This is a genomic window from Chryseobacterium sp. AC405b (assembly GCF_979258685.1).
Window position 1 is genome coordinate 2421325 of the sequence record NZ_OZ409877.1, and the last position, 57671, is coordinate 2478995.

Below are 57671 nucleotides of genomic sequence, written 5' to 3' on the forward strand. Positions count from 1 at the left end.
GCAAAAGAAAAATTCACAGGAGATCTTGTTTTAGCTTCTGATGCATTTTTCCCTTTCCGTGATGTGGTAGATTTCTGTGCTCAGGAAGGTATTACGGCGATTATTCAACCTGGAGGAAGCGTAAAAGATCAGGAAAGTATTGATGCTGCTAACGAACACAACATTCCAATGATGTTCACGGGTGTAAGACATTTCTTTCATTAAAATTGAATTAAAATAGCGTTTTAAGATTGTATTTATAACATTCAAATTATATATTTGTAAACTAGACTAGAAATAACTAAAGTATGAGAATATTAATCATAGGTGAAGGTGGAAGAGAATCTGCATTAGCAGCGAAACTTCATAAAGACAACAGAGTTACCAAAATGTTTTTTGCTAACGGAAACGCATCTACAGATTCATTCGGGCAGAATGTTCATTTATCAGAGATTAAAGAATTAAGAGATTTCGCCATAAAAGAAAAAGTAGATCTTACGATTGTAGGTCCTGAAGCTCCTTTAGTAGCTGGTTTAAAGGATGAATTTAAGAAACACGATCTTAAAGTTTTCGGTCCGAACCAAAAAGTGGCAAGTCTGGAAGGAAGTAAAGCGTTTTCTAAGAAGTTTATGCAGACCTATGATATCAAAACAGCGAAAGCAGTAGTTTTTGATTCTTATAACGAAGCGAAAGCTTACGTACAGACCCAGGATTATCCTTTAGTGATTAAAGCAAGTGGTTTAGCAGGCGGAAAAGGAGTTGTTATTTGTGATACTAAAGAAGAAGCTGAAGCTACAATCCACGATTTTATGATCAGAAGAATTCATGGTGATGCAGGTATTCGTTTGGTTATCGAAGAATTTTTACAAGGTTTTGAAGCATCAATTATTGCTTTCTCAAACGGTGACAAAATATTCCCTTGCATTGCTGCAAAAGATTATAAAAAAGCTGGAAACGGTGACAAAGGACCAAACACTGGCGGAATGGGTTCGGTAGCACCAAGCCCGGAATTTACAGCAGTACATACAGCTGATTTTGAAAAAAATATTTTAGAACCTACTCTTAAAGGTCTTAAGGCAGAAGGTTTCAGTTTTAAAGGAATCATTTTCTTCGGATTGATGGTGACTAAAAACGGTACTTACCTGTTAGAATACAACATGAGATTCGGAGATCCTGAAACTCAGGTTTTAATGGCATTGATGGAAAACAATATTCTGGATGTGATCAATGACTGTATGGACGGCAAAGAATTGAATCTTAAATTTAAAGACGAAAAAGCTGTTTGTCTGGTAATGTGTTCAGGAGGTTACCCTGGAAATATCGAAACAGGATTTGAAATTACCGGAATTGAAAAAGCTAAGCACAGTCAGATATTATGTGCAGGAGCTGTTAAGAAAGGTGACAAAATAGTTTCTAACGGAGGACGGGTGATGAATATAGTTGCAACCGGCGCTACCTATGACGAGGCAAGAAAGAAAGTATATGAAGATGCACTTCACGTTCATTTCGATTACAGTTTCTACAGAGAAGACATCGGGAAATTTTAATAAAAATCACAAAAAAGATTTGGAAATTCTCCAAGTCTTTTTTTGTAAAGATTTCATCAATAAGAGCGGGCTTCAGCCGGTTTAAAAAAGTTTAAAGATAGAATTGGCTTTAGCCAAAACTTATATTAGATTTCATTAAAAATATTTGAGTTTAGTTTTATATTGACACAATGTTTTAACAACCAAAAATTAACTCATAATTTATAACTCATAATTCATCATTTAAAAAATGCACAACGGTATTATCATATTAGATTTCGGATCTCAATACAACCAGCTTATCGGAAGAAGAATCCGTGAGATGGGTGTATATTCTGAAATTTTACCATTCAATACGCCATTATCAACAATTTTAGAAAAACAGCCAAAAGGAATTATTCTTTCAGGTGAACCAAGCTCTGTGAATGCAGAAAATGCCCATTTGGTTGAAAAAGAATTGTACGAACAGGGAATTCCGGTTTTAGGAATTTGCTACGGAATGCAGTTAACCGCACATCTTTTAGGCGGAAAAGTAAATAAAGGTGAAAAAGGTGAGTATGGAAAAGCTCATCTGGATATTATCAAAGAATCTTCTCTGTTAAAAGGAGTGACGCAAAATTCAGTAGTATGGATGAGCCACTTTGACGAAGTAGGAAAATTGCCTGTAGGTTTTGAACTAAATGCAAAATCTGGTGTAATCGCTTCGATTTCTAATGAAGACAAAAAAATCTATTGCGTACAGTTTCATCCTGAAGTTTCTCACACAGAAGAAGGCGGAAAAATGCTGGAGAATTTTGTGTTCTCAATCTGTGATGCAGAAAAAAACTGGAAGCTGACCAATTATATCGAAAAAACAGTAGCAGAAATCAAAGAAAGAGTAGGTGACAATAAAGTGATTCTTGGTCTTTCAGGAGGAGTAGATTCTTCGGTAGCTGCCGTTTTGATTCATAAAGCAATCGGTGATCAGCTGCAGTGCATCTTCGTAGACACAGGATTGTTGAGAAAAGACGAAGACGTAAAAGTAATGGAAAATTATGGAGAACATTTCCATATGAACATCAAATTGGTTGATGCTAAAGAAAGATTTTTATCAAAATTAGCAGGAATCAACGATCCAGAGCAAAAAAGAAAAATCATCGGAAACGAATTTATTCATGTTTTTGATGAAGAGTCTCATAAAATTGAAGGGGCAAAATTCTTAGCTCAGGGAACCATTTATCCGGATGTGATCGAAAGTCAGTCTGTAAACGGACCTTCAGCGGTAATCAAATCTCATCACAATGTTGGCGGACTTCCCGAAGAAATGGAATTTGAACTTCTTGAGCCATTAAGAGAATTGTTCAAAGACGAAGTAAGAAAAGTGGGTGAAGAATTGGGTATTCCTCATCATTTGGTGCACAGACATCCGTTTCCTGGTCCAGGTTTGGGAATCAGAATTTTGGGAGAGGTTGATGCTGAAAAAGTAAAAATCCTTCAGGAAGCTGATGATATTTTCATCGAAGAATTATACAAAAATGATTTGTATGAGAAAGTTTCTCAGGCATTTGTAGTTCTTCTCCCCGTAAAATCTGTCGGAGTTATGGGTGACGAAAGAACGTATGAATACACAGCAGTAGTTCGTTCTGCCAACACCATCGACTTTATGACGGCAACCTGGAGCAGACTTCCGTATGATTTTTTAGATACCGTTTCTAGCAGAATTATTAACGAAGTAAGAGGAATCAACAGAGTAGCTTACGATATTTCAAGCAAACCACCTGCAACGATTGAGTGGGAATAATCTTGATTTAAAATTGAATATAAACCAGCTTTTCGAGGCTGGTTTTTTTTGTTACTGATTTTTAATATTATTTTCTACATTTGTTCAATGAAGATAGCGTACCTCGGTCCACAGGCAAGTTTCACTCAATTGGCAACATCTCAGATTTTTCCTAATGAAGAGTTAATTCCTCAATCGAGTATTTTAGATTGTTTCAATGCCGTGAAAAATAATGAAGTAGATAAGGCAGTCGTTCCTTTAGAAAATTCTATTGAAGGCACGGTTTCAATGACGCTCGATTATCTCTATGATTTTGATGTATTTATTGAAACTGAACTCGTAATGCCAATTGCACATCACCTGATGATTCATCCGGATAATGAAACATTTGAAAAGATAATATCACATCCGCAGGCTTTAGCGCAGACTTTTCATTTCAGATATGACCATGATAAAAATATTCAGTCACAGGATTACAGTTCAACAGCCGCAGCCGCAAAATTAGTTTCTGAAAATCCAAGTGAAAAATGGGCGGCAGTTGCCAACCGATATTCAGCAAAGTTGTATGGTTTAAAAATCATTCATGAAAATATTCAGGATTTTGAACAGAATCACACCAAGTTTATCGTGATTTCAAAAAAGAAAGAAAGTGTAAAACTTAATTTGCCACAAATTTCTGAAAAAACATCTCTTATCATTACACTTCCCGAAGATCATGCAGGAGGTCTTCATCAGGTACTTTCCGTTTTTGCCTGGAGAAGAATGAATCTCTCAAAAATTGAAAGCCGAACCTTGAAAACCGGTTTGGGAAATTACTTTTTCTTTATTAATGTCGCCAGTGAATGGCATAATGTACTGTCTCAAAATGCCATCGACGAGATTATTGCTTTAGGCTGTAATGTGAAGTTTTTAGGACATTATGATGAATATGTTTTTTATGAATAATTTCTTATGAAAATTGTTTTAATGTGTACAATTATTCTTATTTTTAAATAACAAAATTCACACACATGATGATTAAAGAAAAACAGAAAAGTTTCATTAATGAAGATTTCAAATATTTTGCAAAGCTTTTCGGAAGTGCAACCCTGAGCTTTTTAAAAATAAATTTGATCGCACAATTCTCCATTGCAATTCTCTGTGTGGCGACAATAATTATCATGATCCGACAGACCTATTCAAATGGCAGCGGATCCCTTCATTCAGATGGCGAAGCTGCCATTGTTGTACTTTTCATTCAACGACCATTTGCTTTTGGTTTGACGGTATTAAGTATGATGGCCAGTCCGTTTTTACTATTTTCAATGGGAAATAAATACGTCATGTTTAAAACGATCAACCGTCTGATTTCTGATAAAGGCGAAAATTTGTTGTTTCCTATTATTGATAAAATACTTTTAAAAGTAAGAGAGCATCAACCGGAATTGTTCAGACAAGGTGTAGACAAAACTAAGTTACAGTTGAGAATTTTGCAGGAAATAAGAGATTCAAAACAAAATAAATGGCTGAAGAAAATCATCACTTTTGGTTTTAAAAAAATTGACCTGAACGAAATTGATTTCAAAGACGAAAACGTAAATTTTACTGAAATTATTAAAGTGAAAATCATCGATCAGCTGAAAAATATTTCTGAACCTAGCAAATTGTTCTTCTGGGTAATTTTGGGATTTAATATTTTATTATTGGTCTTGACAGGTTTTAAAGTGATATAAAAATATCTGGATAATTCCAGTGTACTTTTCAATAGGAATAATTTTTGACGTTACTTTGCAATTCAATTCATCCTCAAAATTATGTTTGACAAACAGCAGCGAAAGCTGAAAAGATCTGCCCGGCTCATATCCGTTTTAAGCAAATACGGATTTAAAGATATGATTGCCAGAATGGGCAAAAAACCGGAAGAAAGTTCTACTCAATCTGATGAAATTATTTCAAAAGGAACCGTTTACGAAAGAATTCGATTGGTTTTGGAAGAATTGGGACCTACGTTTGTGAAACTCGGACAGACATTCAGCAATCGTGAAGATCTGCTTCCACCGGAATTAATTCAGGAGCTACAAAAACTTCAGGATCGGGTAGAAGTAATCGATATGAATGTTAAAGAAATTCTTGAAAATGAATTTAATATTTCAATTCAAGACTGTTTTTCTGAAATTATTACCAAACCTTTAGCAACAGCTTCGATTGCACAGGTGTACAGAGCCACTTTAATTTCTGGTGAAGAAGTTATTTTGAAAATAAAAAAGCCTGATGTTCTCAGTGTGATTGAAGATGATTTGCTTCTCATTAAAGATTTGATAAAACTCATTTCAACCTATTCTGAAATTGGTTCGAAACTTAACTTAAAACAAGCCATCACAACTTTTGAAAAGTCTTTATTAGAAGAAGTTTCATTAGTGAATGAAAGAAATAATATCAAACAATTCGCTCTAAATTTTAAGAACAATAAAGAAACTTATGTTCCGGTCATTTATGATGAGTTTTCCAACAATAATGTTCTTTGCATGGAATTTATTGACGGGATTAAAGTTACTGACAAAGATGAATTATTAAAACATAACATCGATCCGGTTGTTGTTTCCGAAGAAGGTTTAAGACTTTTTGTTTCCCAAATTTTAGATTACGGTTTTTTCCACGCAGATCCGCACGCCGGAAATATTCTGGTAAAGAGAGATGGAAAAGTTGTTTTTATTGATTTTGGTGCAGTGGGAAAAATTCAGCCTAACGATAAAGAAATTCTTGAAAGTTTAATCGTTGCTTTTGTGGCAAAAAATTCCAATAAAATAGTTCGTTACCTCAAGAAGATGGCAGTCAGCTACGAAATTCCTGATGAAAAGAGATTTGAAAATGATGTGCAGGAAGTTGTAAGTTTTGTTCACAGTACTTCCTTAAAAGATATTGATCCGCAGGTCATTATGAATAAAATGAAAGATGTTTTGAAAGAAAACAGATTGTACATGCCGGATTATTTTTATCTTTTATTCAAAGGAATTGGTTTGATAGAAGGTGTTGGAAGAACCATCAATCCTGATCTTGATATTGTAAAAAGTCTTCATCCTTACACCAAAAAAATACTGAAGAAAAAAATCAGTCCAAAAAAACTTCTCCAGTCAGGTATGGACAAAATGATGAATTTCACCGATAACTTAGATGAAATTCCAAAAAAACTCCGTTCTGTTTTGCAGAAATTGGACGATGATAAATTTACCATTTCCAGCGAAATTAAAAATATTGAAAAAACCAATCAGCTGATCAAATCAAGCATTGTCAATTTAATCTTAGCAATGATTTTAGGCGCAAATATTATCGCTACAGCAATCGTTTTTGTTTCAGAATCAGGACCCAGAATTGGAGAAATGTCTCTGATTGCGGTTTTAGGATTTATATTTTCTGTTTTTCTGATAGTTGTTCTTTTATTGAGAATTACAAGGAAATAGTTTTGTGCAGATAGTAAGATTAAATAGCTATTCAATGTGTCATTCTTAAGGAATCTTCACATAGCTGAAATATTTTTCTAGACTCCTTGGAATGAGAAATATTCTTATTTAAATTCGATTGAAGGAGCATCAAATATCAATTTTTCAACCATAAAAGTCAATCCAATTAATTGCCTATCTTTGCAAAATGGAAAAACTCACTTTTGCAGACTTTGACCTTCCGGTAAAAGTTCTTGATGTTTTAGCAGATTTAAATTTATTTGAGCCTACTCCAATTCAGGAGAAAAGTATCGGACCTATCCTGTCCGGAAGAGATGTGATGGGAATTGCACAAACGGGAACAGGTAAAACCTTAGCTTATCTTTTGCCGGTTTTGAAGACCTGGAAATACAATAAAACAGGAAATCCTACAGTTGTTGTTTTGGTTCCAACAAGAGAATTGGTGGTTCAGGTAACAGAAATCGTAGAAAAACTGACAGAAAACATCACTGCAAGAGTAATCGGAATTTATGGTGGAAAAAATATCAATACGCAAAAGCTTTTATTTAATGACGGTTGCGATATTTTGGTAGGAACTCCGGGTAGAATTATGGATTTAGCCATTGATAATGCAATCTCGTTAAGAGAAGTTCAGAAGTTAATCATTGATGAGTTTGACGAAATGCTGAACCTGGGTTTCAGACCACAGTTGACGCACATTTTTGAGATGATGAGAGAAAAAAGACAGAATATTCTTTTTTCTGCAACCATGACAGAAGCGGTAGACGAAATGTTGGATCAGTATTTTGCAGGACCAATAGAAATTTCGTTAGCAAAATCTGGAACGCCGCTTGAGAAAATTGATCAGACGGCTTACAAAGTTGAGAACTTTAATACAAAAATCAATTTGCTTGAACATTTGTTGAAAAACAATGAAGATATGTCTAAAGTTTTGATTTTCACAAACAATAAGAAGAACGCAGATTTATTGCTTACCAAAATAGATGAGCTTTTCCCGGAAGAATTTGATGTAATTCACTCCAACAAATCTCAAAACTACAGATTGAAAGCCATGAAAAGCTTTGAAAAAGAAGAAATCAGAGGTTTGATCACGACTGACGTTATGGCGAGAGGTTTGGATATTTCAAACATTACACATGTAATCAATTTCGAAACTCCGGAAGTTCCTGAACAGTACATTCACAGAATAGGTAGAACAGGTAGAGCAGATAAAGACGGTAAAGCCATCACATTTGTTGCTAAAAAAGAAGAAACTTTGGTACTTGATATTGAATTATTGATGGATAAAGAATTAAGATACATCGATTTTCCTGCTGAAGTTAAGATCAATCCTAAAAAGATTGCCTCTGAAGAAGATGTAATTCTGATGAAGAATCCTGCACAAGCCAAATTATACGATGGTGGAGGAGCATTTCACGAAAAGAAAGATAAAAACAAAAAGGAAAACTGGGGCGGACCGTCAAAAAGAAAAGAACCTAAAAAATTCGGAGCCAACAGATCACAACAGAAAGCAATCTCTAAATCAAAGAGAAAGAAATAAAAATAAAAGCGATTTCAAATTTTGGAATCGCTTTTTGTTTTTAATCATTTTTAAAAATATAATTCATCATCACTTTGAATGAAATCGTGAGAAATCAGGATGGATTGAGGATTCCCAATAATCATCAAAATGTATAGGATTAAATTTTGAAATACAATCTACAAAATAACCCGAAACTCTTGCTCGTAATTTAATTTTATAGTTTTATTTCATATAAGGTTTCATCACCTTTGCCCAAAGCTGATAACCTTTTGGAGTCATATGCAGCATATCTTCCACAAAAAGATCTTTCCTTACCTTTCCACTGGCATCATTCATTACTTTTGTGATGTCTATAAAATCTGCATTTTTTTCCTCTTTCATAAATTGGGCAATCTTTTTGTTTGCTTCTTTCATCTGCGGCCAAAGGCTTTCTCGACTGGGAGAATATTTTATTGAAACAAAATCAATCTGAATTTGAGGAAATTTTGCTCTTATCTTGGTGTAAAAGGTTTTAAATCTGTCAACGGCAACATCAGCTTTCAATTTAGCATCATCAGCAAAATCATTTTCGCCACAATAGATGATAATTTGTTTTGGCTGATAGGGATTTAATAAATCTTCGGAATAATAACTCAAATCTGTCAACCGTGATCCTCCAAACCCTCTGTTAATAATTGTTTTTCCCGGAAAATACTCTGAAACGTCTTGCCATTTTGTGAAAGAAGAACTTCCAATTAATAGAATGGCGTTTTTTAGAGGTGTATATTCTGAATTTAATGTATTGAAATCCTGAATTTCCTGCCAGAACATTGGTTTTTTTTCTTGTGAAAAAATAATAGTAAATGTAAGCAATAAAAATGCTGAGAAAATCTTCTTCATTGTTTTGTTAATTTTATTCTGGGAAATAAATAGAATAAAAAAACTCCCGAAATGTTCGGGAGTCTGTTAATTTATCTGACGTAATTTAAATACGTAAAATCAATGACCTGATCTCCGTCTTGGTCAATATTGTCAAACATTGTCATAAATCGCATTTCTGTACTGCTCAGGATAATAACTTTATACATTCTTGGCAAATCATTGTCATACTGAATGATTAGTTCTTTCTTTTCTGAATCGTAAGAATATTTACCTTCTGTTTTGCTGCTTGTACAGCTTGCTCCTATACCGGTAACTGCAGTGTATGCAGCATAATAATCGATTCTGAATTCGGTGATGCTTTTTGCACTGCATCCTGTAGGAACATCAGTAGAAATTACAGTTTTGTTGTCTGCACCGGAAATTACTTCCTGTTTTGTCATCTTCCATTCACCTTTTAGCATATCCAATTCATAGTTTTGAATATCATCATCTTCACAAGAACTCAGCGCCAAGGCCGAAAAGGCAAATAAAAGCAAATATTTTTTCATTTTCACAAATTTAATAATATGCTAAAATATAAATAAATTTGAAATATTTATAATGAAATAAAGGTTTTTTAAACTAATGTTTGTAAAAAAGATAATTCTTGAGCATGAAGGATGAAATCAGCAGTTATTGATCTTAACAAATTTCAAAGACTTTGAGCTCTCAACTATATCATTCTACTTAATAACTCATTTCTACAATCTTGTAGACATCTTGAGGTGTAAGATTTTTATATTCGCCCAAACCTAGCCAATTTCTTTCTTTAAAGGTCTTTTCAATACGTTCTGCCGTATTTTGGTAATCTTCTGTATAATCTGAAAGTTTTGTTTGAATTCCTAAACTATGGAAAAATTCTTCCATCTTTTTGATGGCTGCTTCTGCTTTTTCTTCTAAGGTTCCTTCAGTAATTTTCCATACTCTTTCTGCATATTGAGCCAGCTTCTCTTTTTTAGTTTCAAAATTATAACGGTAATGAGAAGGCGCAATCACAGCTAGTGTTCTTGCATGATCGATTCCGTAGTAAGCAGTAAGCTCATGTCCCATAGCGTGAACTGCCCAATCGGTCATTACACCTTTTTGTATTAAGCCATTTAAAGCCATGGTGCAACACCACATGAAGTTTCCGGCAGCATTATAATCAAAATTGTCAGCCATTACTTTAGGTGCTGTTTCTTGTAAACTGATCAAAATGCTTTCTGCAATTCTTTCCTGCAGATCAGCTGAAGATGGAGATGTCATGTATTGTTCTAAAACATGCGTGTAAGCATCGGCAATTCCGTTTGCGATTTGTTTTTTTGGAATTGATTGTATGACTTCAGGATCTAAAACCGAAAACTGAGGAAACAAGCCGGGACCTCCGGATGATAATTTTTCTTTGGTCTCTCTTCTTGAGATCACGTATCCCGAATTCATTTCTGAGCCGGTTGCAGGTAAGGTGAGGATAGTTCCGAAAGGCATTCCTTCACCTTCTAAAGTTCTCACCGGTTTTGTCAAAATTTCCCAGGCTTCACCATCGTAATTGGCTGCCGCTGATAAAAATTTCACACCATCAATTACAGAACCACCTCCTACGGCGAGTAAATAGGTAATGTTGTTTTCTTTGATCAATTGTAAAGCTTTTACTAAAACTTCATACTCAGGATTGGCAGGAACTCCACCAAACTCTTCAACATAATGGTTTTTTAAGGCATCTTTTACCTGATCATAAACGCCATTGGTTTTGATGCTTCCGCCACCATAAACCATCAACACTTTTGCATCTTGCGGCACTTCTTTTGAAATTTTAGCGATCTCGCCTTTACCGAAAAGTATTTTAGTTGGATTTTTTAACTCGAAATTAAGCATTGTTCTGAATTTATTTAAAGCCAAATTTACGGATTGATTGACGATATTTTAATGCTTAGAATTTTAAAGTTTGTATGATTGAATTTTATGAAAACTATTGTGTTTTTCAGAGATTAAAAATTATTATTTTTTCTCTGAAGAAAAATATGTCTCTCTCTCACTTTAATTTCGTCATTTATTCTTTTCAGTTTGAGCAGGGCAAAAATGAAGAAAGGAATGTAAACGATTGGAAGAAATGTGTAGATTGTAAAACTTTCTGTCATCGTAAAATATACAGCAACTCCTGTAAGAATAAGGAGTATTACTGTATGAATGATCATTCGGGTATTATATTTTTTCTTATTGACTTTAAGCTCTTCAAGACTTTGATCTGAAAGTATTTTCTTTTGCATTCTTAAAAATTATTAAGAAACAGTAAACAAATATTGTGCTATTCTCTTTAACAATTCCCTATGTGTAGATTATTTTAATCTCTAATTTTTTTTTAAATATCTTATAATAAACGTTTTAATCTATAGATAAATTCAAATAAAAGTAATTATTTATGATATAAATCATTTATTGTTGATTTCTAACTCAGTTTTAATATGATGAATATGAACAATCATGATATAATATTGAAATTGATTTTCTCTCTTACAAAATATTTCAGTTTTTCTCAAATCGTAAGATATTATGATGATTGTAATCGATTGTATTGATATTTTTTTTGTTAAAATCAGGATAATTTAAAGTTAATTTATCCAAAATACATTTAAAATCTATTACATTTGTTATATGAGACACGACCAGCGCGCAGAAAAATTCAGGCAGATTGTAGAGAATAAATTTCAGATCTACAACTCATTATTTATGAGCCTGCCTTATGACAAAATGACCAATATCGGGATGTTACTTCCATTTCTTTATGAAGAAAGCAAAGAAGGTTATCAGGCAGGGAAAACGCCGGAAGATATTGTAGAAGAATTCTTTACCAATCATACCGATTTAAAAACCGAGGAACAAAAACTGGAGTTGCTGTTTAAAATTATTCAGTATATTGAAAGACAGGTGGTTTTGTTTGATAGTATTGAAGATGCTGCTTTTCCAAATTTGCATTCTGAAAGCGACAGCGGAACAGTTACCAATCTTTTTGAACGCTCTTTACAGGATCATAAACTGGAGAAAGTACGGGAAAAATTGAGAGATTTTACGGTGAAAGTAGTTTTTACAGCTCACCCTACACAGTTTTACCCAAGTTCTGTACAGAGAATTTTACATGATTTGAGAAAATCAATCACCGATGATTCAATTACCAATATTGATATGCTTTTGCAGCAATTAGGTAAAACACCTTTTGTAAACAAAGAAAAGCCAACGCCGATTGATGAAGCCTTGAGCATCATTCATTATCTGAGATATGTATATTATGATAGCATTGGCGAACTGTTTACAACAATCAAAAAGACTTTTGGTAACGGACATTTTCATTTGCATGAAGATTTGATTCAGCTTGGGTTTTGGCCGGGTGGAGACAGAGACGGAAATCCTTTTGTAACAGCTGATGTAACAAAAAGAGTTTCTGAAGAACTGCGTTCTGCTATTTTAAAATCGTACTACGGAAATTTAAAAGATGTAAGAAGAAGATTGAGTTTCAGAGGAGTTTCAGAAGTTTTGGGATTGTTGAGCGCCGAATTGTACACTGCGATTTTTAGAAATGAAAGAATTACCGCTGAAGATATTCTCAAAAGATTACATGAAGCTGAAAAAATATTGGTTGAACAACACAATTCTCTGTTTCTTGATCAGCTTGAAAATTTCAAAGACCGTGTGAAGATCTTCGGAACTCACTTTGCGACTTTAGATATAAGACAGGACAGCAGAATTCATCAGCAGGTAATTGATGATGTTTATCAATCTAAATTCGGTGAATCTGCAGTGAGTAACGAAGAGAAATTTAATCAATTAATTCAGGTTTCGGAAAAAATAAATTCCGATGATTTTGATGATATTGTGAAAGATACTTTAATCAATGTCGCACAGATAAAAGATATTCAGTTTGCCAACGGAAACCGGGGGATGAACCGATATATTATTTCTAATTCTGATGCCGTGAAAGATGTTATGAATGTTTATGCGTTTTTCAAAATTTCAGGATATAACGATGATGAAATCAATATGGATATTGTTCCGCTTTTTGAAACCATGGAAGGTCTTGATAATGCAGAAAGTGTGATGACCGAATTGTACCAAAACCCAACATATCAAAAGCATCTTGAAAGACGAGGAAATCAACAGACGATCATGCTTGGCTTTTCAGACGGAACCAAAGACGGAGGTTATCTTAAGGCGAACTGGGAAATTTATAAAGCAAAGGAAGTTCTCACCAAATTATCAGAACAAAACGGAATAAAGGTTGTCTTTTTTGACGGTAGAGGCGGGTCCTCCTGCGAGAGGTGGCGGGAAAACACATGATTTCTATGCTTCTCAAGGGAAAACAATTGCCAATAATAAAATTGAGCTAACGATTCAGGGGCAGACAATCACCAGCATTTTTGGAAATAAAGAACAGGCAAAATACAATTTTGAACAATTACTGACTGCCGGAATTGAAAATGATGTGTTTAAAAATTCAAAAAAAGATTTAACGGAAAAAGAAAGAGCATTAATCCTTGAATTAGCAAATATCAGTTATAAAAAATATTCAGATCTAAAAGCGCACCCGATGTTTGTGCCCTATCTACAGGAAATGAGTACACTTGAATATTACGGGAAAACCAATATTGGAAGCCGACCGTCTAAACGGGGTGGCGGAAATGAGTTGAAGTTTGAAGATTTGAGAGCAATACCATTTGTGGGATCCTGGTCTCAGTTAAAACAAAATGTTCCGGGGTTCTTTGGTTTTGGTTTTGCGATGCAACAATTAAAAGAAGAGGGCAGATTTGATGAAGTGAGAGAATTATACAGAGGTTCAGATTTCTTTAAAACTTTAGTTTTAAACTCGATGATGAGTATGAATAAATCTTATTTCCCATTGACGTATTACATCAAAAACAACCCTAAATTTGGTGAATTCTGGAATGTGCTATTCAGCGAGTATAATCTTTCAAAAGATATTATGCTTGAATTAACAGGATTTAAAATGCTTCAGGAAGAAGATCCTTTATCAAGAAAATCAGTTAAAATTCGGGAGAAAATTGTACTTCCTTTGTTGAGTATTCAGCAATATGCTTTAATGAAAATTCAGAAAGGGGAAGGTAATAAAGAGGCTTATGAAAAACTGGTGACAAGGTCACTTTTTGGGAATATTAATGCGAGCAGGAATTCGGCATAAGTGATTCACTTTTTAGATAAATAAAGCCTTCTGATTGGAAGGCTTTATTTGTAATTTTATCTCGTTTATTCTTTCAAAAATTTCTCATAATAAACCTTATCCTTAACCTGAATTTTCAAGTAATATGTTCCCTTTGCAAAATCCTGAACATTAATTGATTTTTTATCTGATTTTAAAATAAACCTTCCAAGATTGTCATAAATTTCAAGAGAGGAAACATCACCTTCAGTAGCAATGTTTAAAATAGAGTGCACGGGATTTGGAAAGATGGCAATTTTTTCTCTTTTTACTAATTCAGAAGTATTCAGAACGGAATTGTATAAGTTCCCAAAATTTAAAATTCCATAACCCATTTGATCGGTATGAGTCGGGAACAGAGAAGCAGTCTGTCTTAATTGCATTCTCATCGTATTTCTGTTCATCGCGGGGAACGCCTGAATTAAACATGCAACTCCGCCTGCAGCAATAGGAGTGGCGATGGAAGTTCCTGAAACAGATGTTGTTGAATTATTATTTACCGTTGCGGCTGCTGTTCCTCTTGCACTTGCATCTGGTTTAATAATTCCGGCAGAATTGGGTCCGTATGATGAAAACCCTGATGAAAATCCTGCAGAATCTACAGAACCAATAGTGAAAACCTGTGCGTTATCACCTGGAGTAGTAATGTAATGCCATGATTCTTCTCCTGAGTTCCCGGCAGCGATTAAAACAAAAATTCCTTTGCTTACGGCAATTTGGCTTGCTCTTGCAATGAAAGAAGTCGTTCCGTTCATTTGAGCATACGTATAACTGTATTTGGGATCGTCAAAAATGTTGTAGCCTAAAGATGTAGTTATAACGTCCACACCTTTTCTGTCAGCTTCTTCTGCAGCTTCAATCCAATACAATTCTTCTTCAGGGATTTCTATCGTCGCATTTTCACTTCGATACAAATAAAAATCCGCATCCGGAGCAGAACCAACAAAACTGTTTTGAATATATCCGCCAATCGCTCCTAAAACAACAGTGCCATGATTATTCAGGGATGGCTCATAAATATTTGTGTTCTTCATGACAAAATCGTAACCGCCTTTAATCTTATTATTCGTCCATAATCTTGAAAATGCGGAACCTGTATTGACAGTCGGAAAACCGGTATCAATCACAGCGATTGTCACGCCTGTTCCTGTATAACCGGCAAGATGAAGCGGTCTTAAGTTAATTTGGTCAATTTGTGCAGAACCAGAACCGTAATCAAATGTTGTTAAAATCTTTTGGCTTTGTTCAAAACTTTCCCATTTATTAAATTTTTGGGTCTTTAAAACTAAAGAAGAATTTTTAGCGAAACTTTCTACAGACTGTACGAATGGCTGTGCCTTTATCAAATTAACCTGAGTCTGGTTGGCCATTACGGCAACTCCGTTCAGCCATTTCGAATAATCGGTAACAGTTAATCCTAAATTCTGAATGTTTTGTATAAATGCCTGTTCGATGGGGGCATCCTGATCGTTCAGAGGAATTCCTAATGCGGTTCTTCTGTTGAGTGCTTTCTGTGTTAATTCTGATAACGGATTGGCATAGAATGCGGCTTTATTGGGCTTGTCATTAAAATAGATAAAAACCAGTTCGCTCTGTGCTGAACTTAAGCTGTAACCTATTAAAAAACAAAATAGTAAAAGTTTTTTCATCTCTTTATTTTGTATAAAGATAAAACAAAATTCAATAAAATTTTCGGTAGGATTTTAAATTCCTTATTTTTACGGAAATATTTGTCTGTGAAATTGCGACACTGAATCAGTTTAATTATCATTAAAAACTGAAGCGATCTCAATAACATAGAAATAATAAATAACTACGTATGAAAAAAATACAGATGGTTGACTTGCAAAGTCAGTATTACAAAATAAAAAATGATGTAGATAATGCGGTTCTTAATGTGTTGGATTCTGCAGCTTTCATCAATGGTCCTGAAGTAAAATCTTTCCAGAATGAAATGGAAACCTATCTTGATGTAAAGCACGTGATTCCTTGTGCAAACGGAACAGATGCTTTGCAAATCGCTTTGATGGGTCTAGATCTGCAGGAAGGTGATGAGGTGATCACAGCTGATTTCACTTTTGCAGCAACCGTAGAAGTTATTCATTTGCTTAAATTGAAATCTGTTTTGGTAGATGTGGATTATGATACATTTACGATTTCTACAGATCAGATCAGAAAAGCAATTACTCCAAAAACAAAAGCGATTATCCCTGTTCATATTTTCGGACAATGTGCGAATATGGAAGAGATTTTAAAGATTGCTGAAGAACATAATCTATTTGTTATCGAAGACAATGCCCAGGCAATTGGTTCTCAGTTTACATTTTCAGATGGCAAAGTCAGTTATGCCGGAACCATGTCTACGGTTGGGACGACGTCTTTTTTTCCGTCTAAAAATTTAGGTTGTTACGGTGATGGTGGAGCGATTTTTACCAACAACGATGCTTTAGCTCACCGTTTAAGAGGAATCGTCAACCACGGAATGTACGAAAGATATTATCACGATGAAGTGGGGGTAAATTCAAGACTAGACAGTATTCAGGCAGCTATTTTAAGAAAAAAACTTCCAAATTTGGATTCTTATAATGACGCAAGAAGAAAAGCAGCAGATTATTATGACGAAGCTTTTGCCGGAAACGCAAATATTTTAACTCCGAAAAGAGCAGAATATTCAACCCATGTTTTTCATCAGTATACTTTAAGAATCCTGAACGGAAAACGTAATGAATTGCAAAAATTCTTAACTGAAAAAGAAGTTCCTGCAATGATCTATTATCCCGTAGCTTTAAGAAAACAAAAAGCATATTATCAGGAAAGTAACGATGCAGATTTTGTAAACACAGACAAACTTTTGGATCAGGTAATTTCACTTCCGATGCATACAGAATTAGATGAAGAGCAGTTGAAGTACATTACAGATGCGGTGTTAGAGTTTATGGGATAAAGATGAAAAGGAAAGTTTTCAGATATAAATGGGTGTATTGGTTTGCAATAGTTGTAAATCTCATGGTCATGATTTTATATTTAAATTATTCTTATTCGATATTTCTAAATTCGACATTCGAAACCAAAGATCTATTTTCAATCAGCTTAATATTTTTAACAGCATTATATTCAGTTTTCATAATGATTTTTTTAATAATGAAGCATAGAATATCGGTATTATTATATTCAATCTTTTTGATTTTAATTTTTATAATGTTTTTAAAAACGATAATTGAAGCTCTCGGTAACAATGAAAATTTCACTAAAGGAGTCGATCCGATGGATTATATAATTTCTTCCGTCATGTATTTATTATTCTTTGGGTCAGTTTTTTTTATAGTTCAAAAATATAAGTTTAAAAATATTTCTAATGGTTTAGAAATCGACCAAATAGGAAAACAATAGTAAAATATACATTACCAATCACACATTACTTATAAAAAACATGGCAATACTTGTAACAGGCGGACTAGGATACATCGGTTCTCACACTGTGGTTGAACTGATCAACAACAACTATGAAGTAGTTATTGTAGATGACTTATCCAATTCGGAAAAATTTATTTTAAATAATATCGAGGAAATTACAGGGAAAAGACCTCTGTTTTATCCTTTTGATTTAAAAAGAAAAGAACTTTTGCATCAGGTTTTTGATGCGCACAATATTGAAGGCTGTATCAATTTTGCTGCATTTAAAGCAGTTGGTGAAAGCCAGGAAAAACCGGTTGATTATTATGAAAATAATTTGTTTTCATTAATCAATATTCTGCAGGAATTTAAAGCAAGAAAAATCTCGAACTTTATTTTCAGTTCGTCCTGTACTGTTTACGGACAAGCAGACACAATGCCAATTGATGAAAATACTCCGTTGAAAATGCCTGAAAGCGTTTACGGTAAGACTAAACAGATGGGTGAAGAAATTCTAAAAGATTTTGCTCAGGCTTATAAAAGTAAAATATGTCTTTTAAGATATTTTAATCCCATAGGAGCTCATCCGTCATCATTGTTAGGCGAATTACCCATCGGAGTTCCGAATAATCTTGTGCCTTATGTGATGCAGACAGCAGCCGGAATTCGTGAAAAACTGAGTATTTGGGGAAATGATTACCCTACAGAAGACGGTACTGCAGTTCGTGATTATATCTATGTTGTAGATTTGGCAAAAGCTCACGTTGCAGCCCTGAAAAGTTTAATCAATAAAAATTCAGGCGAAACTGTTATTGATGTTTACAATTTGGGAACCGGAAAAGGATTATCAGTTTTGGAAGTGGTTAACGCTTTTGAATCTGCTAATAATGTTGCTGTACCTTATCAGATTTGTGATCGGAGAGAAGGCGATATTACCATTGCTTATGCTAATGCAGATAAAGCAGAGAAAGAATTGAACTGGAAATCTGAAACTTCTTTAGAGGAAGCATTAAAAACGGTATGGGATTGGCAGAAGTATTTAGAATCCAGAACAAGTTAATTTTAAACAAATCAACTATATTATATATGAAGACAGATAAAATAGGCATTACATTTTCCTCATTTGATTTATTACATGCAGGTCACATCAAAATGTTGGAAGAAGCCAAAACCGTTTGTGACTATCTGATTGTAGGACTGCAAATTGACCCTTCTCATGACCGACCGAATAAAAATAAGCCGACTCAAACCATTGTTGAGCGCTATATTCAGCTAAAAGCGGTGAACGCAGTTGACGAAATAATTCCTTACTATACAGAAGAAGATCTTGAAGATATTTTAAAATCCTTCGTGATTGACGTCAGAATCATCGGTGATGATTATATGGACAGAGATTTCACAGGAAAGAAATACTGCGAGGAAAAAGGGATCGAAATTTTTTATAACAAAAGAGATCACCGCTTTTCATCCAGCGATTTAAGGAAAAGAATTTATGAAGCCGAAATGGCAAAACTGAAATAAAAAAAATCCCGAAAAGTTATTTTCGGGATTTTTTATGTTTCTAAAGTTTATACTCTACATCGGACCCTGTTGATCGTCTCCTGTAGCATTAGCATTTACATCTTTCTTTCTCTTCGGCTGCTCTATTTTTTCACCTTGTTTAAATCTGTAGGTCAAAGAAACCGCAAACTGTCTCGGTTGCCATTGCATATAAGATTCTCTGCTAAATTCAGCAGTATTGGTGGTGCTTCTCATAGCACGCGTATTGAAGATATCCTGAATGTTGAAACTCACTGTTCCGTTGCCATCCCAAATTGTTTTTGAAGCTCCAAAATTCAAAGCATACATATCGTCTCTGGTTTGGTTTTCTGTTTTCTGAGCACCTCTGTAGAAGCCCTGCAGCTGGAAACTGAATGTTTTGTCAATCTTAAATGTCGACGTCAGTCTTGCTCTGGTAGAAAAACCTGTTCCTTCAAAAGATAAAGGGGTACTCACAACAGAAGGATCAGAGAAAATACCTGTTGTTTTATATCCAAATAGATCGACGTTTCCTAAGAATTTCAACCATTTTGTTGCATCCCAGTTAAAGTTTAAGTCTAAACCATAACGGTCATCTGATCCCAGATTGATAGGTTTGGTTTTAAAAATTCCATTATCAGAATATACCAGCATTTTTACATCATCAGTAGAATGTCTGTAATAAAGGGTAGGGTTGATCGTAAATTTACCTTTGGAAATACTGTAACCAAATTCGTAAGAATCTACATAAGATGGATTTAAATCAATGTTTCCTTCAAAGATATTCTGATTATCTGTATAACTCGGGTTTGGAATCAAAAAGAAAGATCTCGGTCTGTCGATTCTTCTGGAGTAATTCACTAAAAACTGATTGTCTTTTGCGATCTCGTAGCTTAAGAATACCGATGGGAATAAATTATTGTAAGTCTTTTTGCTATTAATATCTTGTGTGTAATAATCTAGGTTTGAATATTTAATATCAATTTGAGAATTCTCATTTCTCAATCCTAATTGATATCCTAATTTACCGATTTTACTTCTGAACTGAACATATCCTGCATTGAAAATTTCTCTGTAATAGGCATTATACGTGTAAACATTCAAAAAATGAAAATCAGAATTTGTAGAATATCTTTCTAAAACATCATTGTCGTAAATATTTTGATTGATATCTAATCTGTAACCCGCTTCTATTTTAGAATTTTCACCAATCGGAAGCTCATAGTCAGCTTTACCTACTAATGTTTTGTTTTTTGTATTCTGATTGATTGAATTCTGCAATTCAAAAACATTATTTTCAGTTTGGTCTACAAAAGTATCATTGTATGATCTGTTGCTTTGCAAGCTTGCAGATAACGATAGGTTTTGCCCTTTATCATCAAATTTATGATCAATACCAAAATCACCCTGGAAAGCAAGATTATCGTTAGATCCTGTATTTACCCTCTTCATGAAAGAATTCGGATCTTTTAAGAAACGGTAATCATAAGTAATTGTGCCTATGTTTTCACTTTCAAAAGTTCTTACAGTAGCTGATGCATTAACTGATGTTTTATCAGAAATATCATATACGATACCTGTAGAAGCATTATAATTATTGTTGTTGTTATCTGTTATAGACTCCTGATCGGTCGAACTTCTGTCATTGTCTAAAACGGCATTAAAGAATCTTGCGTTATTTCTGTTTGTATTCTTGGATTCACGGTATCCTCCACCGCCATTCAGGAACCAAGTTAAGTTTCCTTTTCTCCAGCTTAAATTGGTGTTTAAGTTAGTTTGAGGCAGATATCCCAAAGTTCCGATAATACTTCCGTTAAAACCTGTTTTTTTAGATTTCTTCAAAATAATATTTAAAATACCCGCTGTCCCGCTTGCTTCAAATTTTGAAGAAGGGTTGGTAATCACTTCAATTCTTTCAATCTGATCTGCAGGAATACTCTGTAAAGCATTTGCCCCATCGTCAATTCCCAGAAGAGCAGAAGGTTTTCCATTAATTAAAAAACGAACGTTTGAGCTTCCTCTCATAGAAACCGTACCGTCTGTATCTACAGAAACTGAAGGTACATTTGAAAGCACGTCCTGAAGATTTCCCCCTTTACTTACAATATCTTGTGACGGATCGTAGGTTCTTTTATCCAGCTCTACTTTATAAGGTTTTGTTGCAACAGTTATCGTCACTCCCTGGATTTCCTGAGTTTTGCCATTAGTTGCAGATCCTTCAGGTTCTATTGATAATGCACCAATATTTCCTGCTGCCGAAATCTGTTTGTTGGTAACAGTTTTTTTGTAATCGATTGCTTCGACTGAAATATCATAATTTCCGGGAGTCAATTCTAGGGTGTACTGTCCTTTTTCATCAGTCAGTGTAGCATCACTGAAGAGTTTATTCTGTTTATGGCCGAAAGTAACCGAAGCGTAAGGTACAGGTTGATTACTCTTGTCTACAATGGTTCCGGTTACGCCCACTTTTTCCTGCCCGAAAGCAAAAACTGCTGCAGATAATACAAAGGTAAGTCCTAGAGTTTTCTTTGTAAAAATGCTGATAATTTCCGTCTGATTCATAAGATATTCTTTAGATGAAATCATGAAAAATACATTTATAATTATGAAATTATTAAATGTATAATTTCTGTATTTTCATGATAGTTTATTATTATTTAATAAATAAGTCGCCTTTATCTACGTTTTGTTAATTATTAAATTGTTAAATTTTAGTTAAATATTTATATTATTTGATATTTTTTGAGTTCAGCCAATCCTGATACGCTTTAGCGTTGATTACATGCTCTTCTGCACTTGCTGTAAATTTGTGGTAACCCATTCTTGCTGGGTCTGCACACATAAAAATATATGAGTTTTTTTCTGCATCCAAAACTGCATCCACAGAAATTTTATCAACCACACAGATAGGCCCCGGCGGAATTCCTGCATTAGCGTATGTGTTGTACGGCGACGGAGTTTTCAGATGCTTGTAAAAAACTCTCTTGATGGGTTCTTTAAAGTTGGTTTGCTTGTTAATTGCATATATTACCGTAGGATCAGACTGGAGCTTCATTCCTTTTCTGAAACGGTTTAAATATAATCCTGCAATAGTTTTCATTTCATCGGGCTTTCCTCCGGATTCTTTATAAACAATTGCAGCTAAAGAATAAACCTGCTCTCTTGATAAGCCTGATTTCTGTTCTTTTGCTTTTCTGTCGGCGGTCCAGAATTCATTGTATTGATCTTCAAATTTTTTGAAAAATTCTTTTGGGGTTACCGTCCAGAAAAAATTATAGGTATCGATGAAAAAATATTTTTTAAGATCTTCAGCATTATTGTAGCCTTTTTCTGAAGCAATTTTATTTAAATCATTTACAAATCTTAAAGAATCAAGTTCAGTTTTTTTAGAAACTTTACCAACCATCTGGTAAACATCTCCGAAGTCCCCGATTCTGAAAGAATTTTCTGTCTGATTTCCTGCTTTGATCATATTGACAAGAGCAGTGTTGCTTGCCCCTTTCTCAAAACGGTAACGCCCCGGTTTAAAATACTGATCCATATTTTTATCTTTTGCCACTTCAACAAAAGATTCTTTATTATTAATATATGGAGTAATAGAATCTAAAATCTGGTTAAAATTTGCTCCGTGAGGAATCAAAACAAATCCGTTTTTCTGAATGTTGTTTGCGTAATATTTTTTATAAAATTTAAAACCAAAAAATCCTGCCAAAGCAAGAACAAAGAGGATGATAATGAGAATGACTTTTTTCATTATAGATAAGTAGGTTAAAAGTTTAAGTTTTTTTTAAAGCAGATCAATCTTACCTCTGAAAACTTGTTTTGCGGGACCTTCCAGCCAAATATTACGGAAAGAATTTCCATTTTTATCAGCATACACTTTAAGATCTCCACCCAAGGTTTTAACTTTTATAGAAGTTAGATTGTTTTTTTGAAGAAAAGTTAAAGCAGAAGCGGTAACTCCTGTTCCGCAACTGAAAGTTTCGTCCTCAACACCTCGTTCATAGGTTCTTACAAAAATCTCATCATTAGAAATATTTTCAACAAAATTGACGTTAATACCTTTTTCCTGATAGTTTTCAGAATTTCTAATGCTGTTTCCTTCTGCAAAGACATTAAAATTGGCAATATCTTCTACATATTTTACATAATGTGGTGAACCCGTATTCAAAACCGAATCATTTCCGTCATTACTGATGTTTTCAACATCTATCATTTTCAGCTTCACAATTCCGTTATGAATTTCAGCTTCATGTTCACCGTCAGTGGCAATGAACGTGCATTTATTTTCAAAAATATCAAGAAAGAAAGCAAATGCTACCAAACATCTTCCGCCGTTTCCGCACATGGTGCTTTCTCCGCCGTCAGAATTATAGTAGACCATTTTGAAGTCATATTGTTCATCGTTTTCCAATAAAATAAGTCCGTCAGCTCCGATCCCGAAACGTCTGTCGCATAATTTTTCAATGATTTTTTTGTTTTTAGGAAACTGCAGATCTCTGTTATCGATCATTACAAAGTCGTTTCCTGTTCCCTGATATTTATAAAATTCCATATTTTATTTGTCTAAAAACTGACATGCAAAATTACTGTATTTAAAACGGAAAAACGAACAGCTGGTGCTGTTCGTTTTGTTATTTAGAATAATTATTATCTGAATCCTCCACCTGATCTTGTAGAGTTATTCTGGTCGTTTCTCTGAGGTGTTGCAGGCGGAGTATTTTGGGTACTCGGAGTTGTATTTCTGAAACCACCGTTACTGTTTGATCTTGGTGTACTTTGTTGTTGTGGTCTTTGTCCGCTATTAGAAGTACCTTGATTTCTGAATCCGTTGTTTGATCTGGGATTAGTATTGCTATTGGTTCTGGGATTTGTGTAATTACCGTTATTAGTCGGTGTATCTCTGAAACCGCTTGCAGGTCTTTGAGACGAGCTTCTTTTTTCTATATAAACTTTTGTTCTGTTATTTCCATAATAGTAAGGTACACCATTGTCATAGTTGTATCTCATGTCGTTTCTGTAATAATATCCATCATTACCATAATATCCACCAGTGTTATAATAACCTTGTGGGGCATAATAGTTTCCATTATCGTAATACGGATCTCCGTAGTCTTGAGCATAGCCATTGTTGTATGACATGCAAGAAGAGAGACCAAATGTAGTCACTAAAGCAATTGTTATTTTTATTAAATTTTTCATATTCCAGGTTTTTATTGTTTTGAATTCGACAGTCTTTATTTTTTGTAAAAAAGATTTATGAACTTACTGTATTTTTTTCATTAAAGCTTTTTTTCCAGTTGAGGTAACCTATCACTGCCATAACTGTAAATACCAAATATTGAACCGAAGTGATCCCGAGTTCTTTATAAATTAACATAGGTATGCAAATTATATCTCCGATAATCCAGAAAATCCAGCTGTCAATACGTTGTTTAGCCATTAACCACATTCCGACCAAAAATATGGAAGTAGTAATTACATCCAGCCAATTTGCCCAGTCAAGATGATATAAACCTAAATGAACATCGTCGAAAGAGAATTTATTATCGATGTAAGGTTTATAATAATATAAAACAGTAACAGCAATGATACTCAGAATAAAAAGGAAGCCCGCAAAAATCCATTCTTTTTTTGAAGCCCAGGAAACTTCCACATGAATTTGATCTTCAGAATTCTTCGACCACAACACCCATCCGTAAACACTCATTGAGGTGTAATAAACATTAATCATGCAATCTCCCAGAAGTCCGAAATTAAAAAGAATGTAAACATAAATGATCGTAGAAATAATCCCGGTAGGATAAACCCAGATATTTTTTTTCACTGAAAAATAAACACTTAAAATTCCGAAAAAAGTTCCTGCTGCTTCAAGAAAGATCTGAAGACTTGTATAGGTTTCATAGGGTTTAAGAAAGAGATTGTACAAATTCATATCACCAAAAATAAACAAAAAATTAATGCTCATTAAATGTTTAATACAAGTGAAAATCAGTTTTTTATATTTTTTTATTCAAATTAAATCATGAAATTTTATTAATAAATGTTAATATCATTAAAATTTTTATATTTTCGTAAATCTTTAATTAAATTAAAAACTATGTCTAAAATTTGGGCTAAAAAGCCAATGAGTGCTTATGAAGCCGATATACAGAAGAGCGAGCTCAAACGTGTTTTGGGAAAATGGAGCCTTACTGCCATCGGAATCGGAGCTATTATCGGAGGAGGAATTTTTGTTTTGACAGGTACCGGTGCGTATTATAACGCAGGACCTGCTTTGGCACTATCTTTTGTAATTGCTGGGATTGCCTGTGTATTTGCAGCGTTATGCTATGCAGAGTTTGCCTCAATATTACCTGTAGAAGGTTCTGCTTATGCGTATGCTTATGGTACGGTAGGAGAGATTTTCGCATGGATCATCGGTTGGGGTTTGATTTTAGAGTACGCAATGGGATCCATGACGGTCGCCGTTTCCTGGTCGGGATATTTTGCAAAACTACTCAAGATGTTTGGTCTGCACTTACCGTATTGGATGACTACAGATCCGGGAACTGCTCATAAAGCCTTCGGAGAAGCTACAAAACAGCTCGCAGAAGGAAAACTTCCTGCAGATAAATTATTGGGTTTTCAAGAAACGATCACTAACTTCAATGCTGCTCCGGAATTATTTGATTTCAAACTTTTCCTTAATCTTCCTGCATTAGTAATCGTTTTATTTGTTATCTGGATTTTGCTAAGAGGAACAAAAGGTGCTGCTAAAGCAAATAACTTTATTGTAATCTTAAAGGTTTCTGCCATTATTTTTGTAATTATTGCCGGACTATTCTTTATCGATACAGCAAACTGGACTCCTTTTATCCCTGATGCTACAACGATTACAGAAAACGGAGTCTCCCACAAGGCTTATGGCTATGGTGGTATTGTTGCCGGTGCATCTGCTATTTTCTTTGCTTATGTAGGTTTTGATGCAGTATCTACGCAAGCAGGTGAGGCGATCAACCCTAAAAAAGATGTGCCTTTTGCCATTATCACTTCTTTGGTTATCTGTACAATTTTATATATTCTGGTATCGCTTGTTCTTACAGGTATGATGCATTATACTGATTTTAATCCTTTAGGAAAATATCCTGATGCTATTAAAGCTCCTGTTGCTTACGCATTTGATATCGCAGGTCAGGCTTGGGCAGGTTATATCATTACGATTGCTGCTACGGTAGGTTTAATTTCTGTTTTGATGGTAATGATCATGGGACAGTCCAGAATTTTTCTGGGAATGTCTAAAGATGGTCTTATTCCTGCTACATTTTCAAAAGTAAATGTTGCAACGGGTGTTCCTAGAAAAAATCTGATGATCCTGGGTACAGTGATTGCAATCGTTGCATCGCTTACTCCAATCAATGAGTTGGCTCACATGACAAGTTTTGGAACTTTATTCGCTTTCACCATGGTTTGTGTGGCGGTTTGGGTTTTAAGAGTGAAAGAACCTAACTTGGTAAGAAGCTTCAGAGTTCCTGCATTGCCATTAATTGCTTGTTTAGGAATCACAATCAACATCTATCTTATTTTTAATTTAAGCAAAGAAGCACAAATGTACTCTTTCGGATGGTTAGTTATTGGGTTTATCATCTACTTCCTTTACAGCAAGAGAAATTCTAAACTGCAAAATGGCGGTTACGGAGAAACTTTCAAGGCTGAACAACAACCTTTGGAAGACGTTGACATTAATATCGACAATAAAGAATAAATTTAAATTCCGCTTCATGCGGAATTTTTTTTGATTAAATTTGATACTATGAAAAAAACATTTCCATTGTTACTTCTATTCTTAGGAACTTTTCTCTTTGCCCAAAATGTAAGTTTTGAAACATTGCTGAAAGATAAAATAAGCATCAGAGCGATTGAAATCTGGGATGGCAAAGTCTGGTATAGCGGAACAGATTCTAAATTCGGATATGTAGATTTTAAAAATCCTCAAAATCAGAAGCAAATAAAGCTCTCTGAAAAGAATTTGCAGTTCAGAACTTTAGCGCAGGATAAAAATTCATTTTTCGCAATCAATATTGAAAGTCCGGCGCAGTTTTTCAAAATTGATAAAAAGAGCCTGAAATATAACGTAGTTTATAAGGATACAGCAAAAACTGCTTTTTATGATGCCCTATATTTTAATAAAAATAAATTGTATGCTTTTTCAGATCCTTCCACAGATTTGAAACTAAAACTAGTGCAATTCAGTTTGAACAAAGGAAAATTCGAAACTAAAAACTTTTCACATTTAAAATTGAATGTGGGTGAGGCAGCTTTTGCAGCAAGTAATACCAATATTTCAGGAGGACAAAGTTATCTTTGGATCGGAACCGGAGGAAATTCTTCAAGGATTTTGAGACTAAATCTAAAAAATGACAAATTAGAAGCTTTTAATACTCCTTTCGTCCAGGGGATATCATCACAAGGAATTTATTCAATTGATTTCTCAGATAATAAATTCGGCATTGCAGTAGGCGGAGATTATACAAAACAGGATGCGAACATCAACAATATCGCAACAACTAATGATGGCGGAGAAACCTGGCAAATTCAGGCATCAGGAAAAAATGCAGGATATACGACCTGTGTTAAAATAAGAATGGGATCAAAAGGAAAAGAGATGATCGCAGTTGGAGATCAGCACATCAGTTATTCCTCAGATTTCGGGAAAACATGGCGAAAAATCTCTGATGAAAAAGGTCTTTATGTCTGTGAATGGATAGACAGAAATACAGTAGTTTTTGCAGGAAAAGACCGGATTATAAAAATGAATTTCAAACCGTCGTATTTAGATTCATTATAAAAATAATACCTAACATAATTCATAAGGAAAAAGTCAACTGTAATGGTTAATTTTGCAGTTCAAAATCCTTCAAGGATTTAATCTTATTTAAATTTTCTGAATGAACTCTTTAATTGATAAATACAATATTCCGGGACCTCGTTATACATCTTATCCTACCGTTCCATATTGGGACGAAAGCACTTTTTCGCCTGAAAAATGGAAGGAGACAGTCGTAAGATCTTTCAAAGAAACCAATTCGAAAGAAGGAATATCAATCTATATTCATTTGCCTTTTTGTGAGGCATTATGTACATTTTGCGCTTGTCACAAACGAATCACGAAACAGCACAGCGTAGAAATACCTTATCTGGAAAGTGTGTTGAAAGAATGGAATCTTTATCTTCAGCTTTTTAATGAAAAGCCAAAATTAAAAGAACTTCATCTGGGAGGCGGAACACCCACTTTTTTCTCTCCGCAGAATTTAAAAACTTTACTGGAAGGTATTTTCTCTACTGTTGAAATTGCCGATCATCCTGAATTTTCTTTTGAAGGACATCCCAATAATACGATCCGGGAACATTTACAGACTTTGTATGATCTGGGATTCAGGAGAGCAAGTTTTGGAGTTCAGGATTATGACCCCAAAGTGCAGAAAGCCATCAACAGAATTCAGCCCTTCGAAAAAGTAAAAGAAGTTACCGAAATTGCAAGGGAAATAGGATATACAGGTATCAGTCATGATTTGGTTTTCGGGCTTCCGCATCAAAGCTGGGAAGCAATGGAACATACCATCAGAAAAACGATGGAACTGAAACCGGATCGTCTGGCATTCTATTCTTACGCTCATGTACCGTGGATAAAAGGTGTTGGGCAAAGAGGTTTTGATGAAAATGATCTGCCGAGTGGTGAAGAAAAACGCCGCCTGTACGAAGACGGTAAAACACTTTTAGAAAAACTGGGCTATATCGAAGTCGGGATGGATCACTTTTCTCTGGAACATGATGACCTTTATCAATCTTTAATTCAGAAAAAACTTCACCGGAATTTTATGGGATATACCTCAAGCAATACACAATTGATGGTAGGTTTAGGCATGTCTGCGATTTCAGATTCATGGTATGCTTTTGCCCAGAATGTAAAAACCGTGGAAGAATATCAGATAACCGTGGAAGAGGGCGTTATTCCTGTGGTGAAAGGTCATATTCTGAATGAGGAAGATCTGATTGTAAGAAGACATATTCTGAATTTAATGTGTCAGCTTGAAACTACTTTTGATGTCAATAATTCCTTTCCTGAACTGGAAAATGCTTTCGAAATGCTGAAGGAAATGGAAAAAGATGATTTAGTTGAAATCAATGGCAATGAGATAAAGATCACCGAAAAAGGCAGGGCTTTTACCAGAAATGTAGCAATGGTTTTTGATCTCAGAATGATGAGGAATAAACCGGAGACCAGAATTTTTTCTATGACAATATAGATTATGAAACGCAGGCTTCTTCTCATTCTCATCTATTTGTATGCACTTATTTTCAGTGTTTTAAAAACAATTAGACTTCCGAATGAGTGGTCAGAAGCACACTGGATGCTCGATTACCGTTTCGGGTTTATCAAAAGAGGTCTTGCAGGTGAAATATTCGGATTCTTTTTTGATAAAAATGAATTCAGTATTCTGGTTTTATCGGCTGTTATATTGCTTTGTCTTTATTTTGTCATGTTCGTTATTGCTATAAAGAATACTGATTTTTTTAAAGCCCGGCTCACAATAGATTTCATGTTTTATGTGCTTTTTTTTCTATCACAGTATGTGGTTTTTTCTGCACATCTTATTGGTTATTTAGATCATCTTATTTTTTTGATGACTTTTTTGACCATTTATTGTATCAGAAAGAGATTTTTTTTTCTGTCATCAATTATCATCACGATTGCTTTATTCATCCATGAAATCGCTTTTTTCATCACGATTCCTATTTGTTTTTTTACTTTAGTGGTTGTAGAATTTGAAAACAAAAAAAGATTGACAGAAAAGATTGTGATTTTACTGTTATTGCCTTTAATTTCAACACTTTCTATTATTTTTTATCAGGAAAAAAATGATGCCGCATCTTTTCAGACAATTTTCACTTATTTAAAGAATATTAAATTTATCAGTACAGAAGTTGCCCAGTCTGTTTCGTATGCATATACCAATGAATTTACGTATTACCTTAAAGAAGAAAGTCCTCATTTTTTTCAAAGAATTTTTGTTTCCAAATGTTCTGTTTTATACGGAATTCCTATTCTCATTATGATGTTTTTAGCATATGAAAAATTTCGCAAGATTAAGTTATTCATCTTGGTTTTGTTGGGAATTTGTACTTTAATTCCGTTGCTTCTGCATTCAATTGCGTGGGATACCTATAGAATCTGGGCATTTCCTTTTATGATTCTGTTTCTTGGGTTTTGGGTTTTAAGTTCTGAATATCAGAATGAAATTTCTAAAGAAAGATTATTTAATGTTTACATGATACTTTTTATATTGTCTTTCATTTTAATCACTATTTTCCCAAATCCGCTGTTTGATCATGAAATTGAAAGATTTTCACTGATTGAACGAATAGGTATTCTCATTCCATTTATCATTTTGGTTTTGTTATATACAAAAAGCCCCAAGAAGAATTTGAGGCTCGATAACTGAATATTTACAGAAATTTATTTGATGATTAACTTTTGAGTATATTCTTTAAAATCTCCTGATTTAATATTAACATAATAAACTCCGGGAGTGATTCCGGTAACATCAAAACTGTTTTCACTATCTAATTGTATATTGTCTATCACTTTTTTACCTTCTGTGCTGATCAATTCTACTTTGGCATTTAGCATTTTTAATCCTTCTACAAAAACTTTTTCTTGTGCCGGGTTCGGATGAATTTTTATTTCATTATAATTACTTTCCTGCGTACCTAGCGTAGAAGAGGTAATTTTAAATATTTTTCCGTTATTGACGGCAGCAATGTATAATTCTTTTGAACTGTCTTCGCCGAAGGTCGAAAAACTGTTATCAACAAAAGCAGGAGACCATGTGATCATATTGCTTGCATCTAAAGTACCAATTTGCTTAGAGCAAAAATCGGCAAAGAAATATTTCCCCTGAAGGCTCGGGTAAGCTGTTCCTCTGTATACATAACCTCCTGTTATGGAACATTTTCCTCCAGAATGATCATATACCGCAGCTGGGAATGTCATTGATGATGCAGGTGCGCAACCGGCTGTATTGTACGTGCTGTTTCCCTCGTAGCAACGCCATCCGTAATTTAAACCTGCTGTCGCAATTGGCATTTTATTGATTTCTTCAATGGCTCCCTGACCTACATCGGCGATCATAGCATTTCCTGTAGTTTGATCAAAAGAAAATTTCCATGCGTTTCTCAGACCGTAAGACCAAATTTCATCTGCTCCGTCAACTCCTATAAAAGGATTTCCTGCCGGAATGTTGTAAGGTCGTTGTAGAGTTTATATCAATCCGTAGCATCTTCCCAAGCAGCGAGTTTTTATTCTGCCCGTTATTGTTGGGGTCTCCGCCGCTGCCACCGTCTCCGGTTACAACCCATAAATTTCCGTCTGGTGCAAAATGCATACTTCCTCCGTTATGATTATCAAAAGGTTTGGGAATATTAAGAATGATTTTTTCTGTAGTATCATTTGCGACATTCGGGTTTGTAGAATTTACCGTGTATCTTGCAACCACAATATTGCCTGCTGCATTATTGTAATACACAAAAAAATATCCATTTGTAGCATATTGAGGATGAAAAGCCAATCCCAAAAGACCTCTTTCACCTCCGAAATTTACTTTTGAACTTATATTCAAAAAATCAGCTGCGTTCACAGTTCCGTTAGGTTGAATGATTTTAATAATACCGTTCTGTTGTACCACAAATAAACGGCTGTCATTAGCATGTGTAATCTCTACAGGATTTGAAAGTCCTGTGGCAAATTCTGTAAGAGTAATATTTTGTGAGCATAAAGGTAATGCAGCGATTAGTGCTGCAGACAGTAATAGTTTTTTCATAATATTTTGATATTTAGTGTATTATGCTCAATGAAAATTTCATACCAAATGAGATTTGAAAATTCATTATAAATTATTTAAAAAAATATTAAATCTATAAAGTTGGAAGAAAACAGATATGTCTGAAAATAAACGATTTCTGCTCTTAAAAATTCATAAAATATCAATAAAATCATTATATTTGCCGACTTAATTTAACGTAGTTATAACAAAATGCAAGGAAAAGGACTTATTACAATTGTTGCTATTGTACTAGGGTTAATTTGCTTAAATGAGCTATTACCAACATGGTACGCCAGCAAGATTGAAAGGCAGGCATCTGCTATTGCAGGAGACAATCCGGAAAAGTATCAGAAAGAAATCGCAAGACTTTCTAAGGATACACTTAATCTAGGTTTTACGGAACTTTATTACACAAAAGCGAAAGACAAAGAAATGAAATTGGGTCTTGACCTTAAAGGTGGGATCAACGTTCTTTTGGAGATCAACCAGAGAGATTTGGTGAATGATTTAACCAATTATTCTACCAATCCTATCCTGATTGAAGCTTTAAATAAAACAGATGAAGCTCAGAAAAACTCTACAAGATCTTATATCGACAATTTTTTTGTTCAGTTCGATGCTGTAAACAAAGCTAAAGGAGCGAATCTTAAACTTGCAGATCCTGAGATTTTCGGGAATACCAATCTTTCAGAGATTAAATTTAACACGACAGATGAGCAGGTACAAAGCATCATTAAGAAAAGAATTGATCTTTCTGTAGGTACTGCATTTGAAGTAATCAGAACAAGAATTGATAAGCTTGGAGCTATTCAGCCAAACGTACAGAGAGTTCCCGGTACTGCAAGAATTTCTGTGGAAATGCCTGGTATGAAAGACATCGACAAGGTGAAAAAAATGCTTCAGACTTCTGCAAAACTTCAGTTTTGGGAAATACAGCAAATTCCTGAAGTTCTTCCATATTTTGAGAAACTTCAGACGATCATCAATACTAAAAATGATTCATTAAATAACAATAAGACTGTAAGATTGGTTGAAAATCTTCAACTGAATTCTTTGAGATCAAATGGTGTAGGTAATGTAAAGCTTAGCGATACTGCAGGAATTATTAAATTATTAAATTCTGATATTGCAATTGCTGCAAGACCTTCAAATTTAAGATATACCCAATTTATGTGGGGTTATAAGCCTGAATCTACAAGTCCTGATGCTTTGGTTTTATATGCAATTAAAAGTAACATCAGCCAAAAGGCTCCTGTAGATGGTGCTGTAGAAACTGCTAATATCAGTTACGATAATCTTGGGAAAGTTGTAGTAGATATGCAGATGGATTCTAAAGGTGCGAAAGACTGGAAGACTTTGACAGAGAAAAATGTTGGGAAACCGGTTGCTGTAACTTTAGATAACAGAGTATATACTGCACCTAATGTTGTAAATGCTATTCCAAATGGTAGAACTCAAATCTCTGGTAACTTCTCACAAGAGGAAGCTAAAGAATTGGTGGATGTTTTGGGAGCAGGTAAATTACCGGCGGGAGCAAAAGTGGTACAGGCTACACAGGTAGGTCACTTCACTAGGTCAGGAATCTATTGATGCAGGAGTTATCTCATTTGCAATTGCATTTTTAATTATCATTGTTTATATCATTTTCTATTACGGTGGTGCAGGTGTGTATGCTGTAATCGCAATGATTATCAACTTATTCTATATTTTCGGAATTATGGATTCCGGAGACTTTACATTAACGCTTCCGGGTATTGCGGGTATTGTACTGACGATGGCAATGGCGGTGGATACCAATGTTATTATCTACGAAAGAACAAAAGAAGAATTATTCGCAGGGAAAAGTATTCTTGAGGCATACAAAGATGGTTTCAAACATGCATTAAGTGCGATTATTGATGGTCACTTAACGACTTTATTGACTGCAGCGGTATTGTTCTTCTTCGGAACAGGTCCTATCAAAGGATTTGCTATTACTTTAGGTATCGGTATCTTAATGACTTTGTTTACATCTGTATTGCTTTCAAGAGTGATGATTTTCAACAGGCTAAACAAAGGAAAGTCTTTATCTGTTTGGACGCCTCCAACTAAAAATTTATTCAGAAATACCTGGATCGATTTCATCGGAAAAAGAAAATATGCATATATCATTTCAGGAATTTTAACGGTTATCTGTTTTGCTTCTATTGCTATTAATGGGTTCAAATACGGAATCGATTTTACAGGTGGTAGAAACTATGTGGTAAGATTTGATAAAGATGTAAAAGCAGAAGATATTGAGGAAAATTTAACGAAAGTCTTCTCAACCACAGATGGTAAAAACTCATCTGTAGAAGCAAAAACCTTTGGTAACGACAAGCAGTTAAAAATCTCTACAGATTATTTAATTGATGACGAATCTTTAAAAGCTGACCAAACTGTAGAGCAAAAGTTATATGAAGGTTTAAAATCAAATTTACCTTCTAATTTAACAATTCAGGATTTTAAATCAGCAGAAAAAGATCACGCAGGTATTGTATCATCTGAAAAAGTAGCTAACCTACCGTTGCAGACGATATCAAAACTCATGGTATTCTTGCTGTGGTAGCGGCTTTAGCAGGTATTTTTATCTATATTCTTGTAAGATTCAGAAAATGGCAGTTCTCTTTGGGAGCAGTGGCAGCGTTATTCCATGATGCGGTAATCATTTTGGGAGCATATTCTTTACTTCACAGAATTATGCCATTCAACATGGAGATCAATCAGGATTTTGTTGCGGCTATTTTAACGGTTTTAGGATATTCAATTAATGATACCGTAATTATCTTTGACAGAATCAGAGAATATTTGAGAGAGAAAAAAGCACTTACATTATCAGGATTATTTGATGATTCTATCTCAAGTACTTTAGGCAGAACATTCAATACTTCATTCACTACAATCCTTGTAATTTTAGCAATTTTCATCTTTGGTGGTGATAACTTGAGAGGGTTTATGTTTGCAATGTTGATCGGTATTGCCTTCGGTACGTATTCATCCATATTTGTTGCATCGGCAATCGCTTATGATTTTCTTAAATCAGGAAAAGAAGAAGATGTACATGGAAAATCATCTTCAAGCAAAGAAGTTCTTGTTTCAAAATAAATTTAAACTACACTAAATAATAAAGAGTCTTTCATCCGAAAGGCTCTTTTTTTTGCTTAAATTTTTGCCAAAGCTCCACTTAATTTACACAAAATGTTGACTATTAAATTTTAGACATTGATTTTTTTGAATCCCAAATTTTCCCAATATTTCCTTACTTTTGCACCATTATGGAAAAATCGAAAAAGAAAGCCGCCATGAGCTTTATTTTCATCACTCTGTTAATCGATATTACAGGGTGGGGAATTATCATTCCGGTGGTTCCGGCATTGATTAAAGAGCTTATTCATGCTGACATCAGTGAAGCTGCAAAGTATGGTGGCTGGTTAGGTTTTGCCTATGCCTTTACTCAATTTATTTTTTCACCCATTGTCGGAAATTTAAGTGATAAATTCGGACGTCGACCTATTATTTTAATTTCACTTTTCGGTTTTGCAGTCGACTATATTCTTTTGGCATTGTCACCAACAATTATCTGGCTTTTTGCAGGCAGAATCATTGCAGGAATTACCGGCGCAAGTGTAACAACAGCAAGTGCTTACATTGCAGATATTTCAACTGATGAAGACAGGGCTAAAAACTTCGGTTTAATTGGTGCTGCTTTCGGTCTTGGATTTATCATTGGTCCTGTGATTGGTGGAGTTTTAGGACATTATGGAGCAAGAGTTCCGTTTTATGCAGCGGCAGTTTTATGTTTATTAAATTTTCTTTACGGTTATTTTATTCTTCCGGAAAGTTTAGACAAAGATAAAAGAAGAGAATACAGCTGGAAACGTGCAAACCCTGTCGGTTCTTTCAAATTTTTAGGAAAGCATCCTGAAATTTCAGGTCTGATTGTCGCTTTAATTTTAATTTATATTGCAGGTCATGCCGTTCAAAGCAACTGGAGTTTCTTTACAATGTATGAATTTGACTGGACAGAAAGAATGGTCGGGATTTCTCTGGGTGTCGTAGGGCTTTTAGTTGGTTTAGTTCAGGGATTGTTAATTCGTTGGACGACTCCGAAATTGGGTGAGCAAAAAAGTATTTACTATGGTTTAGCTTTATATGCATTAGGAATGTTGTTGTTTGCCTTTGCCACGGAAGGATGGATGATGTTTGTGTTTTTAATACCATATTGTTTGGGCGGAATCTGTGGACCAGCTTTACAATCTGTGATTACCAAAAGCGTTCCGGCAAACGAACAAGGTGAACTTCAGGGAGCTTTAACGAGCTTAATGAGTGCAACTGCTATTATCGGACCTCCAATGATGACCAACTTATTTTATTTTTTCACGCATGAGGAAGCACCTTTTAAATTTTCAGGTGCGCCGTTCTTTTTAGCTTTTATTCTAATGACGATTAGTGTAATTGCAACTTATTATGCTTTTCAGAAGAAAAAATCTTAATTTTTTTTTAAAATTAAACTTCAAAACATCATTTATATATAATCTTTTGTAATTTAGCCTCATGGAATTAAGCATTGGAGAAATGGCATTGATCGCCATTGCGATTGTAGTTTTATTCGGACCGGATAAGCTTCCTCAGATTGCCCGTGATCTGGGATCCGGAGTAAGAAAAATGCGTGGCGCAGTAGAAGATATCAAAACCGAAATTTTGAAAGAAACAGATAATCCTGTTTCTGAGATCAAACGTGAGATAGAAAAAGTAAAAGATGCTGCCAAAGATTTTGATCCTGTGAAAAATATTCATAATGATATTGTTGGTGAACCGTTGGTTGATAATACGCTAAAATTAAAACCTTCAGATGACGAAACTTACGAAGGGCCTGTAAGCAGATCATAATGGAAGAAATCATTCTTGAAGATAAAAAGGCTTTTCTGTACCTCAACAATTTAGGAGATACCCCTTTTGACCAATTTTGGATGATGATCTCCGGAACATGGATCTGGGTGCCGCTTTACATCATTTTCTGCTATTTTCTCTATAAAAATTTCAAGCTTAAATCTTTTCTTTACATTCTCCTTTTCATCGCAATCGGTGTTACGATTTCTGATCAGGTATCAGGAATTTTCAAATATGGAGTTGCCAGACTAAGACCTTGTCATGACCCAAGTTTACAGTCACTGATGAGATCTGTAAAATGTGGAGGAAAATTTGGTTTTTATTCGGCTCATGCTTCAAATACTTTCTTCTTAGCAAGTTATCTCAGTTTTTTGTTAAAAGATAAACTTAAGTGGTTTCCTTATGTTATATTTGTATGGGCAGTGGTAGTATCATACAGCCGCATTTATTTAGGAGTTCATTTCCCGATAGATATTTTGGTGGGGGCGTTTGTTGGAATTTTATTGGGAGCGGTATTTTCTATGCTCGCAAAAAAAGTCATCAACAAACAAACTATATAAAATGAAAAAACATTTACTCATTCTTACTTTAGCGTGTACTGCGCTTAATTTTTTCAATGCTCAGGATAAAAAGATTGCAGAAGAGTGCATGCAAAAAGCAGATTACAAATGTGCTGAAGAGCAATATGCAAAATTAGCGATGTCTGAAAAAATTCAGAAATATCAATCTGAATATTACAATAATCTGGGTACGGCACAGAGGAGATTAGGAAAAACTCCAGCGGCATTTAAATCGTATGAATCTGCTTTAAAATCTAATCCGCTCTCTGCCTCGGTGTATGCAAATTTAGGATCTCTGCATTATCAGAAAGGCAGTAAAACCAAAGCTTTGGAATACCTCAATAAAGGTTTGGTAGCAGATGATCAAAACGCAGAAATGTATCTGACCAGAGCAAAAGTTTATGAAAATTTGGGCAAAAAAGATTTAGCTGAAAAAGACCTCAATCAAATCTTAAGTTTTGCACCCGATAATATTTTTGCTCGAACAGGTTTAGCCAATCTGAAGAAAAGAAACGGCAATCTCGAAGGTTCTTTGCAGGATTATAATAAACTGCTTTCAGAAAAACCGGAATCTCTACTGTATAACGGCAGAGCTGATGTTTATTTAAAACTGAAAAAATACAAAGAAGCATTGGCAGATGTTAATAAAGCGATCTCAATTGATCCCAAATTTTCTCAATCTTATGTCACTAAAGCATTGATTTTGTTTGAATCTGCAAAAGACAAAGAAGCGTGCGCAAGTTTGGATAAAGCGGTTTCTACGGGATACGAAAAAGCAGCTCTGACGGAGCAGTATGCTAAGTGTGGCAAAAAATAAATTATCAGTTTCTTATAAAATAAATTAAAATTCATTCATGTTAAACATTGTTCTGGTTGAACCGGAAATACCTAATAACACAGGCAATATCGGAAGATTATGCGTAGGGACAGAAAGTAAATTGCATCTTATTCATCCGTTCGGATTTGTCATTGACGATAAAAACCTGAAACGTTCCGGTTTAGATTATTGGGTACATCTGGATGTAACTGAGTATGAAAATGTTGAAGAGTGGATGAAAGTTATTCCGGATACGTCACGTGTTTTTCTGATGAGTTCTCATGCTGAAAAATCTTATTTGGAAACTGATTTCCAAGATGGTGACTGGCTGGTTTTCGGGAAAGAAAGTGTAGGATTGAGCAAAGATATATTGAATTTATTCGAAAATCATTTAACCATTCCGATGTCGAAACTGATCCGGAGTTTTAATATTGCCAATTCTGTGGCTTTCGTGGTAGGAGAGGCAAAAAGACAGATCAGCCTAAAGGTTTAGTTAAAAAGTTTTTTAATCATTATGATAGGGTTTTCCCTGCAAAATCTGGTCTGCACGATACAACTGCTCAACGATAAATAACCGGATCATCTGGTGTGTAAATGTCATTTTAGAAAGTGACATTTTTTCGTTGGTTCTTTCATAAATTTCGTCTGAAAAACCATAAGCGCCACCAATCAGAATATGAATTTTTTTCACAGAAGAATTCATCCAGTTATCAATTTTCTGAGAAAATTCTCTGCTGGTAAACTGCTTCCCTTTTTCGTCTAAAATGGCAACCCAGTCATTTTTATCAATGTGATTTTGAAATAATTTAGCCTCCTCTTTTTTCAAAAGATCCGGTGAAAGGTTTTTGGCATTTTTGATGTCGGGAATTTCGATAATTTCAAAATTCCAGTGTTTTGGAAGCCGGGTAAGATAATAGCTGATCAGAGAATTGATTTCTTTATCGTCTGTTTTCCCGATACAAAGTAGATTGATGCGCATTGATAAGCTTTAAAAAAAGAAAGTTCAAAGATACTTATAATTAAAAAATCAGGAAATTATTTTAAAATATGTATTTTTACAAGATCACCAGATTTAAGATGAAATTTTGCTTTTTCACAATGTTGTTCTTAGGCTGTTCAGAAATGGCTTTCTGTCAGGAAGTTATTGATTCTGAAGAGAAAAAATATCTGGATGAAGACCGGAATAAAATTTCTATTGTTAGTGGAGTTAGTTATGTGAATAATTCCTTCGGTCTGTATTACGAAGGTCAGACTTTTCTACTAAAACCGAATGATTCTTTTTACACATAATTTTTCCTGAGATACAGGTGGATTGATGCAAGTATTTCTTTTGCTCCAAAGTTTGTGAGGATTAATAATGACGACAATACAAAAGGTAAAACAAAATACTTTAATCTCGGATTTGCTTTCTTTTTAAGTCCGAAGCTTAGACAATATGTTAATTACAATCAGGTCAGAGGGCTGTACTTGGAAGATACCAAGCGGTTTTTTGAAACTGTTGTCAATGATGAATTTACTGAAGCTTTAAGCGATGACTTTATGCAGTTTCCTGATGCAAAATATCAGTCTTTTACTGGTGAAACCAGCTATCTCTGGTTCGGAAAAAAGGAGAATTACAAAACATACACGAATATGACCTATAAACCTCTGAAAAATGATTTTGTTTTTCTCAGCGGTTTGATGTATCAGTATAACATAATGAAAGATACAGAGCATGTAAATACAGAGATATTGAAATTTCTGATCCTTCCTATGATTCTTCCGCAACAAAAGATGTAAGAGTGACTTTGAAAACAGGTGGCGGAATACAGAGATTGATTGGTAAAAATTGGTACGCAATTGTAGAACTCTATCCACAGATTCATTATGGTTATTTGATTGATGAAAATTATAATGAATTTAATTTTGGACTCAATTCATATTCCAGGATAGGATTTGATAATGGAAAATGGTTCTTTGGTGGCAGCGCACAACTCACTTGGATCAACAGCAATAATGATAATTTTTATTCGACAACCAATTGGTTATTCAGATTCGGAATGGGCTTTAGAATAAAATCTCCTCAATTTGTAGACAAGCAGTTTGACAAAATTGATCAAATTTTAAAATAATTTTTTTTAAACAGTTGATTCATTACTAAAGATCATTTTTGTGATCTATTTTTTGCCTTTCTTCTAAAATTTGTAAATAAATCCAACAGATATCTTTCAGATTTACCGCTATTTTGTCACAATCTTATACCCGGATGTCTATAATTTAGAATCCTTACTGTCATTTCAAATGCACGTTTATTTTCAGCAATATCTTTATATTTAGAGATGTGACTAAGATCATAGCACAACTCATACGTAAATGATAATTTAGACTATACTATAATTAAATAGAAATCTGATATTTATTTGTGCAGTAATTTCCACAAATATGAGATCAAATAAAGTACTAATTATGATTATCAATGAAAAAGTACTTAAAGCTTATGGAGCTAAATTATTAACTCTTAAGAAAAACGAACATTTGTTTTCTGTAGATGATATTTCAGAAAGCTATTTTCAGGTTAATAGCGGAAATCTAAAAATCACTAGCAATAAAAATGGAAAAAATGAATTTATACATAATTTTATAAATCCGGGAGATCCTGTAGGTGAAACATTTTTATTTTCAAAGGGTTTATATAATATTAATGCAATAGCATTAACCCAATGTATCATCTATGTCCTAGACAGAACTCAATTTAATCATCTTTTAAAGATGCACCCTGAAGTAGTAATTAAACTTTATCAAAACACATGTGATTTTGTAAACTACAAAATGGTGCTGATGAATAAAATTGCATTCGGGGATCCGAGTGAAAAGATTATTGCGGTAATGGATCATCTTAAATTTTTACAGAAGTTTTGCAAAACATCACGATACGAAGTGCCTGTTACCAGACAACAGTTAGCCTCACTGTCAGGTTTAAGGGTTGAAACCGTTATACGGGCAGTTAAAGTAATGGAATATGAAAATTTGGTAGAGATCATCAATGGAAAAATTTTTTATTAAAAGGAAATTGTTGATGATCATATTCCCGGAAAATAAAAGGATAAAAGATTAAAAAAAACTGAAAGCTGATCCTGAAACAGAAGATCTAACTGCAATATGGACAGGTACATCGAACACTGTTCCAGATGATGCCATCATTATCATGCAGACGGTGGTATTAAAAACTATTCGGTATTGAAGATATGTTGAAAGTTGCGGAAAGAATAGTAAATGACAGTTAACATCTGCTGAATTAACTGTCACATCATCACAATACTAAAATAGAATTTTTCGGTTTTTAATACGAAGCATTTTGTCCTTTTCCATTTTTTTTATCGTTCTGATGGTGGTTTCAAGACACAGACCTGTTAAAGAAGCTAACTGTTGTCTGGTAATGGGCAATTCGTATGTAAAGGGTGCCTTACTGTTCTTCTGCTCTTGCTTCATCAACTGCATCACTTCTTTTAATCTTTCAGCTGCACTGTGGCAGGATATTTTCTGCATCAGAACAAATTTGCGGTGAAGACGTTCTGAAAGAGATTTGCAGACATCTAAATAGATATCAGGGTTTAAATCTAAATAATTGAGCAGGGTAGTCTTACAAACTTTAATGATTGTACACGGAGTCAAAGCAATAGCGTTCATAGGATACGCCTTTTCCGTAAAAAGCATAGACTCTCCAAATGCATCCTGAGAAGTTAAAATATTTTGAATGAATTCTTTGCCCTCACTGTTATAATTATTCAGTTTCACTTCACCGGTTACTACTTGGTAGTAAAACTGAGGGCTGCCATTTTCATGGAAGATATAATCGCCAGGATTATAATTTTGTTCTGCAGCTCCAATGGAGTGCAGGATTTCTTCTTTAATAGACATATTAAATATTTTATGGTGGTGTAATAAATATCTTACAAATATAGTACCGATGTGTGACTTATTTTTATGTTTTGAATCATAACATTGTGAATATTTATTATACAAATAAAATTTTGGAAAAATTTATTGGTCAGTTAAAGTTGAAATAAATTATTAAAAATGAAGTTATTATCGATGATTAGATTAAAAAAAATATTTCAAAATATTGAGAATTAAAAAATGCTTTTATGTACTACTGATTGCAAGGAGTGAAAAAATAGTCAACAGATTTTACTGTTGACTATTTTTATTTTTTACTTACCTTACTGTATTAAAACTGTAATTTAAAAGGTCCTTCAAAATAAGTATCATAAGAATCTAGCAAATTGCCTTTTTCATCATATACCCCAATATTGATATTTTGTTTTGATAATTTTATTTCCTTCTCGGGGAAACTGATGTTGATAGAGCCTTTTGTAATTTTATCACGTGGTACAGCGATTGTGCTTGCGGTACTGTAAGTAATCTCACCATTGGCAGGTTCCAAAACCCTGATAGTTACCTTCTTATTCTCATTGGTTTTATTGAGAAAAGTGTAAGTATAAGTGTTGGTGATATTTCCATTTCTTACAAAAAAAGTACTTCCGGCAGGTTTGATGAATTTTACTTCCAAATCTCCACGGTTGTAAAACATAAAGCCCAAGAAAAGCTGTAATGCAACAAGGATTACTATAAAGCTCCTCATTCTGGTTGTGAATCTGGTTGGAGATTGCGTCTCAATTTCGTTTTCAGTTGCATAGCGGATCAAACCTCTTGGCAAACCAACTTTATCCATCACCTCATCACAGGCATCGATGCATGCAGTACAATTCACGCATTCTAATTGCTGCCCATCCCGGATATCAATTCCGGTGGGACACACTACCACACATTGGTAACAGTCGATACAGTCACCTTTTCCTGCAGCTCGGCGATCTTCACCTTTTCTCCATTTTGCCCGGTTTTCACCTCTGTTGAAGTCATAGAATACATTAATAGTCTCTTTGTCGATCAAAACTCCCTGAAGACGTCCGTATGGGCAAACCAATGTGCAGACCTGCTCTCTGAACCATGCAAATACAAAGTAAAATGCAGCAGTTAACAGAATCATAGCAATAAAATTGGTGGGATGCTCAAATGGACCTTCGGTTACAATTCTGATGACCTCCTTATAACCTACAACATACATAAACATAAAGTGGGTGAAAATTAATGAGAGTATGGCGTAAATTGTCCATTTTAAACCTCTTTTCCAGATTTTCTCAGTGTTCCATTCCTGACGGTCAAGCTTCATCTGTCTGTTACGGTCGCCTTCGATAGCATATTCTATTTTTCTGAAAACATTTTCAAGAAATATAGTCTGAGGGCAGATCCAACCACAAAAAATTCTTCCGAATGCAATGGTAAATATAATAATACAGATCAATGATACGATTGCACCTAGTGTGAGGAGAAAAAAGTCTTGAGGATAGAAAGATTTTCCTGCAATAAAAAACTGCCGGTTGATAAGATCAAATTGTAAAAAAGGATTTCCGTTGACTGTAACAAATGGGATGGTAAAATAGAATGTCAGAAGGGTATAGGCTACGATATTTCTATAGTTGGTAAAACGTCCTTTGGGTTTTTTTGGGAAAACCCATTTTCTTTTTCCTGACTGCTCCATCGTACCTATTGAGTCCCGATAAGTTTCGGGTTCTACCACTTGTCCCTGTCCTCCGCGAAATTCTTTATCTTCTGTGTCAGATATATTCATATTTGTAAATATTAAAGTAAATTTGATGTTTAGTAAAAGATAGAATATTAAGGAAAACTAATAAAAAATTTTACTGTTTTCAAGTTTCAGTATGTTCTCTTTTTCCATTTTTTTAATGGTTCTGATCACCGTTTCAATCCTCAGACCTGTAATTGATGCCAATTGTTTTCGGGTAAGATAAATTTCAAATGAGTATTTTTCCTTGTTATTGCTGTAGCTTTTAAAATAATCAAATACTCCCAACAGCCGTACATCTGGTTTTAGTGAGAGGTTGTTTTGCATCATTACAAACTTTTGGAATAATCTTTCAGATAAAAACCTGTTGATGTCTAAAGAAATATCCATATTCTCTGATATGAGCTTAAAGAAATTCTCTTTTGAGATTTTTATAATTTCACATGGGGACAAGGTTTCTGCATTCACAGGATATTTTTCATCAATAAAAAGTAAAAGTTCACAAACGCTTTGTCCTGGGACCAAAATACTTTGTATGATTTCTTTTCCGTCTTCATCCCAATGATTTAATTTTATTCTTCCGTTGATAATCTGGTAATAGTATTTTGGCTGATCACCTTCATGAAAAATTGTCTGAAGGGTGTCGATATGTGTAGTTTCGGCATTATATTTAAATAATAATTCATTATTGATGAGCATAATTTTGTATATATTTTTAGAATTGATTGATTTAGATTTAATGTTTTTGTTTTATTGAATGATGCAGATTAACCTGATATAATTTGAAAACATTTACTGACCATAACACTTTTTATTGAGTTTTAGTAAATTTAAAAGAAGACTTTGCCATTGATTATGACTTTGGTCATAGTAAAAATGTGTCGTAGTATTTTACTACGAAACCGGTGAAAAAAAAACCATCTCCGAAGAGATGGATAAACATAAGTGATGAAACAACATTAAACAAATTTCTATGTGCTCACAAATTTAACTAAAGAAAAAACGGATACATATGGTTTGAATCATATGAGGTAAAATTCGCAACAAAATTTTAAAAAAAGAGAGCAAAACGTGATGTTTTGCTCTCCTTCTCAATATAAACTCAAATAAAAACTATAACTACAACTATAAACAATTCAAAATTATTCTTGTTTTCATAAATAAATTTAATCATCAATAATATTATCGTAAAAATAGTTATTTAAGATCAACAATTATATGAGTAGACTCATAGTATAGAATATTGTAGTCAGGCAACTTTATGTATATCATCATCACATAAAAACCGAAGCCTTCTGACTGTTTTCAGAGGCTTTGATTGTAATTATTTGTTGTAATTTTAATTATTGATCTGCTATTTTTTTAAGATCAGACATGGCAGGTCCGTTCATCAACTTACCTTCAATACTAAACCGCGAACCGTGACACGGGCAATCCCATGTAACTTCAGAAGGATTCCAGACCACACTGCAACCCATATGAGGGCACACCGGACTCAGAAGATGAAGTTCGAATTTATGATCCCGATATGCTGCAAAAGTCTGCCCCTCATGTTTTATTATTTTACCTTCTCCTATAGAAATTGTATCAAGATCTTTCATTTTTTCTGCAGAAAATTTATCTTTTACAAAATGAGTCGATGCATTCAATATTTCCGATGCTACATTTTTTGCACTCGCAACCGGTTTTATTCTTCCCGGCGAAAGTAAATCAGAAAGCGGGGTGGTTTTGCCTTCCATTAAATCCGGAATTATTAGAGATGCCATAGATCCGAAAGTCATTCCGTTTCCATTATATCCGGTTGATATATAGATGTTTGTTTCTCCGGGCATTTGTCCTATATACGCCAGTCCGTCTGCAGGAACATAGTATTGAGAAGACCATTTTGCAACAATTTCTTTATACTTAAAATGTTCGTCAACATAGGCTATCAGATCTGTAAAATGTTTTTCCGTATCTTCTTCATTACCGGTCATATGATCAAATCCTCCTGCAATGAGAAAATATTCGTCACCAGATTTATGATATCGCAGATAATGATAAGGGTCATACAAATCTGCAGTTTGAGCCATTTGTGTGACAGGATTATATAGTCTTGCGGTAAGAGCGTAACTTCTGTAAGGAGATAATAATACGCTAAAACGATTATTGCCAGGCGGAATGTGAGTTGCCCAAACCAGATTATCACTGGTAAATTCATCATCCTGTTGGGTGAAAACTTTTATCTTTCCATCTTTATTTTCAAAATCTGTGACCTGAGCTTCAGTTAATAATGTTCCGCCTTCTTTTTCAAATTCCTTCAGCAGTTTGTTGATGTATCTTAAAGGGTGAAATTGTGCCTGTCCCTTTATCTCAATTGCATTTTCAAAAGGCAATGAAAAGGGAATATTATACGCTTTAATAGTTTCGATACCCACTTCCTGATGGGCGTCAAAAATCTTTTTTAACTGATCATTCTGATTCTCTTCTGCGCTGAATAAAAAGTTACTGCACTCAGAATATTCACAGGAGATATGATATTTGATAACATTAGACTTGATATACTTTACAGTCTCCTTTGCTGCGTCGGCAAGTGTTTTAGCTCCGTCATTACCAAAATTGGAAATGACCTCATCATAAGAAGAATCAAAAAAATTATTGATATGTGCCGTAGTTCCGCCTGTCGTTCCGAAACCTGCATTTGCTTTCTCAAGAATGAGACATTTTTTTCCTCTGTTTTGAAGCTCTTTCGCTAGAGTCACCCCGGTAATTCCGGCTCCGACAATGATTGTGTCAAAATGTTTGGAATCAGTTTCTTTTTTTACTTGATTTTTGTCAACAGTTGTTGTAGACTGCCAAAAACTCGTTGTGTTTCCGTCCCTATTCATAATAATTATTTTTGTGATTAGTGGTTGCTATCGTACAATCATGCGATGATCATTTGATTTGTTTTAAGAAATATGCAGTGTAATTATTTTAAATGATCTATTGATCATGGTTATACTTATTTAATTTTGTCATAAATCAGTTTTGTGACTAACGCACCAAAAATATAATACCCTACGGTCATCACTTTCTTTTTGTTATTTCCGGCAACAGGTTCTTCATTAAGACCCATTTTATTGGGCAACAATATAGCTCCTGCACCGGCCAGTAAACCGGAAGTCAGATTGTTTTTTGTTGCAGTGGTAGCATAATAAATCCCATTGCTTACAATATCACCCACCAATGTTGTAGCATATAAACTATTTTCTCCTGAGAAATTAATTGAAGTTTTATCAGTGAGCTTCAAAAGAGCTTCTTCTCCTAAAAGATTGATTTCAGGAACGTTGTCAAAATTTTTTCTGATGGTTTCGTGCAGAATATTCAGGGCAATCGCTCCACCCAAACCTGCTATTATTTTTTTATACATATTTTTATTTTTTGTGATTAATAATCTTAATGCTATTTTGTGGTGTTTAACAAGGTTCTAAGAATTTTACTTATAACATTTTAAATATATAACAGTTTTGGTTTTACAGGTATGATTTCAGTCATAACCCAATTTTTTATGCTAAGGTTTGCAAGACTTAATCATCTGTCTTTTTTCTATGTTTTTTATATCTTTGCTTTAATTAAAGTTTTTTTAATAAAAAATGGGTATTAAGGTTCCGGGTTTTCTTTTGAAGGTTCAAGATTTTTTTGATGATATACATATTCCACTTTTGGGAATATCGCTTTGGCAGTTGTTTCAAATTTATTTTGCAGGTGTTTTTAAAGGTAAAATCGGTAAAAAAGCAGCAGCAATCTCCTGGAGTTTTACGCTTAGTCTTTTTCCTTTCATCCTGTTTTTGCTGTCTGTAATTCCTTACATGCCGCATTATGACAAGCTTCAGTTCTATATTTTTGAAGTTTTAATGCACAATATTTTTCCTTCAAATATAGAAAGTGATGTAAGAGGATATATTGAAGACAGCATCATTCCCAATATGAAAGGAATCAGTAATTTAACAATTCTTATTGCTTTGGTTTTTGCAACCAACGGAACATTCTCTATCATCAATGGTTTTAACGAAAATTCTAAAGAAAAACTTCCGGATGTAAAAGAATTTATTCTGTCGTTTTTTATTACGATCGGTTTTGTAACGATCGTATTTTTAGCACTTTTCGGGGTCTACTATTCTGAGGTTGTACTTAAGCTTTTTACACCAAAATACAATATTTCATGGCTCGTTAATAACCTTTCAAAAATCATTGGTTTTGTTTCTTTTCCTATATTCTTTTTCCTTTTGCTGGCCATGTTTTACTGGCTGGGAACGGTGAAGATTATCAGATTCAGACAGGCGGTTCCGGGTGCTATTCTTACCACAATATTGTTTATTCTTACAACGTATCTGTTTACGCTTTATGTGAAAAATGTGGCAAGATATAACGTTTTGTATGGCTCTATCGGAAGTATGATTTTACTGATGGTCTGGGTGAATGTGAATGTGTATCTGCTTCTTTTCGGAAACGAACTGAATATGGCTCTGAGAAAACTGAGAGTTGAAAAACTTTTGTCTGATGAAATCAAAAAAGAAGCCGATCATTATCAATCAAAGTGCGAAGAGCCAAGCCTTGAATGTGATGAAAATCATACCCGCAATATCAACAGTGGAGAAAAAACAAACAAAAATAAATCTTAAAACTGATCTGTTTTTATTTAAATATTTTCACAAAGAAATCAATCTTCTTCCTCAGCTTCTTCTATCTTTTTAGAACTTAAATTTAGAACCACATAACCAGAAATTGCAGCGATGAATGAAGCAATTAAAATCGCAAACTTAGCCTCATCCTGAATCTGAATCTGACCTTTGAACGACAGCAATGCAATGAAAATCGACATCGTGAAGCCGATTCCCGCTAAAAGTCCTACCCCCAACATCTGCGTCCAGGAAGAGTTATGAGGAAGTGAACTGATCTTAAATTGAATGGCAATCCAGGAAAATAAATTGATTCCTACCAGCTTTCCAACTACCAGACCGCAAATAATCCCCATTCCCAAACCACCGAATAATCCGTCAACCATCCCATTGGTAAAGGTAATATTGGTATTCGTCAATGCAAAAACAGGCATGATCAGAAAGCTTACCGGAAAGTGAAGCTGGTGCTCGAGTTTTTCTAATGGTGAAATTTCTGTTGTGGAAATATTTGTAGGAATAGAAAATGCGAGAACAACCCCTGCAATCGTCGCATGAATCCCCGAATGATGCAGAAAATACCAGAGCAATATTCCGGGAATAAGATAAAAGATAATTTTTGTTACTTTAAAATAATTAAGTAAAAACAATAAAAGAGAAACTCCTAAAGAAAGGAAAATATACATCCAGTGAATCTGTTCCGTATAAAAGATCGCAATTACAAGAATTGCACCCAGATCATCTACAATTGCTAACGCAGCCAGAAATATTTTGATTGAATTGGGCACTCTTTTACCAAGCATTGAAATAATTGCCAGTGAAAATGCAATATCTGTCGCCATCGGAATTCCCCAGCCGTTACCATATTTTGTTCCGTGATTAAAAGCGGTAAAAATAATTGCGGGAATGATCATTCCGCCAATTGCTGCAAAGATCGGGAGTGAAGCATTTTTAAAAGATGAAAGCTCACCTTCAACAACTTCTCGTTTAATTTCAAGTCCTACCAAGAGAAAGAAAATCGCCATCAATCCATCGTTGATCCAGATGCTGACAGGGTATTTCAGATGAAAAAGAGCAGTGCCAATTTCCTGATCTAAAAAATTTTGAAAATTCTCTGCCATAGAAGAGTTGGCAATTCCCAAAGCCAATCCTACACATATAATCAGTAAAATTCCTGATGACTGGCTGCTCTCGAAAAACTTTTTAAAGTAAACGCTTAATTTCATTCTTAAATTCTTATCACTTTAGAAACACCATCTATATTTTTTAATTTTTTGAATGTTTCATCCAGCTGATTTCTGTTTTTAACTTCTAAATTGATGTTTCCGGTAAATACTCCGTCGTTAGACTCAATCGACATACTTTTCATATCCATACCCATTGCACCGCTGATGACAGTTGTAATGTCATTGATCATTCCCATCCTGTCAAGCCCTTCAATTTCAATTTTGATACGGTTTTTGAAACTTTCTTCATTGACCCATTTCGCAGGAATCACTCTGTAGTCGTACTGCGCTCTCAGGTTTATTGCATTCGGACAGTGATCACTGTGAACTTTTATTCCTTCCGAAATGGTAATAAAACCAAAAATCTTATCACCCGGAATTACTGTACAGCATTTTGCATAGCTGTAATTCAGTTTTTCTTCATCTTTCCCAAAGACAATCATATCAAGATTGATTTCTTTTGGCTCTACATAATGCTGAGTTTTATTCGGGGTACGCTTAAATCTTGAAAGTAAATTGTTGAACACATTCTTACTCTCAATGTATTTTCGTAAGCTGCTTGCATCCAGCTCATTAGTCTGGAATTTTAAAAACAATTCCTGAGACGTCTTCAGATTAAAAAACTTCTGAAGTTTGTTGATCTCTTCATCATTGAAATTAATCTTTGCATGTCTTAGTTTTCTTTGCAAGATCTCTTTTCCTTCGTCAACAAAAGAATTTTTCTCAGAATTTAAATATCCTTTGATTTTTGATTTGGCTTTGGATGTAACTACAAAATCTAGCCAGTCAAACTTAGGTTTCTGGTTTTGAGAAGATAAAATATCGACCTGATCACCATTTTGTAAAACATAAGAAATCGGAACCAGTTTTCCGTTGATTTTTGCTCCCAAACATTTCATTCCCAAATCTGAATGTACGGAAAAAGCAAAATCTAAGGCTGTTGCATTTGTTGGTAAAATTTTAATTTCCCCTTTCGGCGTAAAGACAAAAACTTCTTTTGAATATAAATTGAGTTTAATATTATCTAAAAGTTCAGAAGTAGAAAGATTTTGTTGCTGTTCGAGTACATCACGGATTTCGGTGACCCATTTTTCAAAATTCCGGTCGTCGTTGCTTTGCTTATAACCTTCTTTATATTTATAATGTGCAGCAACACCTTTTTCGGCAATATCATCCATCCGGTCTGAACGAATCTGAACTTCAATCCATTTTCTGTCCGGGCCGAGAACCGTCAGGTGCAGACTTTCGTAACCTGTAGAACGAGGCTGTGTAATCCAGTCACGCATTCTTGAAGGGTTACTGTGGTAAACATCGGTTACGATAGAGTAAATTTTCCAGGCAAGGAATTTTTCATTCTTGGCATCTGATTTATAAATGATTCTTATCGCATAATTATCAAAAACTTCTTCGAAAGAGACGCCCTGTTTCAGCATTTTTCTGTAGATAGAAGAAATTGCTTTTGCACGTCCTTTGATCGTTACATTGAGTCCTTCTTCGGTTAATCTTTCAGAAACTTCTTTTTTAAATTCTTCAATATAACGTTCTCGGCTCTCTTTTGCGAGTTCCAGTTTTTGGGAAATTTCATTAAAAACGTCCGGACTATTATATTTTAAAGAAAGGTCCTTCCAGTTCAGATTTAATGTTGTACAGACCTAAACGGTGTGCCATTGGAGCATAGATGTAAACCGTCTCGGAAGCAATTTTTTTCTGCTTGTCCGGCGCCATACTTTCCAGTGTTCTCATGTTGTGAAGACGATCGGCAATTTTTATTAAAATCACACGAAAATCTTCAGAAAGAGTTAACAAAAGCTTTCTGTAATTTTCTGACTGTACAGAAATATTCTGATGATTCATGATGGATATTTTAGTCAATCCATTCACAATCACTGCGATTCTTTCTCCAAAAATCTTTTTTAAATCTTCATACGTATAATCCGAATCTTCTATAACATCATGCAGCAACGCGCAGGCAATTGATGTAGCTCCCAAACCTATTTCCTTTGCTACGATCTTTGCAACAGCGATAGGGTGATAAATGTACGGTTCACCGGTTTTTCTCCTCTGATCTTTGTGTGCATCAAGCGCAATATCAAAAGCCTTTCGGATGAGTTTGTTATTCTCTTCATCCAAAGTTCTGTATGTGTTAGATATCAGGTCTTTATACCTTGCTGAGATTTCTTTATTCTCCTGTTCCAAATTGTAACTCATCTGTGTAAAAGGCTTTATTTAAACGAAAATACGAAAAATAAAGCTATTTGTCAATTCCTCAAACGAAAAATCCGCAGAAATAAATTCTGCGGATCATGGTTATAAGTCTTTAGTTGATTTTTAAACTTTTACTTCAGAATTCATTCCGTCATGCTGCACTTTAATCCTCACATCCGGACTGCTGTGAATCTCAGCTTTAGATCTTGCGTCGATGTATTTTTTGATGGTGCTGTATGAAGCCTGTCCGATATTCATGTTTTCGAATATATATGTTTTCACTACAGAGTTTTCATGAAATATATTCTGAGCCACTTTTGTCCTGTCACTATCCTTTACTTCTACACTTGCCATGTATTTGGAATGATGGTGATCTTCTGTAAGATAAACGATGTAATCAGAGTTCTCAAAACCGGAAGATTCCAATTCGTTTTCTAATCTTTTATAGTCACTATGTTTTTCGAATATTCCTGCTAAAATGTTTGACATAATCATCTATTTTTGTTCCATAAAGATAGTGAATTATTTAATATAATTATTAAAAATTCAAATAAATTTAATTTATATTGTTTTATCTATAAATATTTAATAAAAATTAAGATATAGTCTATTTTATTAAATTCTAATGGTTAGGTCATATTTTTAGCCTTAAAATAAAAAAACTCTGCACGGTAAAGTACAGAGTTAAAAATATTGAAGTTAGAGGTTAAGCTAGTCTTTCATTCATAATTTCTTCAACAATTTCAGGGTTCAAAAGGGTAGAAGTATCACCAAAATTACTAAAATCTCCTTCTGCAATTTTTCTTAAAATTCTACGCATGATTTTTCCTGAACGGGTTTTCGGCAGTCCGGAAACAAACTGAATTTTATCTAATTTTGCAATAGGACCGATCTGATCTGAAATCAACTGGTTAATTTCTTTCTTTAAATTATCTTTCTGACGATCTGCACCGCTGTCTTTCAGGATCACAAAGCCATACAAAGCACTTCCTTTGATATCATGAGGGAAGCCTACAATCGCAGATTCTGCTACAGCAGGATGTTCGTTGATGCTGTCCTCGATCGGAGCGGTTCCTAAATTATGTCCGGAAACAATCACTACATCATCCACACGACCTGTAATTCTGTAATAACCCACTTCATCTCTCAAAGCACCGTCGCCAGTGAAATATTTTCCCGGAAATGCGGAGAAATAAGTTTCTTTATATCTTTGATGATCTCCCCAGATTGTACGGGCAATACCCGGCCATGGAAAACGGATGCAGAGATTTCCTGTTACCTGATTTCCTGTAATTTCGTTGCGTTTATCGTCCATCAAAACCGGCTGAATTCCCGGTAATGGTAGTGTTGCGTACGTTGGTTTTGTAGGAGTTACAAACGGAATGGGAGAGATCATTATTCCACCGGTTTCAGTTTGCCACCAAGTATCAACAATAGGACATTTTTTTCTCCCAACATGATCGTTAAACCAATGCCAAGCTTCATCATTGATGGGTTCTCCAACTGATCCTATAACTCTTAGTGAACTTAAATCATGTTTGTCTACCCATTCTGCACTTTCCTTGGCTAAAGACCGAATGGCAGTCGGTGCAGTATAGAATTGGGTAACTTTATGTTTTTCAATAACTTCCCAGAATCTGTCGGGTTCAGGATAGGTTGGAATTCCCTCAAAAATAACGGTTGTTGCACCATTCAATAAAGGTCCGTACAAAATGTACGAATGCCCTGTAATCCAGCCGATATCTGCAGTGCACCAGTAAATATCGTTTTCCTGATAATTGAATACATTTTTAAAAGTGTACGCCGAATACACCATATAACCTGCGGAAGTATGAAGCATTCCTTTTGGTTTTCCTGTAGAACCTGATGTATAAAGAATAAACAAAGGGTCTTCGGCATCCATAATCACAGTGACGAAATCAGCTGAAGCTTTTTCGTAAAGATCATTCATCCAGAAATCTCTGCCTTCTTTCATTTTAACCTGGTTGTTGGTTCTTTTAACCACCAAAGCTTTCTCAACAGTAGGACATTTTTCTAAGGCTTCATCGATAATGCTTTTTAAATCTAAAACTTTACTTCCTCTGTAGCTGCCATCTGAAGTGATGATCATTTTAGCCCCACAGTCATTTACTCTTGAAACAACTGCAGAAGCAGAAAATCCGGCGAAAATTACCGAGTGAACTGCCCCTAGTTTTGCACATGCCAATATCGTAACCGCCAGTTCCGGAATCATGGGAAGATAGATGCAGACTCTGTCACCTTTCTCAATGCCCATGTCTCTCAATATGTTTGCTGTTTTATTGACTCTTTCATAAAGATCATTGTAGGAAATGTGCTGTACTTCTTCTTTCGGATCGTTGGGTTCCCAGATAATTGCCGTTTTTTCTCCTCTTACCGATAAGTGTCTGTCGAGACAGTTTTTGGTAATATTTAATTTAGCATCTTTAAACCATGTGATTTTTGCCTCATTCATATCATATTTTACCACTTTGCTCCATCTTTGGTACCATACAAAATTTTGGTCGGCTACTTTATCCCAGAATTTTTTCGGATTTTTTATTGATTTTTTATACTCTTCAAAGTAGTGCGGTAAATCTTCTATCACGTAATTTCTCATACTTTTTCTTTTTAGAATTGATATTAATTATTTTTGTTTTATTAAAATTGATATATTCATTTTCTGCGCATAACAATATTCATTCTCACAATTTATGACTGATATTGCTGTTAAAGATTAAGCAATTCTTCAATCTGCTGAATCAGTTTTTTAATCGAATATGGTTTAGTCACATACGCATCAGCGCCCATTTCCAGGCCTTTTTCAATATCTTTCGGGTTGTTTTTGGCACTAAGGAAGAGAACTTTTGTGTTGCTTAAGGCTTCATTTTTTTTGATTTCTTCCAAAGTGCTGTATCCATCAAGATTGGGCATCATAATATCCAATAAAATAACATCCGGAACAATGGTTTTTAAAAATTCCAAAACTTCGGTTCCGTCTCTGGCAATGAAAACTTCGTAACCAATTTTCCTGAAACTATATTCCAATGACATTAATATTTTGTGTTCGTCATCAGCAATCAATATTTTTTTCATGATTTTCTTCGTTAAGGTTCAACTTCATTTATTTTTCTCGGCAAAGTTATCGTAAATGTCACACCTAATCCGCTGTTTTCTGCCTTTATATGTCCTTTTTGGGCTTCTACAATTCTTTTTGAGATGGCAAGTCCGAGACCGCTTCCTGTAGGTTTTCTGATATTTTGATTTTTAGCCTGATAAAATTTATCGAAAATCATTTCCAGATCTTCTTCGGGAATATGTTTTCCGGTGTTGAATATTTTTATAATTAAAAAACTGTCTTTCTCTGAAAATTTAGTCTGAATTGTACCCTGTTCATCAGTGAATTTTAAGGCATTTCCCAAGATATTCTGAAACAGCTGAATCATTCTGGCTTCATCATATTCAAATTGATACGTATGAAGCAAATCAACTTCACTAATATGAATATATTTCTGCTGAATCAAATGCAGGATAGGATTTAACGCTTTTTTGTAGGTTTCCAGAATGTTGTTTTCCTGAATATGTAAAGCTATTTCTCCGTGCTGAAGTTTGTCAAGATATAAAATGTCATTAATGATTTCGCTCAGACGGTCAGATTCTGTGATGATATTGTTTAAAAATTCCTTTTTAATCTCTAAAGGTATATCGTCATCATCAGCTAAAATTTCTCCTGCCGAACGAATGGCGGTAATCGGGGTTCTCAATTCGTGCGCCACAGAATCCAGAAAATCATCTTTCTGACGGTCTTTTACGATTAAATTTTCGTTGGCTTCACTCAAGTCGTTGGAAAGCTGTTTCAATTCTTCAGATTTCTCGGTGAGTTTTTTATTGAGCGTAATATTTTCTTTAGATTCTTCCAGAATATTTAAAACTTCCTTTAAAGATATTTTATCTTCTTGGGTTACTCCTTCAATCAAAATTTTTGCAGATGCAGTGCCAATTCTTCCTGCCAAAAGGTTTTCAGAAAATTTGATAAACCTAGAATCGGCAGTTTCTGTTTGCGAATCAATGTTGTATTTGATATTGAAAATCCGCATGGCCTGTTCAGTTTTCTTCTTGCCTAAAAAACGTTCCAGAATATTCTGAATGTCAGAAACATAAGCCGTTCCTCTCCAGATAAATGCGTTTTCATGATTTTGAATGTATTTATCGATATCCACATACAGTTCGGCAAAGTTTCTTTCCCGATAATTTCCTTTCATACTTACAGAAAGTATGGTAAACAAACCGGTATTCACTAAAATCGACCAAAAGAAAATTTCAGGAATTCTGTTTAAAAAATAAATATCAAAAAACTGAAAAGTATCATACATCTCTCTCAAAATACCTTTCAATTCTGAATTGTATGAGAAATAATATTGTGGAATGATCAATCCGAAATAGCAGATCATTAATCCTGCTATTAATCCTGTTACTGCGCCTTTGTAGCTTCCTCTTCGCCAAAATATTGCTCCAAAAAAAGCAGGAGCAAGCTGAGCAATGATGACAAATGAAATCAATCCTACAGAATCTAATGAGGTTTTTAAAATAAAATATTTATAGAATCCGAAAGCCAAAATGATCAACCCAAATATTGAGAATTTACGGATATTGGTAATGTTTCTTGTATTTTGAATTTCATTTTCAGCTTTAAATTTTCCTAACAAGCCATACGGAATAATCAAATTGTTTGACAGCATAATCGATAATGTGATTGCTGAAATAATAATCATTGAAATACACGAACTTAAGCCTCCTAAAAATACCAAAACCGTGATTAGAGTATTATCAAAATGCTGCGGAATCAGAATAGAGTAAAATTCTGGATTTACGTTTTGTCCGGCGAAAATCAATCTTCCGCCCCATGCAATAGGAAAGATGAAAATTGTAAAAATCAAAAGATAAAGCGGAAAAAACCAAATGGCTGTTTTGATGTGTTTTTCCTGTCTGTTTTCTACAATTGCAGTGTGAAACTGTCTCGGCAAAATACAAATCGCCGTCCCGGAAATCATACAAAGAACCATCCAGTTCATAGCTCCTTCAATTCCGTTAAAAGTGTTTTTTGCTTTAAAATCCGGGAATTTACTTGCCTTTTGATACAAATCTGAAAATCCGTCGAAAGCGTAATAGATTACAAATAACCCAAGAATGATGATGAAGAATAATTTTAGAAAACTTTCCAACGCAATGGCAGAAATAATCCCTAACCGTTTTTCGGAAGCATCTACATATTTTGTCCCATAATACGATGAAAATAAGGCAATTAAAATAACTACAAAAGTTCCGCTATCCGTCAGAATATTTTGAGAAATTTTGGTTTCTGTGACCAAGTGAAAAGTCTCTGAAATTGCTTTAATCTGCAATCCGATATAAGGAATAATCGCAAAAAGACAAACCAATGTGATTATGGCGCTGAAGCTTCTGCTGTTTCCATATCTTAATGAAATAAAATCTGCTAAACTGCTTATTTTATTGACTCTTGAGATTCTTACGATTCGGGTATTGATGTAAATCCAAGCCGGGATAACCATGATGGGGCCAATGTAAATCGGTAAATAATTGAGCCCGCTTGTCGCTGCA

The 57671-nt window shown here is 34.4% G+C and carries 47 protein-coding genes and 3 pseudogenes (2 of these 50 only partly in view); 26 read left to right on the forward strand and 24 right to left on the reverse strand.

The genetic code is table 11. The features are described from left to right. The 7 genes from purH to ACZZZA_RS11610 form a co-directional block, all read left to right on the forward strand. A protein-coding gene (purH, locus tag ACZZZA_RS11580; protein ID WP_463431903.1) for a bifunctional phosphoribosylaminoimidazolecarboxamide formyltransferase/IMP cyclohydrolase crosses the window boundary here: on the forward strand, positions 1–204 show its final stretch. 1311 nt of this gene lie to the left of the window's left edge; the window shows 204 of its 1515 coding nt (coding positions 1312–1515); its start codon lies beyond the left edge, outside the window; the stop codon is at positions 202–204. An 83-nt stretch (positions 205–287) separates the two neighbouring features. Next, positions 288–1526 (forward strand): phosphoribosylamine--glycine ligase, encoded by a 1239-nt coding sequence (gene purD / locus ACZZZA_RS11585; protein ID WP_463431904.1) that lies wholly within the window; start codon positions 288–290, stop codon positions 1524–1526. 229 nt (positions 1527–1755) lie between these two features. Further along, positions 1756–3285 carry a glutamine-hydrolyzing GMP synthase gene (gene guaA / locus ACZZZA_RS11590; protein WP_463431906.1) on the forward strand — a complete coding sequence of 510 codons (1530 nt, stop codon included), beginning with the start codon at positions 1756–1758 and terminating at the stop codon, positions 3283–3285. 87 nt (positions 3286–3372) lie between these two features. Then, entirely contained in the window at positions 3373–4209 is an 837-nt protein-coding gene (pheA, locus tag ACZZZA_RS11595) for a prephenate dehydratase (RefSeq protein ID WP_463431908.1), read from the forward strand. A 65-nt stretch (positions 4210–4274) separates the two neighbouring features. Further along, entirely contained in the window at positions 4275–4976 is a 702-nt protein-coding gene (locus ACZZZA_RS11600) for a hypothetical protein (RefSeq protein ID WP_463431910.1), read from the forward strand. A gap of 81 nt (positions 4977–5057) precedes the next feature. Continuing rightward, complete coding sequence (locus ACZZZA_RS11605; RefSeq protein ID WP_463431912.1) at positions 5058–6701, forward strand: ABC1 kinase family protein; 1644 nt, start codon at positions 5058–5060, stop codon at positions 6699–6701. 187 nt (positions 6702–6888) lie between these two features. Then, positions 6889–8241: a DEAD/DEAH box helicase gene (locus ACZZZA_RS11610; protein ID WP_463431914.1), complete on the forward strand. Its 1353-nt coding sequence runs from the start codon at positions 6889–6891 to the stop codon at positions 8239–8241. A gap of 204 nt (positions 8242–8445) precedes the next feature. Here ACZZZA_RS11610 and ACZZZA_RS11615 read toward each other — a convergent pair whose 3' ends face one another. The 4 genes from ACZZZA_RS11615 to ACZZZA_RS11630 all read right to left on the reverse strand — a co-directional run bounded on the left by ACZZZA_RS11615 (position 8446) and on the right by ACZZZA_RS11630 (position 11366). Next, positions 8446–9102 (reverse strand): GDSL-type esterase/lipase family protein, encoded by a 657-nt coding sequence (locus ACZZZA_RS11615; RefSeq protein ID WP_463431916.1) that lies wholly within the window; start codon positions 9100–9102, stop codon positions 8446–8448. A 71-nt stretch (positions 9103–9173) separates the two neighbouring features. Next, positions 9174–9632, reverse strand: a complete 459-nt coding sequence (locus ACZZZA_RS11620) for a lipocalin-like domain-containing protein (protein ID WP_463431918.1) — start codon at positions 9630–9632, stop codon at positions 9174–9176. A gap of 178 nt (positions 9633–9810) precedes the next feature. Further along, positions 9811–10974: an iron-containing alcohol dehydrogenase gene (locus ACZZZA_RS11625; RefSeq protein WP_463431920.1), complete on the reverse strand. Its 1164-nt coding sequence runs from the start codon at positions 10972–10974 to the stop codon at positions 9811–9813. A gap of 113 nt (positions 10975–11087) precedes the next feature. Beyond that, a complete protein-coding gene (locus ACZZZA_RS11630) occupies positions 11088–11366 on the reverse strand; it encodes a hypothetical protein (RefSeq protein WP_463431922.1) in 279 nt (92 codons plus the stop codon). A gap of 385 nt (positions 11367–11751) precedes the next feature. Between ACZZZA_RS11630 and ACZZZA_RS11635 the strand changes: the two are divergent. Beyond that, a pseudogene (locus ACZZZA_RS11635) lies at positions 11752–14287 on the forward strand (phosphoenolpyruvate carboxylase). A 65-nt stretch (positions 14288–14352) separates the two neighbouring features. Here the strand turns inward: ACZZZA_RS11635 and ACZZZA_RS11640 are convergent. Further along, positions 14353–15954: a S8 family peptidase gene (locus ACZZZA_RS11640; protein WP_463431924.1), complete on the reverse strand. Its 1602-nt coding sequence runs from the start codon at positions 15952–15954 to the stop codon at positions 14353–14355. A gap of 170 nt (positions 15955–16124) precedes the next feature. Here ACZZZA_RS11640 and ACZZZA_RS11645 point away from each other — a divergent pair, with 170 nt between their 5' ends. From ACZZZA_RS11645 to ACZZZA_RS11655, 3 genes are all read left to right on the forward strand, one after another. Beyond that, positions 16125–17249, forward strand: a complete 1125-nt coding sequence (locus ACZZZA_RS11645; protein WP_463431926.1) for a DegT/DnrJ/EryC1/StrS family aminotransferase — start codon at positions 16125–16127, stop codon at positions 17247–17249. Between the two features lie 486 nt (positions 17250–17735). Beyond that, positions 17736–18758 (forward strand): UDP-glucose 4-epimerase GalE, encoded by a 1023-nt coding sequence (gene galE, locus ACZZZA_RS11650; RefSeq protein ID WP_463431927.1) that lies wholly within the window; start codon positions 17736–17738, stop codon positions 18756–18758. Between the two features lie 26 nt (positions 18759–18784). After that, positions 18785–19219: an adenylyltransferase/cytidyltransferase family protein gene (locus tag ACZZZA_RS11655; RefSeq protein ID WP_463431928.1), complete on the forward strand. Its 435-nt coding sequence runs from the start codon at positions 18785–18787 to the stop codon at positions 19217–19219. A 54-nt stretch (positions 19220–19273) separates the two neighbouring features. On the opposite strand, the gene ACZZZA_RS11660 is transcribed toward ACZZZA_RS11655, so the two are convergent. The 5 genes from ACZZZA_RS11660 to pnuC all read right to left on the reverse strand — a co-directional run bounded on the left by ACZZZA_RS11660 (position 19274) and on the right by pnuC (position 25151). Next, positions 19274–21778, reverse strand: a complete 2505-nt coding sequence (locus tag ACZZZA_RS11660; protein ID WP_463431929.1) for a TonB-dependent receptor domain-containing protein — start codon at positions 21776–21778, stop codon at positions 19274–19276. Between the two features lie 166 nt (positions 21779–21944). Beyond that, the gene (gene mltG, locus ACZZZA_RS11665; RefSeq protein ID WP_463431930.1) at positions 21945–22970 is read right to left on the reverse strand and encodes an endolytic transglycosylase MltG; all 1026 of its coding nucleotides are present in this window, start codon (positions 22968–22970) and stop codon (positions 21945–21947) included. Positions 22971–23003: 33 nt separating this feature from the next. After that, a complete protein-coding gene (dapF, locus tag ACZZZA_RS11670) occupies positions 23004–23771 on the reverse strand; it encodes a diaminopimelate epimerase (RefSeq protein ID WP_463431931.1) in 768 nt (255 codons plus the stop codon). 95 nt (positions 23772–23866) lie between these two features. Next, entirely contained in the window at positions 23867–24418 is a 552-nt protein-coding gene (locus ACZZZA_RS11675; RefSeq protein WP_463431932.1) for a hypothetical protein, read from the reverse strand. Between the two features lie 55 nt (positions 24419–24473). Beyond that, complete coding sequence (pnuC, locus tag ACZZZA_RS11680) at positions 24474–25151, reverse strand: nicotinamide riboside transporter PnuC (RefSeq protein WP_463433768.1); 678 nt, start codon at positions 25149–25151, stop codon at positions 24474–24476. Positions 25152–25316: 165 nt separating this feature from the next. Here pnuC and ACZZZA_RS11685 point away from each other — a divergent pair, with 165 nt between their 5' ends. From ACZZZA_RS11685 to ACZZZA_RS11700, 4 genes are all read left to right on the forward strand, one after another. Continuing rightward, a complete protein-coding gene (locus ACZZZA_RS11685) occupies positions 25317–26960 on the forward strand; it encodes an APC family permease (RefSeq protein WP_463431933.1) in 1644 nt (547 codons plus the stop codon). Positions 26961–27008: 48 nt separating this feature from the next. Continuing rightward, the gene (locus ACZZZA_RS11690; RefSeq protein WP_463431934.1) at positions 27009–28043 is read left to right on the forward strand and encodes a WD40/YVTN/BNR-like repeat-containing protein; all 1035 of its coding nucleotides are present in this window, start codon (positions 27009–27011) and stop codon (positions 28041–28043) included. 100 nt (positions 28044–28143) lie between these two features. Beyond that, complete coding sequence (gene hemN, locus ACZZZA_RS11695; RefSeq protein ID WP_463431935.1) at positions 28144–29502, forward strand: oxygen-independent coproporphyrinogen III oxidase; 1359 nt, start codon at positions 28144–28146, stop codon at positions 29500–29502. Between the two features lie 3 nt (positions 29503–29505). Next, positions 29506–30699: a hypothetical protein gene (locus ACZZZA_RS11700; RefSeq protein ID WP_463431936.1), complete on the forward strand. Its 1194-nt coding sequence runs from the start codon at positions 29506–29508 to the stop codon at positions 30697–30699. A 14-nt stretch (positions 30700–30713) separates the two neighbouring features. On the opposite strand, the gene ACZZZA_RS11705 is transcribed toward ACZZZA_RS11700, so the two are convergent. Both ACZZZA_RS11705 and ACZZZA_RS11710 read right to left on the reverse strand, forming a co-directional pair. Then, the gene (locus tag ACZZZA_RS11705; RefSeq protein ID WP_463433770.1) at positions 30714–31496 is read right to left on the reverse strand and encodes a PQQ-dependent sugar dehydrogenase; all 783 of its coding nucleotides are present in this window, start codon (positions 31494–31496) and stop codon (positions 30714–30716) included. Next, on the reverse strand, positions 31465–32076 hold the full coding sequence (locus ACZZZA_RS11710) for a PQQ-dependent sugar dehydrogenase (RefSeq protein WP_463431937.1): 612 nt from the start codon (positions 32074–32076) through the stop codon (positions 31465–31467). Before ACZZZA_RS11710 ends, ACZZZA_RS11705 begins: the two co-directional genes overlap by 32 nt. A gap of 213 nt (positions 32077–32289) precedes the next feature. Between ACZZZA_RS11710 and secD the strand changes: the two are divergent. The 6 genes and pseudogenes from secD (at position 32290) to ACZZZA_RS11740 (ending at position 38857) form a co-directional block, all read left to right on the forward strand. Beyond that, positions 32290–35202, forward strand: a pseudogene (secD, locus tag ACZZZA_RS11715) (protein translocase subunit SecD). 170 nt (positions 35203–35372) lie between these two features. After that, the gene (locus ACZZZA_RS11720; protein WP_463431938.1) at positions 35373–36590 is read left to right on the forward strand and encodes a TCR/Tet family MFS transporter; all 1218 of its coding nucleotides are present in this window, start codon (positions 35373–35375) and stop codon (positions 36588–36590) included. 61 nt (positions 36591–36651) lie between these two features. Further along, positions 36652–36987: a Sec-independent protein translocase subunit TatA/TatB gene (locus ACZZZA_RS11725; protein ID WP_463431939.1), complete on the forward strand. Its 336-nt coding sequence runs from the start codon at positions 36652–36654 to the stop codon at positions 36985–36987. Further along, positions 36987–37547, forward strand: a complete 561-nt coding sequence (locus ACZZZA_RS11730; RefSeq protein ID WP_463431940.1) for a phosphatase PAP2 family protein — start codon at positions 36987–36989, stop codon at positions 37545–37547. The genes ACZZZA_RS11725 and ACZZZA_RS11730 overlap by 1 nt, the downstream gene beginning before the upstream one ends. Before the next feature lies 1 nt (position 37548). After that, a complete protein-coding gene (locus tag ACZZZA_RS11735) occupies positions 37549–38364 on the forward strand; it encodes a tetratricopeptide repeat protein (RefSeq protein WP_463431942.1) in 816 nt (271 codons plus the stop codon). Between the two features lie 37 nt (positions 38365–38401). After that, positions 38402–38857, forward strand: a complete 456-nt coding sequence (locus ACZZZA_RS11740) for a tRNA (cytidine(34)-2'-O)-methyltransferase (RefSeq protein WP_463431943.1) — start codon at positions 38402–38404, stop codon at positions 38855–38857. A gap of 12 nt (positions 38858–38869) precedes the next feature. Here ACZZZA_RS11740 and ACZZZA_RS11745 read toward each other — a convergent pair whose 3' ends face one another. Beyond that, positions 38870–39343 carry a 23S rRNA (pseudouridine(1915)-N(3))-methyltransferase RlmH gene (locus ACZZZA_RS11745; protein WP_463431945.1) on the reverse strand — a complete coding sequence of 158 codons (474 nt, stop codon included), beginning with the start codon at positions 39341–39343 and terminating at the stop codon, positions 38870–38872. Between the two features lie 68 nt (positions 39344–39411). On the opposite strand from ACZZZA_RS11745, the gene ACZZZA_RS11750 reads away from it, so the two are divergent. The 4 genes from ACZZZA_RS11750 to ACZZZA_RS11765 all read left to right on the forward strand — a co-directional run bounded on the left by ACZZZA_RS11750 (position 39412) and on the right by ACZZZA_RS11765 (position 41406). Further along, positions 39412–39654 (forward strand): hypothetical protein, encoded by a 243-nt coding sequence (locus ACZZZA_RS11750; RefSeq protein WP_463431947.1) that lies wholly within the window; start codon positions 39412–39414, stop codon positions 39652–39654. Positions 39655–39708: 54 nt separating this feature from the next. Continuing rightward, positions 39709–40143 (forward strand): hypothetical protein, encoded by a 435-nt coding sequence (locus ACZZZA_RS11755; protein ID WP_463431949.1) that lies wholly within the window; start codon positions 39709–39711, stop codon positions 40141–40143. A gap of 2 nt (positions 40144–40145) precedes the next feature. Continuing rightward, positions 40146–40475: a hypothetical protein gene (locus ACZZZA_RS11760; protein WP_463431950.1), complete on the forward strand. Its 330-nt coding sequence runs from the start codon at positions 40146–40148 to the stop codon at positions 40473–40475. A gap of 310 nt (positions 40476–40785) precedes the next feature. Continuing rightward, complete coding sequence (locus ACZZZA_RS11765) at positions 40786–41406, forward strand: Crp/Fnr family transcriptional regulator (protein ID WP_463431951.1); 621 nt, start codon at positions 40786–40788, stop codon at positions 41404–41406. 255 nt (positions 41407–41661) lie between these two features. On the opposite strand, the gene ACZZZA_RS11770 is transcribed toward ACZZZA_RS11765, so the two are convergent. From ACZZZA_RS11770 to ACZZZA_RS11790, 5 genes are all read right to left on the reverse strand, one after another. Further along, complete coding sequence (locus tag ACZZZA_RS11770; RefSeq protein ID WP_463431953.1) at positions 41662–42261, reverse strand: Crp/Fnr family transcriptional regulator; 600 nt, start codon at positions 42259–42261, stop codon at positions 41662–41664. A 310-nt stretch (positions 42262–42571) separates the two neighbouring features. After that, positions 42572–44032, reverse strand: a complete 1461-nt coding sequence (ccoG, locus tag ACZZZA_RS11775; RefSeq protein ID WP_463431955.1) for a cytochrome c oxidase accessory protein CcoG — start codon at positions 44030–44032, stop codon at positions 42572–42574. Between the two features lie 57 nt (positions 44033–44089). Continuing rightward, the gene (locus ACZZZA_RS11780; protein WP_463431957.1) at positions 44090–44686 is read right to left on the reverse strand and encodes a Crp/Fnr family transcriptional regulator; all 597 of its coding nucleotides are present in this window, start codon (positions 44684–44686) and stop codon (positions 44090–44092) included. Between the two features lie 644 nt (positions 44687–45330). Continuing rightward, positions 45331–46854: an FAD-dependent oxidoreductase gene (locus ACZZZA_RS11785; protein WP_463431959.1), complete on the reverse strand. Its 1524-nt coding sequence runs from the start codon at positions 46852–46854 to the stop codon at positions 45331–45333. Between the two features lie 116 nt (positions 46855–46970). After that, positions 46971–47378, reverse strand: coding sequence for a hypothetical protein (locus ACZZZA_RS11790; RefSeq protein WP_463431961.1), 408 nt, complete (start codon positions 47376–47378; stop codon positions 46971–46973). A 223-nt stretch (positions 47379–47601) separates the two neighbouring features. Here ACZZZA_RS11790 and ACZZZA_RS11795 point away from each other — a divergent pair, with 223 nt between their 5' ends. Beyond that, the gene (locus tag ACZZZA_RS11795; protein WP_463431963.1) at positions 47602–48630 is read left to right on the forward strand and encodes a YihY/virulence factor BrkB family protein; all 1029 of its coding nucleotides are present in this window, start codon (positions 47602–47604) and stop codon (positions 48628–48630) included. Between the two features lie 38 nt (positions 48631–48668). Here the strand turns inward: ACZZZA_RS11795 and nhaA are convergent, their stop codons facing one another. From nhaA to ACZZZA_RS11825, 6 genes and pseudogenes are all read right to left on the reverse strand, one after another. Then, positions 48669–49850 carry a Na+/H+ antiporter NhaA gene (gene nhaA / locus ACZZZA_RS11800; RefSeq protein WP_463431965.1) on the reverse strand — a complete coding sequence of 394 codons (1182 nt, stop codon included), beginning with the start codon at positions 49848–49850 and terminating at the stop codon, positions 48669–48671. 2 nt (positions 49851–49852) lie between these two features. Continuing rightward, positions 49853–52058 (reverse strand): annotated as a pseudogene (locus ACZZZA_RS11805) (RelA/SpoT family protein). 120 nt (positions 52059–52178) lie between these two features. Next, positions 52179–52544 carry a hypothetical protein gene (locus ACZZZA_RS11810; RefSeq protein ID WP_463431967.1) on the reverse strand — a complete coding sequence of 122 codons (366 nt, stop codon included), beginning with the start codon at positions 52542–52544 and terminating at the stop codon, positions 52179–52181. Positions 52545–52761: 217 nt separating this feature from the next. Continuing rightward, positions 52762–54672, reverse strand: a complete 1911-nt coding sequence (gene acs, locus ACZZZA_RS11815) for an acetate--CoA ligase (RefSeq protein ID WP_463431969.1) — start codon at positions 54670–54672, stop codon at positions 52762–52764. Between the two features lie 110 nt (positions 54673–54782). Continuing rightward, positions 54783–55148, reverse strand: a complete 366-nt coding sequence (locus tag ACZZZA_RS11820; protein WP_463431971.1) for a response regulator transcription factor — start codon at positions 55146–55148, stop codon at positions 54783–54785. An 11-nt stretch (positions 55149–55159) separates the two neighbouring features. Next, a protein-coding gene (locus tag ACZZZA_RS11825; RefSeq protein ID WP_463433772.1) for an ATP-binding protein crosses the window boundary here: on the reverse strand, positions 55160–57671 show its 3' portion. Its footprint extends 173 nt past the window's final position; the window shows 2512 of its 2685 coding nt (coding positions 174–2685); its start codon lies beyond the right edge, outside the window; the stop codon is at positions 55160–55162.

What these genes read in the sequence shown, in the direction of transcription:
- ACZZZA_RS11770 (WP_463431953.1), bottom strand. Translation starts at nt 42,261, where the DNA reads ATGTCTATTAAAGAAGAAATCCTGCACTCCATTGGAGCTGCAGAACAA.
- ACZZZA_RS11615 (WP_463431916.1), bottom strand. Translation starts at nt 9,102, where the DNA reads ATGAAGAAGATTTTCTCAGCATTTTTATTGCTTACATTTACTATTATT.
- ACZZZA_RS11710 (WP_463431937.1), bottom strand. Translation starts at nt 32,076, where the DNA reads ATGAAAAAACTATTACTGTCTGCAGCACTAATCGCTGCATTACCTTTA.
- dapF (WP_463431931.1), bottom strand. Translation starts at nt 23,771, where the DNA reads ATGGAATTTTATAAATATCAGGGAACAGGAAACGACTTTGTAATGATC.
- ACZZZA_RS11820 (WP_463431971.1), bottom strand. Translation starts at nt 55,148, where the DNA reads ATGAAAAAAATATTGATTGCTGATGACGAACACAAAATATTAATGTCA.
- ACZZZA_RS11735 (WP_463431942.1), top strand. Translation starts at nt 37,549, where the DNA reads ATGAAAAAACATTTACTCATTCTTACTTTAGCGTGTACTGCGCTTAAT.
- ACZZZA_RS11675 (WP_463431932.1), bottom strand. Translation starts at nt 24,418, where the DNA reads ATGAAAAATTTAATAAAAATAACAATTGCTTTAGTGACTACATTTGGT.
- ACZZZA_RS11740 (WP_463431943.1), top strand. Translation starts at nt 38,402, where the DNA reads ATGTTAAACATTGTTCTGGTTGAACCGGAAATACCTAATAACACAGGC.
- acs (WP_463431969.1), bottom strand. Translation starts at nt 54,672, where the DNA reads ATGAGAAATTACGTGATAGAAGATTTACCGCACTACTTTGAAGAGTAT.
- mltG (WP_463431930.1), bottom strand. Translation starts at nt 22,970, where the DNA reads ATGAAAAAAGTCATTCTCATTATCATCCTCTTTGTTCTTGCTTTGGCA.
- ACZZZA_RS11730 (WP_463431940.1), top strand. Translation starts at nt 36,987, where the DNA reads ATGGAAGAAATCATTCTTGAAGATAAAAAGGCTTTTCTGTACCTCAAC.
- ACZZZA_RS11700 (WP_463431936.1), top strand. Translation starts at nt 29,506, where the DNA reads ATGAAACGCAGGCTTCTTCTCATTCTCATCTATTTGTATGCACTTATT.
- ACZZZA_RS11720 (WP_463431938.1), top strand. Translation starts at nt 35,373, where the DNA reads ATGGAAAAATCGAAAAAGAAAGCCGCCATGAGCTTTATTTTCATCACT.
- ACZZZA_RS11765 (WP_463431951.1), top strand. Translation starts at nt 40,786, where the DNA reads ATGAGATCAAATAAAGTACTAATTATGATTATCAATGAAAAAGTACTT.
- ACZZZA_RS11745 (WP_463431945.1), bottom strand. Translation starts at nt 39,343, where the DNA reads ATGCGCATCAATCTACTTTGTATCGGGAAAACAGACGATAAAGAAATC.
- ACZZZA_RS11605 (WP_463431912.1), top strand. Translation starts at nt 5,058, where the DNA reads ATGTTTGACAAACAGCAGCGAAAGCTGAAAAGATCTGCCCGGCTCATA.
- galE (WP_463431927.1), top strand. Translation starts at nt 17,736, where the DNA reads ATGGCAATACTTGTAACAGGCGGACTAGGATACATCGGTTCTCACACT.
- ACZZZA_RS11645 (WP_463431926.1), top strand. Translation starts at nt 16,125, where the DNA reads ATGAAAAAAATACAGATGGTTGACTTGCAAAGTCAGTATTACAAAATA.
- ACZZZA_RS11785 (WP_463431959.1), bottom strand. Translation starts at nt 46,854, where the DNA reads ATGAATAGGGACGGAAACACAACGAGTTTTTGGCAGTCTACAACAACT.
- ACZZZA_RS11620 (WP_463431918.1), bottom strand. Translation starts at nt 9,632, where the DNA reads ATGAAAAAATATTTGCTTTTATTTGCCTTTTCGGCCTTGGCGCTGAGT.
- ACZZZA_RS11810 (WP_463431967.1), bottom strand. Translation starts at nt 52,544, where the DNA reads ATGTCAAACATTTTAGCAGGAATATTCGAAAAACATAGTGACTATAAA.
- ACZZZA_RS11630 (WP_463431922.1), bottom strand. Translation starts at nt 11,366, where the DNA reads ATGCAAAAGAAAATACTTTCAGATCAAAGTCTTGAAGAGCTTAAAGTC.
- pnuC (WP_463433768.1), bottom strand. Translation starts at nt 25,151, where the DNA reads ATGAATTTGTACAATCTCTTTCTTAAACCCTATGAAACCTATACAAGT.
- purD (WP_463431904.1), top strand. Translation starts at nt 288, where the DNA reads ATGAGAATATTAATCATAGGTGAAGGTGGAAGAGAATCTGCATTAGCA.
- hemN (WP_463431935.1), top strand. Translation starts at nt 28,144, where the DNA reads ATGAACTCTTTAATTGATAAATACAATATTCCGGGACCTCGTTATACA.
- ACZZZA_RS11655 (WP_463431928.1), top strand. Translation starts at nt 18,785, where the DNA reads ATGAAGACAGATAAAATAGGCATTACATTTTCCTCATTTGATTTATTA.
- ACZZZA_RS11640 (WP_463431924.1), bottom strand. Translation starts at nt 15,954, where the DNA reads ATGAAAAAACTTTTACTATTTTGTTTTTTAATAGGTTACAGCTTAAGT.
- ACZZZA_RS11625 (WP_463431920.1), bottom strand. Translation starts at nt 10,974, where the DNA reads ATGCTTAATTTCGAGTTAAAAAATCCAACTAAAATACTTTTCGGTAAA.
- ccoG (WP_463431955.1), bottom strand. Translation starts at nt 44,032, where the DNA reads ATGAATATATCTGACACAGAAGATAAAGAATTTCGCGGAGGACAGGGA.
- ACZZZA_RS11610 (WP_463431914.1), top strand. Translation starts at nt 6,889, where the DNA reads ATGGAAAAACTCACTTTTGCAGACTTTGACCTTCCGGTAAAAGTTCTT.
- ACZZZA_RS11795 (WP_463431963.1), top strand. Translation starts at nt 47,602, where the DNA reads ATGGGTATTAAGGTTCCGGGTTTTCTTTTGAAGGTTCAAGATTTTTTT.
- guaA (WP_463431906.1), top strand. Translation starts at nt 1,756, where the DNA reads ATGCACAACGGTATTATCATATTAGATTTCGGATCTCAATACAACCAG.
- ACZZZA_RS11660 (WP_463431929.1), bottom strand. Translation starts at nt 21,778, where the DNA reads ATGAATCAGACGGAAATTATCAGCATTTTTACAAAGAAAACTCTAGGA.
- ACZZZA_RS11790 (WP_463431961.1), bottom strand. Translation starts at nt 47,378, where the DNA reads ATGTATAAAAAAATAATAGCAGGTTTGGGTGGAGCGATTGCCCTGAAT.
- ACZZZA_RS11725 (WP_463431939.1), top strand. Translation starts at nt 36,652, where the DNA reads ATGGAATTAAGCATTGGAGAAATGGCATTGATCGCCATTGCGATTGTA.
- nhaA (WP_463431965.1), bottom strand. Translation starts at nt 49,850, where the DNA reads ATGAAATTAAGCGTTTACTTTAAAAAGTTTTTCGAGAGCAGCCAGTCA.
- pheA (WP_463431908.1), top strand. Translation starts at nt 3,373, where the DNA reads ATGAAGATAGCGTACCTCGGTCCACAGGCAAGTTTCACTCAATTGGCA.
- ACZZZA_RS11690 (WP_463431934.1), top strand. Translation starts at nt 27,009, where the DNA reads ATGAAAAAAACATTTCCATTGTTACTTCTATTCTTAGGAACTTTTCTC.
- ACZZZA_RS11750 (WP_463431947.1), top strand. Translation starts at nt 39,412, where the DNA reads ATGTATTTTTACAAGATCACCAGATTTAAGATGAAATTTTGCTTTTTC.
- ACZZZA_RS11600 (WP_463431910.1), top strand. Translation starts at nt 4,275, where the DNA reads ATGATGATTAAAGAAAAACAGAAAAGTTTCATTAATGAAGATTTCAAA.
- ACZZZA_RS11780 (WP_463431957.1), bottom strand. Translation starts at nt 44,686, where the DNA reads ATGCTCATCAATAATGAATTATTATTTAAATATAATGCCGAAACTACA.
- ACZZZA_RS11685 (WP_463431933.1), top strand. Translation starts at nt 25,317, where the DNA reads ATGTCTAAAATTTGGGCTAAAAAGCCAATGAGTGCTTATGAAGCCGAT.